72 protein-coding genes and 1 tRNA gene (1 of these 73 running past the window's edge) are annotated in these 53,294 nt (G+C 67.3%); 19 read left to right on the top strand and 54 right to left on the bottom strand.

Annotated features, from left to right (window positions below; translation table 11 throughout):
* The 3 genes in view from NE2_RS25810 to NE2_RS25800 are tightly spaced (each overlapping or abutting the next) and all read right to left on the bottom strand, a layout consistent with a single transcriptional unit that may run on beyond the window.
* Positions 1 to 551, bottom strand: the 5' portion of a protein-coding gene (locus NE2_RS25810) for a terminase (RefSeq protein WP_063030217.1). 55 nt of this gene lie to the left of the window's left edge; the window shows 551 of its 606 coding nt (coding positions 1-551); its start codon is at positions 549 to 551; its stop codon lies off the left edge, out of view.
* A complete protein-coding gene (locus NE2_RS25805) occupies positions 529 to 1,602 on the bottom strand; it encodes a hypothetical protein (RefSeq protein ID WP_063030215.1) in 1,074 nt (357 codons plus the stop codon). The genes NE2_RS25810 and NE2_RS25805 overlap by 23 nt, the downstream gene beginning before the upstream one ends.
* Complete coding sequence (locus NE2_RS25800) at positions 1,589 to 2,062, bottom strand: hypothetical protein (protein WP_063030209.1); 474 nt, start codon at positions 2,060 to 2,062, stop codon at positions 1,589 to 1,591. The genes NE2_RS25805 and NE2_RS25800 overlap by 14 nt, the downstream gene beginning before the upstream one ends.
* 159 nt (positions 2,063 to 2,221) lie before the next feature.
* Between NE2_RS25800 and NE2_RS35940 the strand changes: the two genes are divergently transcribed.
* Entirely contained in the window at positions 2,222 to 2,398 is a 177-nt protein-coding gene (locus NE2_RS35940; protein ID WP_157110966.1) for a hypothetical protein, read from the top strand.
* Positions 2,399 to 2,886: 488 nt separating this feature from the next.
* On the opposite strand, the gene NE2_RS25795 is transcribed toward NE2_RS35940, so the two are convergent.
* Both NE2_RS25795 and NE2_RS25790 read right to left on the bottom strand, forming a co-directional pair.
* Entirely contained in the window at positions 2,887 to 3,477 is a 591-nt protein-coding gene (locus NE2_RS25795; RefSeq protein ID WP_063030207.1) for a hypothetical protein, read from the bottom strand.
* Positions 3,474 to 3,710, bottom strand: a complete 237-nt coding sequence (locus NE2_RS25790) for a hypothetical protein (RefSeq protein WP_146165190.1) — start codon at positions 3,708 to 3,710, stop codon at positions 3,474 to 3,476. Before NE2_RS25790 ends, NE2_RS25795 begins: the two co-directional genes overlap by 4 nt.
* Positions 3,711 to 3,812: 102 nt before the next feature.
* Here NE2_RS25790 and NE2_RS25785 point away from each other — a divergent pair, with 102 nt between their 5' ends.
* The 3 genes from NE2_RS25785 (at position 3,813) to NE2_RS25775 (ending at position 5,172) form a co-directional block, all read left to right on the top strand.
* Positions 3,813 to 4,004: a hypothetical protein gene (locus tag NE2_RS25785; RefSeq protein ID WP_063030203.1), complete on the top strand. Its 192-nt coding sequence runs from the start codon at positions 3,813 to 3,815 to the stop codon at positions 4,002 to 4,004.
* A gap of 485 nt (positions 4,005 to 4,489) precedes the next feature.
* Positions 4,490 to 4,681: a hypothetical protein gene (locus NE2_RS25780; protein ID WP_063030201.1), complete on the top strand. Its 192-nt coding sequence runs from the start codon at positions 4,490 to 4,492 to the stop codon at positions 4,679 to 4,681.
* Entirely contained in the window at positions 4,678 to 5,172 is a 495-nt protein-coding gene (locus NE2_RS25775; protein WP_063030199.1) for a type II toxin-antitoxin system HicB family antitoxin, read from the top strand. Before NE2_RS25780 ends, NE2_RS25775 begins: the two co-directional genes overlap by 4 nt.
* On the opposite strand, the gene NE2_RS25770 is transcribed toward NE2_RS25775, so the two are convergent.
* Positions 5,138 to 5,377, bottom strand: coding sequence for a hypothetical protein (locus tag NE2_RS25770; protein WP_063030197.1), 240 nt, complete (start codon positions 5,375 to 5,377; stop codon positions 5,138 to 5,140). The genes NE2_RS25775 and NE2_RS25770 overlap by 35 nt on opposite strands.
* Positions 5,378 to 5,470: 93 nt before the next feature.
* Between NE2_RS25770 and NE2_RS25765 the strand changes: the two genes are divergently transcribed.
* Entirely contained in the window at positions 5,471 to 5,914 is a 444-nt protein-coding gene (locus tag NE2_RS25765; RefSeq protein WP_146165189.1) for a hypothetical protein, read from the top strand.
* 184 nt (positions 5,915 to 6,098) lie between these two features.
* Here NE2_RS25765 and NE2_RS25760 read toward each other — a convergent pair whose 3' ends face one another.
* The 27 genes from NE2_RS25760 to NE2_RS25625 all read right to left on the bottom strand — a co-directional run bounded on the left by NE2_RS25760 (position 6,099) and on the right by NE2_RS25625 (position 21,717).
* A complete protein-coding gene (locus tag NE2_RS25760; protein WP_146165188.1) occupies positions 6,099 to 7,094 on the bottom strand; it encodes a GreA/GreB family elongation factor in 996 nt (331 codons plus the stop codon).
* 70 nt (positions 7,095 to 7,164) lie between these two features.
* The gene (locus NE2_RS25755; RefSeq protein ID WP_146165187.1) at positions 7,165 to 8,256 is read right to left on the bottom strand and encodes a hypothetical protein; all 1,092 of its coding nucleotides are present in this window, start codon (positions 8,254 to 8,256) and stop codon (positions 7,165 to 7,167) included.
* A gap of 223 nt (positions 8,257 to 8,479) precedes the next feature.
* Complete coding sequence (locus NE2_RS25750) at positions 8,480 to 8,992, bottom strand: hypothetical protein (RefSeq protein WP_063030189.1); 513 nt, start codon at positions 8,990 to 8,992, stop codon at positions 8,480 to 8,482.
* The gene (locus NE2_RS25745; protein WP_233429880.1) at positions 8,989 to 9,960 is read right to left on the bottom strand and encodes a DNA polymerase beta superfamily protein; all 972 of its coding nucleotides are present in this window, start codon (positions 9,958 to 9,960) and stop codon (positions 8,989 to 8,991) included. Before NE2_RS25745 ends, NE2_RS25750 begins: the two co-directional genes overlap by 4 nt.
* Positions 9,957 to 10,400, bottom strand: coding sequence for a hypothetical protein (locus NE2_RS25740; protein WP_063030187.1), 444 nt, complete (start codon positions 10,398 to 10,400; stop codon positions 9,957 to 9,959). The genes NE2_RS25745 and NE2_RS25740 overlap by 4 nt, the downstream gene beginning before the upstream one ends.
* Positions 10,393 to 10,605: a hypothetical protein gene (locus tag NE2_RS25735; RefSeq protein WP_106958424.1), complete on the bottom strand. Its 213-nt coding sequence runs from the start codon at positions 10,603 to 10,605 to the stop codon at positions 10,393 to 10,395. Before NE2_RS25735 ends, NE2_RS25740 begins: the two co-directional genes overlap by 8 nt.
* 41 nt (positions 10,606 to 10,646) lie before the next feature.
* Positions 10,647 to 11,495: a DNA-methyltransferase gene (locus tag NE2_RS25730; protein WP_063030182.1), complete on the bottom strand. Its 849-nt coding sequence runs from the start codon at positions 11,493 to 11,495 to the stop codon at positions 10,647 to 10,649.
* A gap of 346 nt (positions 11,496 to 11,841) precedes the next feature.
* Positions 11,842 to 12,036 (bottom strand): hypothetical protein, encoded by a 195-nt coding sequence (locus NE2_RS25720; RefSeq protein ID WP_063030178.1) that lies wholly within the window; start codon positions 12,034 to 12,036, stop codon positions 11,842 to 11,844.
* Positions 12,029 to 12,577, bottom strand: coding sequence for a hypothetical protein (locus NE2_RS25715; RefSeq protein WP_146165186.1), 549 nt, complete (start codon positions 12,575 to 12,577; stop codon positions 12,029 to 12,031). Before NE2_RS25715 ends, NE2_RS25720 begins: the two co-directional genes overlap by 8 nt.
* A 25-nt stretch (positions 12,578 to 12,602) precedes the next feature.
* On the bottom strand, positions 12,603 to 12,986 hold the full coding sequence (locus tag NE2_RS25710) for a hypothetical protein (RefSeq protein WP_063030174.1): 384 nt from the start codon (positions 12,984 to 12,986) through the stop codon (positions 12,603 to 12,605).
* Complete coding sequence (locus tag NE2_RS25705; RefSeq protein WP_063030172.1) at positions 12,979 to 13,332, bottom strand: VVA0879 family protein; 354 nt, start codon at positions 13,330 to 13,332, stop codon at positions 12,979 to 12,981. The genes NE2_RS25710 and NE2_RS25705 overlap by 8 nt, the downstream gene beginning before the upstream one ends.
* A complete protein-coding gene (locus tag NE2_RS25700) occupies positions 13,325 to 13,633 on the bottom strand; it encodes a hypothetical protein (protein WP_146165185.1) in 309 nt (102 codons plus the stop codon). Before NE2_RS25700 ends, NE2_RS25705 begins: the two co-directional genes overlap by 8 nt.
* On the bottom strand, positions 13,630 to 14,007 hold the full coding sequence (locus NE2_RS25695) for a hypothetical protein (protein ID WP_063030168.1): 378 nt from the start codon (positions 14,005 to 14,007) through the stop codon (positions 13,630 to 13,632). The genes NE2_RS25700 and NE2_RS25695 overlap by 4 nt, the downstream gene beginning before the upstream one ends.
* Entirely contained in the window at positions 14,000 to 14,422 is a 423-nt protein-coding gene (locus NE2_RS25690) for a hypothetical protein (RefSeq protein ID WP_063030166.1), read from the bottom strand. The genes NE2_RS25695 and NE2_RS25690 overlap by 8 nt, the downstream gene beginning before the upstream one ends.
* Positions 14,415 to 15,203: a hypothetical protein gene (locus NE2_RS25685; protein ID WP_146165184.1), complete on the bottom strand. Its 789-nt coding sequence runs from the start codon at positions 15,201 to 15,203 to the stop codon at positions 14,415 to 14,417. The genes NE2_RS25690 and NE2_RS25685 overlap by 8 nt, the downstream gene beginning before the upstream one ends.
* A complete protein-coding gene (locus tag NE2_RS25680) occupies positions 15,196 to 16,542 on the bottom strand; it encodes a hypothetical protein (RefSeq protein ID WP_063030162.1) in 1,347 nt (448 codons plus the stop codon). Before NE2_RS25680 ends, NE2_RS25685 begins: the two co-directional genes overlap by 8 nt.
* Positions 16,542 to 17,357: a DNA adenine methylase gene (locus tag NE2_RS25675; protein ID WP_063030160.1), complete on the bottom strand. Its 816-nt coding sequence runs from the start codon at positions 17,355 to 17,357 to the stop codon at positions 16,542 to 16,544. Before NE2_RS25675 ends, NE2_RS25680 begins: the two co-directional genes overlap by 1 nt.
* Positions 17,354 to 18,097 carry an alpha/beta hydrolase family protein gene (locus NE2_RS25670; RefSeq protein WP_063030158.1) on the bottom strand — a complete coding sequence of 248 codons (744 nt, stop codon included), beginning with the start codon at positions 18,095 to 18,097 and terminating at the stop codon, positions 17,354 to 17,356. Before NE2_RS25670 ends, NE2_RS25675 begins: the two co-directional genes overlap by 4 nt.
* Positions 18,094 to 18,465 (bottom strand): hypothetical protein, encoded by a 372-nt coding sequence (locus NE2_RS25665; RefSeq protein WP_063030156.1) that lies wholly within the window; start codon positions 18,463 to 18,465, stop codon positions 18,094 to 18,096. The genes NE2_RS25670 and NE2_RS25665 overlap by 4 nt, the downstream gene beginning before the upstream one ends.
* Entirely contained in the window at positions 18,462 to 18,725 is a 264-nt protein-coding gene (locus NE2_RS25660; protein ID WP_063030154.1) for a hypothetical protein, read from the bottom strand. Before NE2_RS25660 ends, NE2_RS25665 begins: the two co-directional genes overlap by 4 nt.
* Positions 18,725 to 19,279, bottom strand: a complete 555-nt coding sequence (locus tag NE2_RS25655) for a WhiB family transcriptional regulator (protein ID WP_063030152.1) — start codon at positions 19,277 to 19,279, stop codon at positions 18,725 to 18,727. Before NE2_RS25655 ends, NE2_RS25660 begins: the two co-directional genes overlap by 1 nt.
* Entirely contained in the window at positions 19,279 to 19,461 is a 183-nt protein-coding gene (locus NE2_RS25650; RefSeq protein WP_063030150.1) for a hypothetical protein, read from the bottom strand. Before NE2_RS25650 ends, NE2_RS25655 begins: the two co-directional genes overlap by 1 nt.
* A complete protein-coding gene (locus NE2_RS25645; protein WP_063030148.1) occupies positions 19,458 to 19,811 on the bottom strand; it encodes a hypothetical protein in 354 nt (117 codons plus the stop codon). Before NE2_RS25645 ends, NE2_RS25650 begins: the two co-directional genes overlap by 4 nt.
* Entirely contained in the window at positions 19,805 to 20,017 is a 213-nt protein-coding gene (locus NE2_RS25640) for a hypothetical protein (protein WP_146165183.1), read from the bottom strand. The genes NE2_RS25645 and NE2_RS25640 overlap by 7 nt, the downstream gene beginning before the upstream one ends.
* Positions 20,018 to 20,249: 232 nt before the next feature.
* Positions 20,250 to 20,516: a helix-turn-helix domain-containing protein gene (locus tag NE2_RS25635; RefSeq protein WP_084494330.1), complete on the bottom strand. Its 267-nt coding sequence runs from the start codon at positions 20,514 to 20,516 to the stop codon at positions 20,250 to 20,252.
* Positions 20,513 to 21,385, bottom strand: coding sequence for a phage antirepressor KilAC domain-containing protein (locus tag NE2_RS25630; RefSeq protein ID WP_063030142.1), 873 nt, complete (start codon positions 21,383 to 21,385; stop codon positions 20,513 to 20,515). Before NE2_RS25630 ends, NE2_RS25635 begins: the two co-directional genes overlap by 4 nt.
* A gap of 62 nt (positions 21,386 to 21,447) precedes the next feature.
* Positions 21,448 to 21,717: a helix-turn-helix transcriptional regulator gene (locus NE2_RS25625; protein WP_063030140.1), complete on the bottom strand. Its 270-nt coding sequence runs from the start codon at positions 21,715 to 21,717 to the stop codon at positions 21,448 to 21,450.
* Positions 21,718 to 21,866: 149 nt separating this feature from the next.
* Between NE2_RS25625 and NE2_RS25620 the strand changes: the two genes are divergently transcribed.
* The 4 genes from NE2_RS25620 (at position 21,867) to NE2_RS37285 (ending at position 25,038) form a co-directional block, all read left to right on the top strand.
* Positions 21,867 to 22,952 (top strand): hypothetical protein, encoded by a 1,086-nt coding sequence (locus tag NE2_RS25620; RefSeq protein ID WP_146165182.1) that lies wholly within the window; start codon positions 21,867 to 21,869, stop codon positions 22,950 to 22,952.
* The gene (locus tag NE2_RS25615) at positions 22,949 to 23,695 is read left to right on the top strand and encodes a hypothetical protein (protein ID WP_063030136.1); all 747 of its coding nucleotides are present in this window, start codon (positions 22,949 to 22,951) and stop codon (positions 23,693 to 23,695) included. The genes NE2_RS25620 and NE2_RS25615 overlap by 4 nt, the downstream gene beginning before the upstream one ends.
* 13 nt (positions 23,696 to 23,708) lie before the next feature.
* Positions 23,709 to 24,500, top strand: coding sequence for a hypothetical protein (locus NE2_RS25610; protein ID WP_146165181.1), 792 nt, complete (start codon positions 23,709 to 23,711; stop codon positions 24,498 to 24,500).
* A gap of 325 nt (positions 24,501 to 24,825) precedes the next feature.
* Positions 24,826 to 25,038 (top strand): hypothetical protein, encoded by a 213-nt coding sequence (locus NE2_RS37285; RefSeq protein ID WP_174553979.1) that lies wholly within the window; start codon positions 24,826 to 24,828, stop codon positions 25,036 to 25,038.
* Here NE2_RS37285 and NE2_RS25600 read toward each other — a convergent pair.
* Positions 25,035 to 26,249, bottom strand: a complete 1,215-nt coding sequence (locus NE2_RS25600; protein ID WP_146165180.1) for a tyrosine-type recombinase/integrase — start codon at positions 26,247 to 26,249, stop codon at positions 25,035 to 25,037. The two genes, NE2_RS37285 and NE2_RS25600, sit on opposite strands and share 4 nt — an antisense overlap.
* 118 nt (positions 26,250 to 26,367) lie before the next feature.
* Positions 26,368 to 26,440, bottom strand: a tRNA-Ala gene (locus tag NE2_RS25595).
* Between the two features lie 125 nt (positions 26,441 to 26,565).
* Here NE2_RS25595 and NE2_RS25590 point away from each other — a divergent pair.
* Both NE2_RS25590 and NE2_RS25585 read left to right on the top strand, forming a co-directional pair.
* Positions 26,566 to 28,086 carry a DUF222 domain-containing protein gene (locus NE2_RS25590; RefSeq protein WP_084494329.1) on the top strand — a complete coding sequence of 507 codons (1,521 nt, stop codon included), beginning with the start codon at positions 26,566 to 26,568 and terminating at the stop codon, positions 28,084 to 28,086.
* Positions 28,087 to 28,144: 58 nt separating this feature from the next.
* On the top strand, positions 28,145 to 28,378 hold the full coding sequence (locus NE2_RS25585) for a hypothetical protein (protein WP_063017548.1): 234 nt from the start codon (positions 28,145 to 28,147) through the stop codon (positions 28,376 to 28,378).
* A gap of 88 nt (positions 28,379 to 28,466) precedes the next feature.
* Here the strand turns inward: NE2_RS25585 and NE2_RS25580 are convergent, their stop codons facing one another.
* On the bottom strand, positions 28,467 to 29,204 hold the full coding sequence (locus NE2_RS25580) for a DsbA family protein (protein ID WP_307617971.1): 738 nt from the start codon (positions 29,202 to 29,204) through the stop codon (positions 28,467 to 28,469).
* A 75-nt stretch (positions 29,205 to 29,279) separates the two neighbouring features.
* Positions 29,280 to 29,876: a TetR/AcrR family transcriptional regulator gene (locus NE2_RS25575; RefSeq protein WP_063017546.1), complete on the bottom strand. Its 597-nt coding sequence runs from the start codon at positions 29,874 to 29,876 to the stop codon at positions 29,280 to 29,282.
* 94 nt (positions 29,877 to 29,970) lie between these two features.
* Here NE2_RS25575 and NE2_RS25570 point away from each other — a divergent pair, with 94 nt between their 5' ends.
* Positions 29,971 to 30,798: an SDR family oxidoreductase gene (locus NE2_RS25570; RefSeq protein WP_233429879.1), complete on the top strand. Its 828-nt coding sequence runs from the start codon at positions 29,971 to 29,973 to the stop codon at positions 30,796 to 30,798.
* An 80-nt stretch (positions 30,799 to 30,878) separates the two neighbouring features.
* Complete coding sequence (locus tag NE2_RS25565) at positions 30,879 to 31,904, top strand: NAD(P)H-dependent amine dehydrogenase family protein (protein ID WP_063030281.1); 1,026 nt, start codon at positions 30,879 to 30,881, stop codon at positions 31,902 to 31,904.
* Between the two features lie 106 nt (positions 31,905 to 32,010).
* Here NE2_RS25565 and NE2_RS25560 read toward each other — a convergent pair whose 3' ends face one another.
* The 6 genes from NE2_RS25560 to NE2_RS25535 form a co-directional block, all read right to left on the bottom strand.
* Positions 32,011 to 32,712 (bottom strand): DUF8020 domain-containing protein, encoded by a 702-nt coding sequence (locus tag NE2_RS25560; protein ID WP_063030120.1) that lies wholly within the window; start codon positions 32,710 to 32,712, stop codon positions 32,011 to 32,013.
* A gap of 203 nt (positions 32,713 to 32,915) precedes the next feature.
* The gene (locus NE2_RS25555) at positions 32,916 to 34,097 is read right to left on the bottom strand and encodes an alpha/beta hydrolase family protein (RefSeq protein ID WP_063909479.1); all 1,182 of its coding nucleotides are present in this window, start codon (positions 34,095 to 34,097) and stop codon (positions 32,916 to 32,918) included.
* Positions 34,098 to 34,221: 124 nt separating this feature from the next.
* Positions 34,222 to 35,436, bottom strand: a complete 1,215-nt coding sequence (locus tag NE2_RS25550) for an MFS transporter (protein ID WP_174553978.1) — start codon at positions 35,434 to 35,436, stop codon at positions 34,222 to 34,224.
* A gap of 14 nt (positions 35,437 to 35,450) precedes the next feature.
* Positions 35,451 to 37,106, bottom strand: coding sequence for a phosphoglucomutase (alpha-D-glucose-1,6-bisphosphate-dependent) (gene pgm, locus NE2_RS25545; protein WP_063030277.1), 1,656 nt, complete (start codon positions 37,104 to 37,106; stop codon positions 35,451 to 35,453).
* 47 nt (positions 37,107 to 37,153) lie between these two features.
* On the bottom strand, positions 37,154 to 37,555 hold the full coding sequence (locus tag NE2_RS25540) for a DUF190 domain-containing protein (RefSeq protein WP_081879496.1): 402 nt from the start codon (positions 37,553 to 37,555) through the stop codon (positions 37,154 to 37,156).
* Between the two features lie 874 nt (positions 37,556 to 38,429).
* A complete protein-coding gene (locus NE2_RS25535; RefSeq protein ID WP_030515554.1) occupies positions 38,430 to 39,947 on the bottom strand; it encodes an MFS transporter in 1,518 nt (505 codons plus the stop codon).
* Positions 39,948 to 40,075: 128 nt separating this feature from the next.
* Between NE2_RS25535 and NE2_RS25530 the strand changes: the two genes are divergently transcribed.
* Together NE2_RS25530 and NE2_RS25525 are read left to right on the top strand one after the other, a co-directional pair.
* On the top strand, positions 40,076 to 40,750 hold the full coding sequence (locus NE2_RS25530) for a TetR/AcrR family transcriptional regulator (RefSeq protein ID WP_063030116.1): 675 nt from the start codon (positions 40,076 to 40,078) through the stop codon (positions 40,748 to 40,750).
* 150 nt (positions 40,751 to 40,900) lie between these two features.
* A complete protein-coding gene (locus NE2_RS25525) occupies positions 40,901 to 42,199 on the top strand; it encodes a D-arabinono-1,4-lactone oxidase (protein ID WP_063030114.1) in 1,299 nt (432 codons plus the stop codon).
* A gap of 7 nt (positions 42,200 to 42,206) precedes the next feature.
* Here NE2_RS25525 and NE2_RS25520 read toward each other — a convergent pair whose 3' ends face one another.
* The 10 genes from NE2_RS25520 to NE2_RS25475 all read right to left on the bottom strand — a co-directional run bounded on the left by NE2_RS25520 (position 42,207) and on the right by NE2_RS25475 (position 47,536).
* Positions 42,207 to 42,788 (bottom strand): hypothetical protein, encoded by a 582-nt coding sequence (locus NE2_RS25520; protein WP_063030113.1) that lies wholly within the window; start codon positions 42,786 to 42,788, stop codon positions 42,207 to 42,209.
* Between the two features lie 138 nt (positions 42,789 to 42,926).
* Entirely contained in the window at positions 42,927 to 43,499 is a 573-nt protein-coding gene (locus tag NE2_RS25515; RefSeq protein ID WP_063030111.1) for a DUF6286 domain-containing protein, read from the bottom strand.
* Entirely contained in the window at positions 43,496 to 43,846 is a 351-nt protein-coding gene (locus NE2_RS25510; RefSeq protein WP_063030109.1) for a hypothetical protein, read from the bottom strand. Before NE2_RS25510 ends, NE2_RS25515 begins: the two co-directional genes overlap by 4 nt.
* On the bottom strand, positions 43,843 to 44,031 hold the full coding sequence (locus tag NE2_RS25505; protein ID WP_063030107.1) for a hypothetical protein: 189 nt from the start codon (positions 44,029 to 44,031) through the stop codon (positions 43,843 to 43,845). Before NE2_RS25505 ends, NE2_RS25510 begins: the two co-directional genes overlap by 4 nt.
* Before the next feature lies 1 nt (position 44,032).
* The gene (locus NE2_RS25500) at positions 44,033 to 44,548 is read right to left on the bottom strand and encodes an Asp23/Gls24 family envelope stress response protein (protein ID WP_063030105.1); all 516 of its coding nucleotides are present in this window, start codon (positions 44,546 to 44,548) and stop codon (positions 44,033 to 44,035) included.
* Positions 44,549 to 44,646: 98 nt separating this feature from the next.
* Entirely contained in the window at positions 44,647 to 44,967 is a 321-nt protein-coding gene (locus NE2_RS25495; RefSeq protein WP_233429878.1) for a hypothetical protein, read from the bottom strand.
* Positions 44,964 to 45,344, bottom strand: coding sequence for an Asp23/Gls24 family envelope stress response protein (locus NE2_RS25490; RefSeq protein WP_063030103.1), 381 nt, complete (start codon positions 45,342 to 45,344; stop codon positions 44,964 to 44,966). The genes NE2_RS25495 and NE2_RS25490 overlap by 4 nt, the downstream gene beginning before the upstream one ends.
* A 67-nt stretch (positions 45,345 to 45,411) precedes the next feature.
* A complete protein-coding gene (locus NE2_RS25485; RefSeq protein WP_063030101.1) occupies positions 45,412 to 45,996 on the bottom strand; it encodes an anti-sigma factor family protein in 585 nt (194 codons plus the stop codon).
* Positions 45,987 to 46,553, bottom strand: a complete 567-nt coding sequence (locus NE2_RS25480) for an RNA polymerase sigma factor (RefSeq protein WP_084494327.1) — start codon at positions 46,551 to 46,553, stop codon at positions 45,987 to 45,989. Before NE2_RS25480 ends, NE2_RS25485 begins: the two co-directional genes overlap by 10 nt.
* Before the next feature lie 161 nt (positions 46,554 to 46,714).
* On the bottom strand, positions 46,715 to 47,536 hold the full coding sequence (locus NE2_RS25475) for a helix-turn-helix domain-containing protein (RefSeq protein WP_063030272.1): 822 nt from the start codon (positions 47,534 to 47,536) through the stop codon (positions 46,715 to 46,717).
* Positions 47,537 to 47,638: 102 nt separating this feature from the next.
* On the opposite strand from NE2_RS25475, the gene NE2_RS25470 reads away from it, so the two are divergent.
* Positions 47,639 to 48,178 carry a YceI family protein gene (locus tag NE2_RS25470; protein WP_063030099.1) on the top strand — a complete coding sequence of 180 codons (540 nt, stop codon included), beginning with the start codon at positions 47,639 to 47,641 and terminating at the stop codon, positions 48,176 to 48,178.
* A gap of 112 nt (positions 48,179 to 48,290) precedes the next feature.
* On the opposite strand, the gene NE2_RS25465 is transcribed toward NE2_RS25470, so the two are convergent.
* The gene (locus NE2_RS25465; RefSeq protein ID WP_063030097.1) at positions 48,291 to 49,172 is read right to left on the bottom strand and encodes a helix-turn-helix transcriptional regulator; all 882 of its coding nucleotides are present in this window, start codon (positions 49,170 to 49,172) and stop codon (positions 48,291 to 48,293) included.
* A gap of 70 nt (positions 49,173 to 49,242) precedes the next feature.
* Here NE2_RS25465 and NE2_RS25460 point away from each other — a divergent pair, with 70 nt between their 5' ends.
* The 3 genes from NE2_RS25460 to NE2_RS25450 all read left to right on the top strand — a co-directional run bounded on the left by NE2_RS25460 (position 49,243) and on the right by NE2_RS25450 (position 53,061).
* On the top strand, positions 49,243 to 50,904 hold the full coding sequence (locus NE2_RS25460) for an AMP-binding protein (protein WP_063030091.1): 1,662 nt from the start codon (positions 49,243 to 49,245) through the stop codon (positions 50,902 to 50,904).
* Positions 50,904 to 52,607, top strand: coding sequence for an AMP-binding protein (locus tag NE2_RS25455; protein WP_063030089.1), 1,704 nt, complete (start codon positions 50,904 to 50,906; stop codon positions 52,605 to 52,607). The genes NE2_RS25460 and NE2_RS25455 overlap by 1 nt, the downstream gene beginning before the upstream one ends.
* Before the next feature lie 262 nt (positions 52,608 to 52,869).
* Entirely contained in the window at positions 52,870 to 53,061 is a 192-nt protein-coding gene (locus NE2_RS25450) for a hypothetical protein (RefSeq protein ID WP_030515537.1), read from the top strand.
* Positions 53,062 to 53,294: the final 233 nt, after the last annotated feature.

The following is a 53,294-nucleotide window of genomic DNA, read 5'->3' as shown; positions in this document are numbered from 1 at the left end:
TCCGATGCCGCCTCGTGGGCGAGGATGGACGCGATCGCGGTGTCGATCTTCTGGTGATCAGCCGGCTTGCCGAGCACGTATTTGTCGCCCGGTTTCGTTACCTTGCGGGCGTTGCCGATGTGGGTGGCCGCGATCGGGCAGCCGTCGTGGGTGATGCGCCGCGTGGTCAGGTCGGTTTCGAATCGCCGGATCGCGAAGTACATCGGGCTGATTCGGTTTGTCGCCCACTCCATGACGTGTTCCTCGCCGTATGCGAGTGCCCAGTCGCCGATCTCGCTGCGCCAGTCGAGCGGGTCGGCGTAAAACCTTGCTACCCGCCAGGTCTCGAATACTTCGGCGACCGCGGCGTGCACTTCGCCGCGCGGGATCCTGCCATTCCAGTCGGCCGGATTCCAGATCGTCGGCCGCTTATCCGGTCCGTATCGCGGCGTGAACTGGAAGCCCTCACGGGTCTCGGCCCGCAGCGCGGTCCAGTCGTTGTTCTCCGAACCGTCGAACCCGACACAGATTGCGGTGCCAGGCGGCGGGTTAGGAAGCCACAGCTTGGGCATACGCCGCGTCCCACAGGTCGGGCGGCAGCCATGTGCCGGCGCGGGCGACGAGTCGGTTGCCGAAGAATCGTTCGGCCTGCGCGGGGTCGACCTCGTTCAGCTCGGCGGCCTCGGCCTCGATGCTGTCGAGGTTCACCCACGGCGAGCCCTCGTAGACGTATTTCAGGATCCGGCGGCGGTCGCGTTTGTTCTTCCACGACAACGCTTTCGGCGGCTCCCGGTAGAACCTGAAAACGTCTTTGGCGTTCGATTCGTAGGTGCGCTGCGCGGTCGAGTTCTCGGCCGGATCCCACGCGTTCGTTGTCTCGAGGGTTCGCCCGCCCATGCCGGCCGCGCCGCGGCGTTGGGTCTCGGCGATGCCGACCATCTTGTTCTGCTTGGTGTAGAGGCCGGTCTCGTCCTGCAGCACCCACGACACCGGGTTGCCGACTCGGCCGCGCGCCGAACTGGTGACGGCGTCGATGCGGTCGAAGTCCTCGCCGCCAGTACCGCCAAATATGCGAATGAAGCCCTCGCGCACGGCCATCAGGTCGCCGAGCGGACCGAGCCGGATCATCGCGGTCAGCGGCCGGTAGACGTTGCCGACCTGGTCTTCGTTGTTCGCGGTCAGCTGGATGACCGGCGACGGGTGACGCATGCCCATCGGCTCGCCCGGGAGATACGGGTACTCCCAGCCGCAGCCGCAACCCCAGTCCGAGCACGCGTACCCGTCGCCTTCCTCGGCCCAGCCGAGAAACTGTGACGGTCCGACCGCTTCGAGACACGCCATCGACGCGCCCCACGGGCCCTTGCCCGTCTTCTGCGGCGCGACGACCTGCGCACGCCGATAGACGAATGCCTGGTTGAACAGCGGTTCGTCATCGGACGTCCACTGCACGCCGGGACGGACGCGGTAGTAGTTCGCTGAGCACCAGAACTGCCAATCCGACCAACGGAATTCGGCGCCGCGGCGGTAGCCGTCCGGTTGTCGGCAGTGCCGTCGAATCCACGCCTCGCCGATATCGCCGAGGGTCGGGAAATCGACGACCCAGCCTTCCTCAGCTGCCCCCACCGGGCATCGACCTCAACCGGCGCTCCGGCGGCGCCGAGGTCTCGACCGGCGCCGCCTCCCGCTGAGTACGGGCCGCGGCCACCTCGTCGGCCGCTATCTCCCAACCGTTCTCACGCAGGCCAGCCGGAGTGAGACCGATCTGATCGGCGAACCGGTGAGATGCGGCAGCGTCCGCAGCAGCGGCATGCGGCTGCTCGGCGCGAACCTTCCACCGCACATACATCGCGATCGTCTCGTGCCGCCACGGTTCGCGCGCCCACTGCGCCGCCTGCGGATACGTCCAGACCTTCGCCCACAGCTGCTTTTCGCGGGCCTTCGGCCGCGACAGCGGGAAGTCCGGCGCAGGACCGGAGTAGCCCTCGGCCGGCAACTGGACGAACGCCAGTCCTCGGCGATCGGTGCGGCCTGAGCGGGGATCCGGCTGCGGCCCACTGCGATTGCGGGCACCACCACGCGGCATCGGTCAACCTCCTCCCGGCAGCATCGCGCCGCCCGGACAAGACACATCCCGACCGGCCTCGCGCCGGGCAGGGGGTAACAGCCACATTCCGGACACCGACATTGATCGCAACGCATCCGCGCCATCGCGACGCGGGTCGACCAATCCCGAGGGGTCTCAGTGACTTACAAACGATTCATGGATGCGGTGATCATCACCGTCGGTCTGCTGCTGTTCCTGATCAGCCTTACCGGCGGCGAGCCGATCGGCGTCGTGCTCGGTCTGTTCGTCGCCGTGCTCGGAATCGTCAGCCTCATCCCGAAGCAGCGGAATCGGACGCCGGATTCGGGCGACTGAAAACTTTTGAACCCTCCGCACCACCGAGCGACCTCAGACGGGGCGAAGCGCCGTCGGGGGGTCGGGGGCACCCCCCTGGGCTGGCGGCCACCCCTCTGACCTGCGGAAATACCCGGCCGATCGTGCTGGAATGTCCGATTTGACCGGGTCAGTGGTCGCGCTTGCGGCTGTTGCAGGACCGGCAGAGCACCTGCAGCGGGCCATCGGGCCGACCGCTGGCGACCGGGGTGATGTGGTCGGCAGTCAGGTCCGCGCTCGGGTGAGGCGGCCGTCGCCAGCCCGGGCACCAGTCTCCGCGCCGCGCTCGGTGTGCCCGGACCGCGGCGGCTCGGCGTTGCTGCTCGCGGTAGTCGCGGGTCGCCTTGGTCGGGGTGGTGCGGCGTAGGTGCCGGCCTCGCTCGGTCTCGTGCTCGGCGCACCGGGGGCCAGGCTGTAGCCGAGGGCATCCAGTTACCGAGCACGTATGGAGGCGGGCCCGTGCCATCGGCCTACTCGGCCCAGTCGGTGGTGCACAGCATCGGCCCGCGGTCGTCGATGCCGCACCCCGAGTCGAACTGGGCCGCCCATCGCACGGCGCTGTGCACTGCGTCGTAGGGCTGCGCTTCGTAGTCGAGCGCAGTGTGCATGGCGCCGAGTGCGATGTCGCGGCCCGAACCTATGGCGGCGATGCCATCGTGCGGCCGGATGGCCGAGTGAGTCTGGACAACCCACAGGTACTGCCGCCAGGCCATGAGCAGGATGCCGTCGAGGCATGCGGCGTGTTCGCCTGCGGGGCTGAGTAGCGGCGGGTTCGCGTCTGCGAGTACGCCGGTGATCGCTTCGGCGACTGCGCTCGCCCATCCTTCGGCGCCGATCTCGTCTTGCTCGCGCGGGCTGCCGTCGATGGTGAGGCGCCGTTGCAGCGTGGGAATGATGGCGGCGTGGCCTGCCCCACCGATGAGGACGGTCTCACCGTCGGTGGTCTTGAATCCGCCGATCTTCCCGAGCCTGGTGTAGAGCGCGGTGCCGTTGTGGTCGGATGCGGTGTCGCAGCCCATGACCACTCGGCCTTGGGCTGCGACGGCAGCGATGACGGTCATGCGTCCGGTTGCTCGGTTTGCGGCGGCCAGGTCCAGTGCCGATCGGTCGGGGTCTCGGCGAACGGCACGGCAATCGGTTGGTTGTATGCGTCGTTCAGCGGGCCCGACGTGTACCCCGGCGGGAACACGGTCAGGTACACGCCGCCTTCGGCGGTTACCGCAGTGATGAACGCCGGGCACGTTCCCACGTCAGGGTGCTGGAAGTGAACGACGCTCCCGACGGTCGGGGTCATCGGAGCGCGGCCTGAATGGCGTCGCCGATCAGGCCGCCGATGGCGCTGCCGATTGCGTGCCAGGGCAGAAGTTGAGCACCGGCGGATAGGACGTTGAGCAGCATGATCGTTTCCTCTCGGATCGTCACCGGCCTGGGCGGCGCGGTGAGGTCAGCGGCCCGGCAGGCGAGCGGTGTCTTTCGGGTCGCGCTCGCGGCAGTACCGGGCGAGGGCGTCGCAGTCCGCGACCTTGATTGGCTCGCGCCGAATGTGGGGCAGGCGGGGCGGGTCGATGTGATCGGCGAGGTTGCGTAGCCAGCAGGCAACGAGTCGGGTCACCACACGGTCTCCCACAGGAAGGGCGCGATGTAAGCGGGGGCGGTGTGTCGGCCGAGCAGGGCGCACACCAGAGCGGCGAGATCCATTGCGGGTACCTCGGTTTCGGGGAGGGTTGCAGCGCTGGACGCAGCGACACCACCCGGGGCATGGTCCCGGGCTTGCACGCTCGCTCTTTGGGTGTGCTTGCCGGGCCACAGTCACCCGGTTTGACGTGGTCGCGCTGCAAGTTTGGGGATACAGCTACGCCCACCGCGACGGAGTCAGGGTGGGCGTAGGTTGGAGCCCGAGCGGGCCGCTGCGCTGCCGGTTTCCGATTTTGGGGTCGGGTCGTCAGCGGGATTTTGTAGTGCCACTGTACATGAGCTGGAAGTTTGCGACGAGCATGGGGCGCCACGCTGTCACTAGTCGAATTTCTCTAATCCAACTAGAGATTTGAACTCTAATCGTGTTAGAGTTATCGTGTGAAGAAGAACAAGCTGATGCGGGAGCTGCAGAAACTGGCTGACGCCCGCGGGCTCAGCCTTGAGTTCGTCCGCCACGGCAACCGGCACGACATCTACCGCCTCGGCAACGTTCAGTTCCCTGTCGGACGCCACGCCGACATCCCGGAGCGCACCGCTCAGGCGATCATCAAGGAAGCGGGTAACCAATGACCACCACCTATAACGCCACCGCCACTCGCGACGGCCGGTGGTGGGCCGTCGAGATCGAGGGCTTGCCGCCCAACATGGTCGGCGTCACTCAGGGGCGCGACCTGGAGGAAGCCAAGTCGATGGCCCGCGAAGTCGTCGCCCTGCTGCTCGACGTTCCCGAGGACGAGATCGACATCGACCTGCGTGTCGCCGGCACCGAAGGGCTGCTGGACGAGCTCGCGCAGGCACGGGCCGCGAAGGAAGCGGCCGCACGCGCCGAGCAGGAAACGCTGGCCAAGGTCGCACAGAACCTAACCGGACAGGGGATCACGCAGCGCGATGCGGCTCAGTTGCTGGGGTTGTCGCCGCAGCGGGTGGCGCAGCTCGCGCCGCGACGCACCGATGTCGCGTTTCCCGCCGGCAGGGTGTACGTCGCGAAGAAGGTCAGCGCGCCGAAGGTCAGCGCGAAGAAGGGCGCTACGACGAAGAAGCGTCGTCGCGCGGCGAGCTGACCGACTCTTCGGGCGTCTCGGCCGTGAAGTAGTGCTGGATGGTGACGCTCGCGTCGTCATGCATCACCTCGAACTCGGTGACGCCACCGTGCGCGAGCCACGCCCGCTGTGTCCGCTCCCAGGCCTCGCGCTCCTCGGGAGAGCTGCTGACGAACGTGTGTTTCGAGTTGAAGCGCTTCCCGTCCTGAGCAGTCACGATCTCCATACCTCCATCCGTCATGGCCCAGCTTCCGCGAGTTCCGGGTAGATATCACACCACGGGGGCTCACCGCGGACGTAACTATTGAGAGGAGAACCGATGGTTGGCGCCGCTTTGGCGGTTTCCCTTCTCGCCCTTGTCGTCTCTTGCGTCAGCGCGGCCTACGCGCGGATCCAGGCTCATGCAGCGCGCGAGCAGAACCGGATAGCTAGAGGCCCAGTGTGGCGAGTGGTAAAGGCGTCGGATACCAAGTATCGGCTGGTCAATGTGTCCGACCACGACATCACTGGAGTGTCTATCGACGCGTCCCGGATCCCCTGCCAGCATTCCAATTTGCCATACAACGCAACGATCGCGGTCGGCTCCGGATCCAAGGATGGCCACGTGTTCACGATGGCGGCCATCAGTGGAGCGAGTCTGCCGAAGCACATCTACGTTGCGTCGGACGAGCGTCCGCGATCCTGGCTGCAGAAGACGTTGCATCGCCCACCGAACTATCAGGCCGTTCCGATTGCGGATGTTCCCTACTTTGGCATCGGCTGACGCGCTTTAGCGCGAGTTGTCGTCTACCCATCCGCACGGGTCGTTTCTTGCTGTGTGGGCGATACGGGTGAAGCAGTCAGGGCACATGACTCCACCTGGCCCGACTGGGTCTTCTCTGCAGGTGTCACATAACCGCGGAGTGTCGCTCACGAGGACGGTGCCCGCGTGCAACAGCGCCTAACGTTCAGGGACGGGTTGTGGTGACGGCTTGGATACGAACCTTCACAGGTTTGCCGTCGATGGTGGTGTCGACGATGTCGCCAACTATGTGGCCGAGCAGAGCCTGGCTTGCAGGCAGGCTCGAGGCATAGCGCGTATTTTTGGGATCGGCGGCGCTGTCAATGGCGATGGTGTAATCGAACTGGCGTTTGATCGTTCCGTCGCTCTTGAGCTCCGACAACAGCATGCGCGTCCCCAGCCGCACGACTCCGGCCAGCGCACCGTCCAGGAAGTCGGCGTACGCGCCAGCCCAATCGCAGGCTGCATTCCGATACCCATATGCCGCGTTCAGCGTTACGCGGCTCGGCTCCGTCTTGGCGCTGATCCACAGGCGATGCAACTGTTGCAACACCTCGACTATGTTCGCGGGGGTTTCCGGCCATAGCTCGGGAAGTTCCCACGGGTCGGGATCATCGCTGCGGGCCAGGAGGCCGAAGAGTCTCTTACCAGAGTTGACGAGTGCAAGCGCAGGATCGGTCTTGGCCTTGCGGAACCATGCCTCATCGACCTTCATCCGCGAGAACGCGCGCAAGAGCAGGAGATGGCGTTCGGCCGCCCGCCGTTCTTCGATGGTCAACGCAGCAGCAGCAGCCGCGCCGGGCCGGGGGAACATCGGTACACGGGCGTGCACTCTCAGCTTCGCCTCGTCCAACGCCGGAACCTCGATAGGCTTGGACACTTCGGCTTCGGCGGTCATCGTGGCCGTAACAGACAGTTCGGCGGTGCCGTCGGCCGGCTTACTGTCTGCCGCCGCCTTGCTGAGGGCGCCTGCCTCTTTCTCGGCGTCAGTGACCTGGCGGTTGAATGAGAACTTGGCGAGGCTTCCGAAATTCATATCGCCCGAGGTGATTTCGCTGAGAAGCTTCGAGATGGCGCTCCGGAAGACAAAAAGGCCACCGGCGGCGAGTACCCACCATTTGAGGGCGTTGATGTACTCCAGAACCATCTCCGGTGCGCTCACCCGGCGATTGTACTGACCGAACCTGGTGCCACCCACCGCGACTCGAAGATTCGCCGCTCCCCCGTGCCGGTCATGCTGCTGATCCTTCCTCGTCGCGTTGTGCGACGTCGAGGACGTCGCCGAGCCGGTAGACGCGCGGGTCGCGCGGATGGACGGGGTGATCGGTGATTCGGGTGCCGTACTGCTTGTCGGTGTGCAGGTAGCCGCGGGCCTCGACGCGGTTCTCCTGCGCCCACCGGTGCAGGGTGCGTTTCGCAATAGGCTCGCCGAATTGCGCTGTGATGCGCACTATTTCGAGCACTGTGAACAGCCGGTTGCGGATTGAGTCGAGCGCGTCCTGCATGACGGTGTGGACGTGCTGCTGCGCGCCACACTCGCTGCAGCGCACCCACGCTGGTAGCTGGCCGTCTTCGTCGGGGTGTGCAAGTAGCTCGACACCACAGTCGGGGCACGGTCCGATCTGCCGCGGCTCGCGCGGCCGGTCGATGGTGGCGCGGATCTGTTTCAGCGCCTTGTGGATGTCGGACGCGAGGTCGCCGGCGGTGTCGAATCGTCGGAGGTCGAGCGGGTGGCAGGCGAGCCAGATAGCGGCCTGCTCGATCGCGGTGGCCGGTGAGGTGAGCGCGTCGGCGTTGCGGCGCGATACGCGGTAGTGCCGGTTGCCGTCCTTGTCGACGCGGGTGAGGGTCGCGGTGGTGGCGGTGTGGTCGCGGGCGGTGGTGCGGCCGGTGGGCTGCCACGCTGAGGACGTTTCGGGGAGATAGGCGCGGGCGCGGCCGTTGGCGACGAGCTGCACGAGGCCGGGGGCGCCGATCGGGATATCGACGCGGTGGTGTTCGGCCAGTAGCCGCGCCCACTGCCCGACCGCGGTGCTGAGTCGGGCGATCGTGTTGTCGCCTTGGATCGCGACGTCGGCGGCGAACAGCCCGAGTGCGGTGCGGCCCTTGGTGGGCCGGATCGGTAGTGGTGTCTCGGCGGATCGGCCGCCGGTGCGTTCGCCGTTGAATTTCGCTTGCCCTGCCCGGGTGACCGCGAGCTCGGCGAGCAGCGCGGGCACGGTGAGCAGATCGGCGACGATGTCGGTGCCGCACCGCTGGCACAGCGTGAGGTTGTCGGGCACGGCGGCTTTGCAGCTGGCGCACCGAACATCAGCCTTGGTCATATCTGGCCCCATTCGTGGCCGCACCGGCAGGTGCGGATGACTTCGTACATGGATTCGTCGGGTCCGGTCATCCCGTCCCATCGGTGCAGCTCGCTCCCGTCCGGGAACACACGCACGGGCCCGCGGCGCGGTTTGGGTCGCGGCGCGCGCAGGCTGTGAAGGTCGAACCGTTCGCACCGTGGGCATATCGACCGCGGTGCGAACCGTTCGGGGGCGGGCACGCTCACGCGCCCTCGCGGACGAATTCGGGCGCCCACGGGTCGCAGGTGACGAGGTGGCCCGGGTTGCTGTCGTCGGGCACCATGACGAGGTGATCGCCCGGCTCGCCGAGGTAGTCGCGGATCGTGCGGGCCCGCTCGACGGGGAACCAATCGAGCGCCGCGCTCGGCGGCGACGGCTCAACCACGATGAGCGCGACCGGTTTTCCGTCGATCTCGGCGTATCCGAACGGGCCGCCCTGGCTACATCCGATCGTGTGCGGCGCGTCCTTCGCGATGTGGTAGTCCGTGATCCGCAGATACATGTCGTCCCATACCACCCACGCGGGCTGCATCGGCCGAATCGCGAGCGCGTGGATCGCGCCACTGTCGGTGGTGAGGATGCGACCGGCGCGGTACTGCCGGCTGCCTGCCCACCGCAGACCGATTTGCGGGGTCGCGCCGTTCACAGTGCACAAGTAGTCGAATTCGCCGGGTTGGCCGGTGGTCGACAAGTAGATATCGCCGTTCTGGGTCACAGCATCCCCCGTTCGGTCCAGGACTGCATGTACGTGTTGGTCAGCCAGCGGTCGAGCGCCGAGCGGTCGGGGCGCGCGGGCAGATCGGCGGTGTCAGCGAGCGTGTGCAGCTGGTCGAGCAGTGCGTTCGCGCGGTCGAGCGCTTCGTCTTTCGTGTGCTCGCCGTTGCGGAGCTCGGTGAGCCACGTGCGGTCGGGTTCGGGCATCGGCAGCGTGATGCGGCCGGTGGTGAGGAGCTCGACGCCCTGCAGTCCGAGCCTGATCATGTGGTACGCGAATTTCGTGTCGAACCCGTACGCGTCGACCAGTTCGGGGCGGTTGGTGTGCTTCTTCGCCCTCAGCCCGAGGAGCTGATTCTGCTGCGATTTCAGGTATCCGCCGAACCGGGCCGCTACCTGGCGCGACAGGAACCGTTCGGGGTGGGCTTGCAGGTCTGCGCCGATGTCGGTGCGCTCGACGATCTCGGCGTCGGGCACAAACAGCAACAGCAGCACGGTCGGGTTGCCCTGCGCGGCAAGCCTCGACCACTTCCGCAGCGAGTAGATGACAAGGTCGAGGTCGCCGGGCCCGGACCGCACGCCCTCGGGCTTGCTGCGCCACTGGAACTGTTCGAACTGGGCGTTGCCGATGACGTATTCGGGTGGCTCGATGCAGATGCCCATCTCGTCGCGGTCGTCGGCGCCGGTGGTGACGCCGTGCAGTCCGCTGCCGACTTGCGCGCGCAGCACGGTGCCGTCGGTGGCGATCTGCTCGAATGTGCTGCAGCTGTGGGCGATCTGGGTGTCGGTCATAGTGTCGATGTCTCCTTCGGGGTTGTGGGTTTGGTGCAGCTCGCGCAGCCGTGCCCATCCGGCGGTCGAGAGTCCGCCGGTCTTGTCGTATGCGGCGGCGCCGAGCTCGGCGACGACGATCGGCACGAGTACTTGCGTTTCGTACGAGATGAGTTCGTTCGCGGTCCACATGGTCATGCCTCCCAGGCGATTTCGAGCCAGAGCGCGCCGGTTTTGCCGCGCTCCGGGGGATGGATGATCGGTTCGGGTGTGGACACGTGGCGGGTGTTGTCGTCGACGACGAACCCATATCCGGGGTGGACGTTGAATCCGCGGCTGGTCTTGACGGACTTCTGCGGTGTGAGTCCGTCGACGATCGCCTTGACGGTCGGGGCGAGGTTGATCGAATCCCGCGGCCGGTTGTCGCGCGGCCGGTAGTGCAGCGTGATCGTGGCCCGCTCGACGCCCTTCGGCAGTTTCGCCTTGCGCGCGAGACCGATCATGATGAGCCGGATTTCGCTGATCTTGCGCGCCTTCGCGAACACGGCGCCCCGGGTAGCACCAGAGTCGTTCATCGACAGCGGCGGCGCGGACCAGGGCAGCGTAATCGTGGCCGCGTGGGTCTCGGTTTCAGGCATGTTCGCTCTCGATCCACATGCCGTGCCGCGTGTCGAGCGTGCGGTCGAAAGCACAACCGGTGAACCGGATCGTGGCGCCTTTGTCGAACCGAATCCGAAGCGGCTCCCCGTCGAGCAGCAGCACGGGCGGCCAGATCGGCTCGCCGTGCCCGTCGTAGAGCACGATCCGGACACCGCGGCGGCGGTAGCGACCGCGGTCTTTCATGCGCGGGAAGTACGCCGGCCATCGTGGCCGCTGTCCGCTGCTCATTCCGCCGCCCTGCCGTCCGGGCCCTCGACGGTTTCCGAATCGCCAGCGCCAGCAGTGAAGTCGAAACCAGCCTGGTCTCCGGACTCGTCGGCGCGCAACTGGACGAGGCGGCAGCGGCGCGCGGCGACCTCGGCGTAGTGCGGGACCTGTTCGATGCCGACGAATCGGCGGCCCTCGAGCAGGGCACCGACGCCGGTCGTGCCGGATCCAGCGAACGGGTCGAGCACGGTGCCGCCAGCGGGCGCGATCTTCACGATCTCGCGCATGATCTCGACCGGTTTCTGCGTGATGTGCTCGCGCGTGCGGGGCGTGTTCACTTGGAAGAATCCGGGCAGCGCCTTGTCGCCGATGAAGTCCTGCGCGCGGGGGCCTGCGGTGCCCCACGTGACGTACTCGCAGAGGTTCGCGAATCGGCCCATGTTGCGGCGGCCGTTGGGCTTGTACCAGGGCACGATGCCGCGCCACACGATCCCGCCGGCTTGCAGGACATCGGTAGTGAGCGGGAGCTGCCGCCAGTCGGTGAACAGCGCGATCGCCGCGCCGGGGCGGGCGACGCGCAGGCACTCCGACAGCCACAGCGAGCACCAGTATCCGTAGCCGCGTTGGTCGCGGTTGTCGCCGGAGAATTCGGGCAGCGCCGCGCCGCCGGTCCCGCGGGCGACCTGCGCGGACTGCACGTACTTGTTGTGTACGCTTCCGGCTCGGTCGTCGCGCATCATGCCGCCAGAGCTGTAGGGCGGGTCGGTGATCACGGCGTCGACCGACCCGCTGGGTAACTCCGCGAGGATGGCGAGCGCGTCGCCCTGGTAGATCGCGGCGCGCTCGTCCTGGTAGTAGGTGTCCATGACCGGTGCTCCTCTCTCCGGACGCCCCGTTGCGTCCATCGTTTGATTAGCTGGGCGGCGCGGTAGACCAGCCACACAGCGCCGATGGTCAGGTGGCAGCCGACGCGGGTAGCGCCGACGGGCGCGACGAGCAGGATCAGCGCGAACAGCAGCTCAACCATGCGGTCACCTCCAGATCGGCTGTTGATCGTCGAGGGGCGCCTCACCGCTGCCCGGGCACCGCGCCATGCGAACATCGGTGCCCTGCTGCGCGTTTGGCGGGTAGTGCGGCGCCATCGTGCGTGTTTTCGTCAACGCGAACGTGCCGCTGCAGCGCGGGCACTGGCCGGTCTCGCTTTCGGTCGGCTCACTCATCGCCGTCGGCTTTCTCGATCGCAGCGCGGGCGCGGTCGCTGAGTCGGGTCGGTTCGTAGTCGGTGCCGGTGTGGGTGCGCGGCGGGCGGTGAATCGGGCACGGCTGTTGCACATCGGCGTCTTCCGGTGTGAGCCAGCCGTTCCGGCAGCAGCGTTCGGCGGGTTCATCGCCGTAGCGGTCAGGCATTGACAGTCACCGCCTCGGCCGCTTCGGATTCGAGCAGTTCGATCGCGAGCTGGTAGAGCTCTCGGTGCGAGCGTTCGCGCCGAGACTCGCCAGGGAACAGCGCAGCAATGGTGGCTGTGAGCTGTTCGGCAGTCACGTCAGCCGCGGCGATGTACAGCCCGTCGCGGCGTCGGCGGATGACGCCGTTCTCGTCGCGGACGGCGGCAGCGCGCAGTGCGTTCTCGATTTGCTCGGGTGGGGGCAACGTGGCGCCCGCCGGTGCGACGCCGGGCAGGTACACGTTGATCAGGCCGTCCTCGTCGTCCTCGCCCTCGCCGTCGTCGCAATCCTCGTCGTCGTCCTGGTCGCGCCAGTCGATGTCGCCGGCGTTCGTCCAGGCGAGACCATCGGGGTCGATGGTCGCGGTGATCACGAACTCGATGCCGACATGCGTGGCGTGCGACCAGCCGTCGGGGCTGCGCTGGAGCGCGAAGTCGTCCGGGGTGATCTCGCGGACGTCGAAGCCAGCCGCGGCGGCGTACTCGATCGCGGAGGCGATCACGTCGGCCAGGGCGGGGCGTTCGGTGCTACTCATCGCCGACCACCTTCCGCAGCTCGTACACCTCGAACTCGGTGCGGCGGTCGTGTGGTCCGCACTTGGCGGCGAAGGCCTCGGCCTCGCCGCGAGAGCCGTACGCGCGAGCGCGGTCGCCGAACGGGTCGACGTGCGTCGGTTCGAACTCCAGCAGCGTCGCGTCGTCGTACTGGTGCCCGACCACGTAGCCGACCGGTTCACGCTGCGCCGCTTCCAGTTCGGCGATGCGGGCGCGGGCGGTCTCGAGTTCGGCCAGGAAAGCGGGAAGGTGCTCCCCAGCCCAGCCGTAGACGTTGAATGCGCCGGCCTTCGCCAGCCTCAGCGCCATGTGTCCGTCGGCGACCAGGTCGCGCGGTTCGGGTGTCTGCTCAGGCATTGGCGCCCACCTCGGCGAGCGGGAACGACGGCGCCTTGTGGCCGTCGGGCATGACGATCGACCACGGGCCCGAGAACAGGCCGTAGGCGGCCCAGTCGCATCCGCGCGTGGCGATTGACTTACCGGCATCGGTCGTGGGCGGACCCGTCAATGCGCCGAGGTGCCGGCCGATGCATTCCTGGCCGATGAGTTCAGGGGCGGCCCCGGCATTCTGGAAATCGCGCGCGGTCGCGATGTCGCCGCAGCTCGGGCAGCGGAACGCCCAAGTCCAATGGTCGTCGCCGAATCGGCGCCGCGCCTCGTCGACGAGTTCCTGCTGAGTCCAGGTGGTTTTGGTGTCAGGCATGGTCGGCCTCTTTCGTGGCGAGTGCTGTGAGTAGGTCGGATACCGCGCGTTCTTTCGCTGCCCACTCGTCGTGCAGCCACGTGGGCAGGCTCATTCCGGAGGTTTCGTCGCGGTGGTTCCGAATCAGGTAGGCGGCCTGCCGGATTCCGCACACCTCGAGCGCGATGTCGCGGTCGCCGCCGGCCAGGGAATGGAAGTCCGCGGGGTTGCGGACATACTTCTCGCGCATGACGGCGTAGGCGTCGATCATGTCGGCGAGCGTGGATTCAATGCGTTCCAACGCTTCTGGGATGTCGCTCACGATCGGCTCGCTCTCAGGTGGCCGAGCACGTGCACCTCGGTGTGTCCCTGCGCGTCGATGTAGGCGTTGATCACTTCCGCCGCGGCCCGAATCGACCACTGCTCGGGCGGTTTCGACAGATCGTCCTGTGCGATGTAGGCAGCCTCGATCAGCGCCGGCGTCGGGTTGTTCGGGTCCGGCCGCGTCACGGTGATCTGCTGGGGCTTGAAGGGTGCGTAGCGCACCATGTCCGCGGGGCCTGCCCAGCCGCCGCCGGTACGGATCCAGCTGACCTCGCTTGCGCTGCCGTTGCGTTTGGTCCAGATGTCGCCGTCACGATCCGAGACGACGGTGCCGACCGGCGCCTGTCGCAGGTATGTAGCCCAGTCACGCATCGGTGTTCGCCCCCTCGGGGTCGCGGCGGGCGCCTTCGAATTCGAAGACGGTGCCGGTGCGGAAGGTGATGGTGACCGTGGCCGTGCGGTCGTCGGCGAACTTGATGCGGGGGCCGGAGCTGCCGATGTGGTACGGGAGTTCGGGGCCGTCGCCGAGTCGCACGGTCTGGTTGGTGCGGTCGATGTGGATGGCGGCGAAGTCCGGGCCGGACGGTTCCGGTGCGGTGTCGACGCGGTCGAGTTTCACGAGCCGGTCGAGCGCCATGCTCGTGCCACGCATCGGGGCGACGATGCGGTCGCCGATCTGCTGCGCGACCACGGTCAGGATTGCGGACTGGTCGACGATGGTGTCGACGAGCAGCCAGCGACCACGCTGGTCGCGGAAGATGTCGCCGGGCTTGATCGGATCACTCACCGTCGGCCGCCTTCGCGGCGCCGCCCTTGGCGGTGGTTTCGTCGCGGTCGAGGATCGCGAGGATCTCGCGGCCGGCATCACGCCGGTAGGCGGTCTGCGCGGTGATGGCATACGAGCCGACTCCCTGTTCGGCCCATCCGCTTGCGAGAGCGCGGATGTCGGCGAGCTGGGCCTCGGCGCGGGAGGCACGTGCCGCGTTCAGCTCGGCCAGGCGGGCGTCGCGGGCGTACTGCAGTTCCGCGATGCGCGATTGCGCCGCAACGATCGTCTGTTCGTGGTCGGCGATCACGGCGTGCAGTTCGTGGGCGTGCGCGCGGGTCGCGCGCAGCCGCTCGTGCGCTTCCCGCCGCTGGGCGCGCAGCACATCGACGAGTTGCCGATCGCCGTCGGCCTCGCGAACAGCCTGGTCGCGTTCGGCTTCGGCGTCAGCGAGCCGGTCGAGCACGGCGGCAAGGTTGTTCGTCGCCACCGCGGCGAGTCCGGCGACGGCGCCGGCGTTCGGGACATCAGGACCGACGACCGTCTCGACCTGTCCGCAGCCGCAAGTGCATTCGGCGGTAAGTCCGTGCGCGTGGGCGGTGAGGTGGTCGCTGGCGGACCATGCGGCGAGCTCGAGCGCGTCGCGGCACTCGGTGACTGGATCGACGGCGGCAGGCTTGGCGGGTTCGACCGGCGGTTGCTGCGGTTCGGGGTCGAGGAGTTCGGTCACGGCTGCGAGGGCGGTGCCGACGAGCACCATGGCCCGGAGCATGGCGTCGGGGTTCTGGGCTGTGTCACGCATCGGCGTGGGTCCTTTCGGGGGCTGTGCGGGCCGTGGGCTCGCGATCGGGGGTGTCCGCGGGGGCGGACAAGGGCAAGCCGTTGGCGGGCGCTGTGGGCTTGCGGTGGTCACACTCGGTGCCGTCGGCGCGGTGGCCGGTCTCGTCGCACATGCGGCAGATCGCGATTCGGGCCTTGCGGGCGCCGTCGCGGTCGATCTCGGCCGCCTTCGGGTCGTGGTCGCACGAGCGATTGCGGGTGCGGTCCCAGCCGGTCTCGTCGCACATGCCGCAGTTGGCGATCGCTCGGGCGCGTTCGTCGGCGGCCTTGCGAGCCTCTGCGGATTCACGCACCGCGGCTCGGTGTCGACGGTCGCGGTGCCACTGGTCGTTTTCCGTGCGCTTGGTGGCGCAGTCACGGCAGGCGTTGAGCGTGCCCTCGGGGTGGCGGGAGCAGACGCGGGGCGGTTCGGTGTCGGCCAGGCGCAGCGTTACCCACCGTTCGTAGACCTGCCCGGTGCGTTCGCAGTCGACGCAGTCGGTCACGTATCCGCTGTCGTGGCCGGGGTGGTATCGCGGTGGGGGGTCGATGCTTTCGGGCGCGGTCGCCTGGTGACGTTCCCCTGTTACGTAACCCCCAATGGAGCTGGAGTAAGGAGCTGGAGCAGGAGCTGGTAGGGAGCCGACCCCCTGCGGGATCCCCTGTTCGACGGGTTCGGTTTCGGGCTGGTCGACGGGCTGAGCGAGCCCATGATCGAGGGGGTAATCGACGGGCTGACCGACCCCTGATGGAACCCCCTGCGGAACCCCTTCCGTTAGGGGGTAACCGACCCCCTGCGGGAAGGGTTCGGAGACACCGTTTTCGACCCCTTCCGGGGAGGGGCAACCGAGAGGGTAAGTCGCGGGATCGATCGCCTTGCGGTCGAGCAGAGTCGCCACCTTCGCCCACCCTTTGAGGTCCGGGTCGGACTCGTGCAGCCGCCTCAGCTCGTGCACGATCACGCCCCGCAACTCCGGCGACGCAGCATCAGCGAACGCCAGCGCCATCGACACCGCCATGTTCGGGTTCTTCATGAGCCCGTCGTGCCGGATGAAGGTGCGCAGGAGCGCCTCTTCGGAGTCCTCGTCGACGAGGATGTACAGCCCGCGAATCAGCGGGCCCGCCGCGGAGCGCACCTCGTCGGCCTTCCAGCCGGCGGCGTTCTTCGCGATCCGGCCGGGTCGCCAATCGACGATGCCGGCATAGCTGAGGCTCGGCGAGGTGAGCAGCACGAAATACAGGTGCTGCGACTCTTTCGGCAGCGCCCGGAAATCGTCGTCTTCCCAGATCGACAGCCATATGCGGGCGTGGTCGCGTGCCACTACAGCACCTCCTCGAAATTCAATGTGGGATGGCCGATCTCGCGGTTCGACCACACGATCTCGGTCCGGGTGCCGCTATTGGCGTTGCCGTTGAATGTCGAGATCTCCACGCGGGACCACCCGGCGAGCGCGGTGTCGTATAGCTCGGAGGCGTAGCCGGACAGCACGACCGCGGCACGGGCGCGCAGCAATGCCTCGATCAGCTGCTCGTGGTCGGCCGCTGCCGGCATCTCGTGCGCGTAGTTCGTGCCGTTGCGTGTCGATCCGAGATACGGCGGGTCGACGTACAGGCACACCTCACGCGACCGGCCGTAGGACTCGATCACCTCGAGTGCCGGGCGGCATTCCAGACTCACCGAGTGCAGTCGGTCGGCCGCCGCGGCGATCCGCTGCACGTAGCCGGCGAGGTAGCCCGGCATCGACGACGAACACCCGGCGGGGTCGACGTAGTGCCGCCATCCGGTGCGCCGCAGCGTCGCCGACCGGGACTGCGACAAGCGAACCCACACGCGCCGGGCACATTCGAGTTCGTCCTCGGTGGCGAGGTCAACGGCGGCGGCGTACTCGGCACGGGAATGCGGGGTCATGGCACACACGCGGGCCAGCTCGGTCGGCCGGTCGCGCAGCACCCGCCAGAACGTCATGAGTTCCTGGTGAAGGTCGTTGACCGTTTCGAACGGCTTCGGTGCCTTCGCCAGAAGCACCGACAGCGAGCCCGCGAACGGCTCGACGTAATGGCCGTGCGGCGGCAGGAGGTCGACGATGCGTTCTGCGACCGACATTTTGCCGCCGAAATACGGGAACGGTGGCCTCACTCGCGCACCGTCCGGTTGATCGTCGAGGCGAGCCTGGCGGCGATCCCGAGCTCGATGTAGGCGGCGGTGTGGCGGCCACCGCCGACCGGCGGCTGCAGGTAGTTCCACGCGTACTCGATTGCGCCGCCCCAGTCGCGCCAGTTCTCCAGCGACCACCAGCGCTGCCAGCGGCAGGCCTTCGCGCGGGCAACGAGATCCTCGCCCCACTTCACCGCGTCGGCCGGTGAGGCGATCGTGAAGTACTCCGACACGTCGGCGACACCGCGGAGCGGATTGCCCGCGGGCAGAGCCGATATCGGATCGCCCGGTGCGGCGGCCCAGTAGGCTGGGATGCCATCGACGGGCCGCTCGTCGCTCACGCCATATCCGGGTGCCGGTGCCGTATCCGGCAGGCCGGTCAGCCGCGGGCGGCGTGGGTCGGCGATCAGCGCGCACGCGTCGACCTCGAGTCCGGGCCGTTCGCCGCGACCTATTTCGGCGACCACATCGCCGGCGATCCCGGCGCCTTGGCTGTAGCCGCCAGCCACGACGCGGCCGGGGGCGTTGCGGATCGCGGACGCGAGAGCGAACCGGCCACGGGCCACGGACTCGGCGTACGACAGGCGGGTGCCGTAGTCGGCCGGGTACGGCACGGGCTGGAATTCGAACCGCGTCGGGTCGAGGCAGTCGGCGAACACCTGCGATATGCCGTCGATGCGGTCGCCGAAGCCGGTGCCGCACAACCAAACCACCGTGATCATGCGTTGCTCTCCCCCGGGTCGTCGGTGGCGTCGGCGACGGTGTCGCCGGTGCGATGCGCCCGCGCGATTTCGTCGGCGAGGTCGGCGATGCCGCGGACACCGATATCGGCGACGCTGCGGGCGAGAACGTAGGCGCACTCGATTCCGGCGGCGCTGCTGTCGCTCGCGATCCCGACGATTCCGAGCGCGGTCCGAATCCGCTGTTCCTCGACCAGCTCGCCGAGGCGTGCTTCGATCGCCAGCAATGCGTGCGCAGTGGCTTGCGTGCTGATTGCTGCCCTGTCAGCCAGATTCGGCGCGCGGTGCAGGGCCGCCTTGGCTTGCATCCTGTGCTGGTCTGCGGCGCTCACGATCGGCGAGTCGGTCACGGTGTCTCCTGATTTCGCTGGGTGGCTTGCGCGGCCGGCGCGGTGATCCGGCCGACGGTCCGCGCGAGGTCGCCCGTAGTGGCGGTCACGGGGTCGACGAAAACGGCGAGCGTCATGAGCAGTTGCGCCATGCGTTCGGGGTCGCGGAGGCACTGGTGCGCGAGGACGCGGTAGGTGTGCTGCGGCGGGCTTTCCCGCACCCGCGAGCACAGCGCGAGCGCGTCCTCGGCGCATTTGTCGAGGTCTCGGTATCGGGCCATCACGCCGCCCCTGCCTGCTCGGGCGCGACCTCGATCGAGAGGATTCGCTTCTCGGCATCTGCGCTCACCCATTCGCGACCGGGCCGCGGAAGGCTCTGCACGGTCGAGTAGCTCACGCCCGCCGCAGCTGCGATCTCGCCGAACTTCCATCCGGCGTCGCGCAGTTCCCGGACCCGCGCGATAGACGGTTCAGCGGGTACCAACCCGCGTTTGCAGGGCCCGCACTGGTCGACATCAGGCTCGCGCGCGACGAATTCCGTGCCGCATTGCGAGCAGCGGACAGCCTGTTGCTCGGGAGTGCGGCGGGGCGGCACCGGGCGACCGATATAGACGTGCAGTCGTTCCCATTCGTCGGGGTCATCGGTTCGGAATCCGCCGTGGATTCCGAATCTTTCGTGGCGGTCGGCGGCGTCCTCCGCACATGCGCGTCGCACCGGGCAAACCACACACAACGCTTTCGCGTCGAGCGCACGCGACTGGTCGCTCGGGTCCGGATAGAACACGTCAGGGTCGGGATCGGCGCGGCACAGCGCGTCCTGTCGCCATTCGGCCATCACGCGGCCTTTCTGTCTTGGTGCGGTTCGATGGACGGCGCCGCCTGGCGGCGCCGGGTTTCGGCCGGTCGCGCGTTGCGGTCTGCGTTGCGCTCGCGAATAGCGTTCTGCGCCAGGCCGTAAGCGACAGCGACGAGGAACAGCAGGCCAGCGATGGTGTAGGCGTGTCCGAAGATGATCACCGGGCACCGCCGATCAGGTGCTGCGCAACCGCGACGTCGAGATCGTGGCGAGGCACCGCGGCGAATCGGCTGCGGATGACGTGCCGCAGCCGGTCGGCCAGGTCGAGGTGCCCGAGGAACCGCAAGTCGTCGGCGGCTTCGGCGAGCACGTTGACCGCGGTGATGTCGTCGAGGTTCGGCGGCGGCAGCTTGCCGGCGTCGGTGAGCGCGGCGAGCAGCTGCTGCGCGAGGTGCAGCGCGGCGTCGGAGGTGATCAGGAATCCGGGTCCGGCTTGGAACTCGACCGCGAGAGTGAGGTCGGGGGCCGCGGCGAGGGGGGTGATGGTGTCGACACCGTGATTGATCAGCACGACGGCACCTCCGGCGCGTAGATCGGCAGCTTGTCGGTCGGCGGGTCGAACAGTTCGGCGACCGCCGGGTTCTCGGTGGGCGGCGGAACGAGTGCCCGCAGCAGCTGGGTGCCGGGGTCGTAGGCGTGCTGCGCGGGGCGGCGGCCGGTGATGCGGCGCAGCAGTGTGCCCCAACGGGATTGGGAAACCACGTGATGTCTACCCATCGGATATGCTCCTATTTCTTGATGGCGATGTGCGAGGTGAGAGCTCACGCAACGCCGGGAATTGGGTTGGTCGGTCAGCCCAGCGCGAGGGAATCTGCACCCGCGCTGGGCGACCGCATCCCGCACAGGGACGATTCGGCGAAACCCATTGCAGCGGCGAGCAATACGAGCCCCGCGTACGCATACATCACGGAGCCAGTGACAAACGCTGCGAACAAGTTGAGGTCAGCCATCACGCCCCCATCCGCCGGTTTAGGGCGCGGCGGCTACCGCGAGAGAGCCCGGAGGGATCCGGTTTCGGAGCGATGACGGGGCGCGCCATCGATTCGATAGCGGCCTCGATATCGGCGCGGGTCAGCATCCAGTACCGACCGACCTTGCGGCCGGGGATCTTCCGCGCACGCAATTGCCTGGTGAGCCACTCGTCGGTGACATGTGGTCCGAGGAGCTCAGCCACTTCGGGAACGGTGTATAGGCGGAGGTCCGTGGGAGTTGTCATGCCGCGCGCTCCCGGATGATCAGCCGCGAGATAGCCTCTGCGCCGACTGGAGTGATCTTGAGCGTGTGCATGACCTCCCCCCGGAAACGGGGAGCCTCATGTACCTCGACGGGGCGGAAGTACTGCCGCTTATGGGCATACGCGGAATAGCGGCGCCGAATCTCCATGCAGCCCTTCCGGTTCGACCACCGCGACTCGGTCTCGACGTAGATCCAGCCCTTCGCAACGAGGAGGTCGCGCAGCCACTCCTCCCCCACATCGTTTGCAGCCGCGACGATCCGAAACTTCAACAGGTCCGCGTCAGCGACGTATAGCTCGACGTAGTTGACCTTCGGGGCGTCCTCCGCGACCTTTGCTGTGAGTGCACGGTTTTCCTCGCTGAGGGCAACGACGCGACGATCGAGGATCGCGACCGCGTTGCGGATGATCTCGTCCTCGGTGAGTGCCGCTGGACGTGTCCCGGCCTCGATATCCAGCAGCATGTCGCGGACGCGGCGGGCGACAGCGGAGTCGCGCAGCAGCATGCCGACACGCAGTACCGCGCGGCGCGGAAACAGGCTCATATTCGGCGCCGTGCGGGACATTCCGATCTGGTCGGGAGTCACGTTCAGAATGGACGTGACTTCGGATCGGCCGATGACGCGGAATCCATCGTCTTCGAGTTCGTCGCGGTTGCGCTTGACGACCGTGAGAACGGTCTCCCGGTCCACCTGGTAGAACTCGGCGACCATATCGGTGATGACGTGCAAGTCGTCGGGCAAGGTGCGCAGCACGCCAACCTTGTCGAGCACGTCGACCCGCATGGCCAGTGCGTTGCGTTGGTCGCGCGCCCCGGCTGCCGTGAGGTCGAGCGCGGCAGAGTGCGTCATCGACGATTCCTTTCTGGTCTTGAACTCGCATCCACCCCCGGACTCGTCGGGGGTTGTTTCGTCTACGCGGTGAGCTGATGACTCTCGGCTCGTGTGTCATGTGTCAGTGCGGCCATGGGTTCAACCTCATGAGCCTCGAAGAGGTCCTCCCATGGGACATCGAGCCTCGATGCGATAGCTACTGCGAGGTCCTCGCTGATAGACCGAAGTTTCCCGGTCTCGATGAGGTAGATCGTGCTCTGGGTCCGGCGCACCAGAAATGCGAGTTCGCGCTGGCTGAAGCGTCTTTGTTTTCGCCACCGGCGGATCTGGCCACCATCCTTGACTTGCATCCAGACCTCCTTTCGTCGCGTCGGCGGGCGTTTGCGGGCAGTTCGCTTGTTCATCTTGCTCCCCAATCGTTGGCGTGACAAGTGGATCATGTGTCATGAGCCACCTACTTGTCAACGTGACAAGTAGTCATTGACTAGCCTGAACACGCATGACTCGTGTTCCACTTGTCATGGAGATTGTTTGCGAGCCTGACACGACCGATGACGAACGAGGAACAGTTTCCGCCATGACCGAAACGCCCACGCTCGACGAACTGGTCGAGACAGCCTCTGCTCGCCATAACGGCGCGTCCGGCCGACGGCTCGCCGATATTGCCCAGAAGGCCGGCTATGAGGTCTCGCACGCAACCCTCAACCGAATCCGCCGTGGCACGTACACCTCAACACCAACAGACCAGACCCTTAAGGCGATTGCGTTCCTAGCCGGCGTGGATCCGAAAGTCGCGTTCGCCGCCCTCGCCGCCCAGAATGAGGCAACCCGGCACACCGCCGAGCTGTACTACCAGTGGGCACGCCTTCAACTGCAATCCCGACGATTGACGCATGAGTACGCCCATGCTCGCGAGATCAGCGTCGACGAGGCCGAGGATGAACTAGCAGAAATCTTCGAAATGGATGAGGACCGCCGTCAGGGCAGGCCGTGGACTCCCCCTTGGGACCCAGGCCCCGAATACAGCGAAGATGACACGCCCTGGCTGCGAAGTTGGTGGTCGGATCCCCCGAAGCAAGACGCACGCGGCGTCTACACAATGAACCTTCCACGCTGGATGCATGGCAACATCCCCATTGGCGGAGACGCCGAGGCTCAACAGGTCGGACACATCCTCAGCCGACATCCCGGCTCCATGAGCTTCGTCCTGCAAGGAATCGCTGACGAATCAGCGTTTCGCACGATCGTGTACCTAGCAGTCGCGAATCCGTCGACCTTCCGCGCCGACTTGGCGGAGCAGGATTTACAAGGGTTCCTGAACGAGGATCGCCATCTGGTCGAACTGGTGGTTGTCGACAAGATCCCAACCTCAGCGGATGGCGGCGCCGATATAGACAAGTTGACAGCGATCAGGAACGCCAGGCTCACGTCGACTGCTGCACCCCCGCGCCGAGACTCGATGCCACCGTTCAATCCCGCCAACGAGCTCGCCGCCTGGGCACACGACAAGTCCGACATCCCGCCCGACGACTACGAGGATGGGATCGAGGATCGGGCAGACGACGAGGACTTTGAGGGGCGATGAAGCATCACCAGCCTGGCATTCACATTCAGTCATATGACGTCATCACAGACGAGCACGGCGGTAGCCTCGAGGCGTGGTGGGGGCAGGCCACCGTGCACGTTAAGGCTCAGGACGGTGACATGCCATGCATGGTCGCAAACGAGCTGATCTGCTCTCGCCTCGCCGCTGCGCTCGGCCTACCAGTGCTTCCCGGCGAAGTAGCCACGCATCCCGACCGTCGGCTGTGCTGGGCTACTCCCCAGATCAAATATGCCGGTCTAACACCGCCGCCGCCACTCTTGTCCGAGATCGTCGCCACCTATAGCTCAACTGCCGCAGGTGCGTTGGTCTTCGACTGCTGGGTGCTGAACGAGGACAGGCACGAGGACAACTTTCTGTTCCACAAAAACCTCGGAATGTGGTTGATCGATCACGAGAACGCACTGGCAGGGCGGCAGGGGGAACGATTCGAGAGCCTGCACGCACATCCGACACCGTTGCTCGGCTACCACTGCTTCCGCGATGCCTCGCTCAACAACGACGATGTCCAGTACTGGGTAAGGCACGTCCGTTCCGTGTCTGAAGTCGTCGTCGACCTGGCGCTTAATGAGGCCAACGATCGAGGCTTGATCACAAAGGCACGTGCCGCCATCCTGAAGAAGGTGCTTATCCGACGACGCAACGGGATAGGGTCACTGGTATCTAGGTTTGTCCAGAAGGCTGACGGCACGGGTCCGGTGGAGCAGCTCGACATCCTGGCTTGAGGAGGTGCTGACGATGGACGCGATGTGGCACCTGATCCAGTACATCCCCGACATGCGACGCAAAGAACCACGCAACATCGGCGTCGCGATGCGGGCAGATGGTCAGTGGCTACTCAAGCTATATGCGGTTAGCGAGGACGGCCACATCAACGGCCGTGCCCTGCGGAAGTTCGAGCTGTCGAAAGATGGCTATGAGGCTTGGGTCGGCTATCTGACCATCCGGATCTTGCGCGGCGAACTCGATGACCTGTTCCGCTTCCAGCGTCGACATCCCGCAGAATTCCGTGTGGTCCCTGGGGGATACACCGAGCTTTTTGGGGAGCCTAAAGAGGTCCTCTCGCATCTCTACTCAGAACTTGTTGTGCGAGAGACCATTTCGAACGAGCCCTGGGCCAAGCTATTACGTAACCGCGTAGAACAAGCGCTGACCCTGGCGGAGATCATTCCTCAGCCAGAGATCGAGGTACCGGCGCGCTGGGGCGAGGAGACCACCGCCGAGCCGCAAGACACTGTCAAATTCAACTACAGGTACGTCAACGGCCGTACGCATCTGATGGACCGGCTCCAGCTACATCAGGTGTCCGTCGACCACGCGAAGATGATCGCTAACGACTTCTACGCAAGGGCGAATGCTGCCCGGGCGGCTGGTGCAGCACAGAACTTCATCGCCTTCTATTCAAGCGAGGCGGTGGACGAGATGGGCAGCGACTCCATGCTTACCCCGATGTTTAAGGTCGCAGAGATCGTCGACGTCGACAACGTGCCGCACGCCGCCGAACAGCTACTACAGATCATGCACCACTAGCCAGGAAACGCCGGAATTCCATCAGTGAAATTCGGGCCAATCTCTAGCTACCAAGATCGAACGCATGTTCTAATCGGGCCTTATGGGACATTCCGGTACTCGGTGGCATCCCTGGCGTCACGCGCGTGACCGCTATCCACACATCCCGGTCACCTGCCTACACAAACTCCCTGGCAGGCGTGCATCCTGGACCACTGACGGCATCTACATCGACCGCGCTCTCGGTCAAGCGGCCCGCCGCTGCGCGCTCACTCACGAGCTCATTCATCTCGAACGCGGGCCCCTTCCCGCAGAGCCACGCCTCGCGGCGATCGAGGAGCGAACGGTGAGCGCACTCGCAGCACGCCGACTCATCACGTTGCTCGATCTGGCGAATGCGTTGTCGTGGAGCGACCCGCGGAATCTGGCGGAGATCGCTGAGGAACTTTGGGTCGACCTACCGACATTGCGCATCCGGCTCACCAATCTCACCGCGGCCGAAGTCCGGCGCGTCGGCGTCGAAGTCGGCCACCGGTGGCCGTGGCACTGTGACGCCTAAGCTGCTCCCCCGCGAACCGCGGTGCGTACCAGCGCCTTCGAGATCGCGGTCGAGGCGCGCTTGCCCGATCGGCGGTCGAGGTGTCCGTACACGCCGACGGTAGTCGTGATGGACTCGTGCCCGAGGTGGCCCTGTACGTCGGTCAGCTCAGCGCCGTTGTTGATCATCCACGACGCGCAGGTGTGCCGTAGATCGTGTGGGCGGGGCCGCTTTCCGACCTCGGCCGCCAACTTTTCCACCGCGGTGCGCCAGCACTTGTTGTGGAACAGCTGCGACGAGATGCGGCCGCCGTTCTGCGTCGGGAACAGCAGTTCGCCCGCCGCGCGGTTCTCCAGCCCGAGTTTCGCGACGGTCTCGGCCGGCACATTGATCGTGCGGATACCGCGCTTCGACTTCGGGCCGCCCAGGCGCTTCTCGGCGGTGCCGGTGTATTTCCACGCGCGGGCGACACGGCAGGTGTAGGACTCGGGTTCGCCGTTGGAATCCAGTACGGCGGCACCGAAGTCGCGCACGTGCAGTGCGGTCGCCTCCGAGTACCGGACGCCGGTCGTGACGAGGAACAGCACCATCGGCCGCCAGCGCTTCGGGACCGCGTCGTACAGGAGATCGAATTCCTCGGGCTCGAGGAAACATGGTTCATAGTGGCGCGGCGGCAACTTTGTGTCCTCGCACGGGTTGAACGGGATCAGGCGCCGCTTCACCGCGGCCTTGAGGCACCCGGACAGGAATCCGTGTTTGTTGGCGATCGTCTTGCCGCTGGCGCCGTCGGCCTCCATGTCGTTGACCCAGTCTTGCACCGGACTGTTCTCGTCCGCCGAGGCAGCGCACAGCGCCTCAAGCGGCAGATCGGCGAGCGCGCCCATGTCGTTCTCCAGATAGGACGTGTAGCGGTCGCGGGTGGCCTTCTCGACGCCGGTCCGGCCGGCGATGTAGGTCGGCGCGAACGTCGCGAGCGTCACGACATCCTTGGCCCGCTCGGTGTCCTCGACCGCGAGCATCTTTCGCGTCTGCTCGGGCCCGACCTGATCGAGAATCTTCTGCCACCGGACCGCGTCAGCGTGCTCGTCGAATGACAGCGACGACTGCACCTTCCGGCCCTTCGCTGGGTCGAACTCGCGGAAGAGAATCTGCGTGTAGGTGGACCCGTCGCGGCGGGTCCCGATACGTAAACTCGACATGTTCGAAAGCTCCGCTCGATGCCCGTTCGACACCTCTCGACGGTTGCTCGCGGCCTCTCAGTGAACGCAAAAAACCGTGCAGGTGTTGATCGGCTTTGTTGATGAACGCTCAATCGCGTTAGCATCATAGCCGTGACCTGCACGGTTGCGGTGGAGCTAAGGGGACTCGAACCCCTGACCCCCACACTGCCAGTGTGGTGCGCTACCAGCTGCGCCATAGCCCCAGATTTTCGCACCCCGGGGGTGTTCCCCGCGTGCTTGAAAGAAGTTACACCACCTGGACTCGGCGTACCAAATCGCCTGCATACAGGGGTGGTGGAACACACGTTCGAACGATAGACTCGAACACATGTTCGAAGGCAGAGAGCTTCAGGCGATGAGCGACGAGGGGCTGGTCGATGCGCTGCGACGGGCACATGGGGCGGCGGCATTCGCACAGGCGGCGGAGGTGCGGGCGGTGCGCGAGTTGTATCGGCGGCATCGCGCCGGCAACGCCGCGCCCGGGCCGGGCGGGGTGCGGGCGGGAGAGTTCGCCGCCGCGGAGGTCTCGATGGCGGTACAGGTTTCCGAGCAGGTCGCGGCCGCGCTGATCGATATCGGGCTGGCGCTGGACACCTTGCCGCGTACCCGGGAGGCGTTCGGATCGGGCCGCATCGATCTGTCGCGGGTGCAGGTGATCGTCGACAACGTCCGCGGACTGTCCAGCGATCTACTCGCCGATGTGGAAGTTCCGCTGGTCGAGGCCGCGGCACGAACCACACCGGCGCGACTGCGGCAAACCGCGCGTCGCTGGTTGAGCCGGCTGGACGGCCCCGGCGAGCAGCGCCGGCGGGAACAGCGCGAGGACTGCCGCGACATCCGACTGACCGCGGTCCAGGACGGCACTGCGGTCGTGGCGGGGCTCCTGCCCGCGGACGGGGCCCAAACGGTCGCGATGCGACTGCGGGACATGGCATACGAGGTCTGCCCCGAGGACCCGCGCACCATGCCGCAACGCCGCGCCGACGCACTCGTCGCGCTCGCCGAGGGGTCGGAGCGGCTCGACTGCGCCTGTGGACGCGGAAGACGCTGCACCGCAATCGTTTCCGAGCCGACTGCGCCCAGTACCCCGCACATTTCCGGACGAGCCAGGAACCGCCGCCCGCTGATCCAGGTCGGTGTCAGCGCCGAAGCCCTCAGCGGGGACAGCGAGGAACCCGCTTATCTGGCCGGCTACGGGCCGATCGACGCGGAGCTTGCGCGGCGGCTCGCCGAACGGGGCGAATCGGTCACCGTGGCCGAATCCGCCGCCCGGATCGACGGCCTGTGCGCATTCCCCGGCTGCGTAATGCCCGCCGTGACAACAGACTTGCCCGTACCGGAGGGGAGCACGGGCAATACCGACGCGAGTCGGCACGGTAATGCCGGCAGCCCGAAGAATGGGGATGTCGCACTCGGAACGGAATCACCGAGCCGGGAATCCGCATTTGCCCGCGGCAACCGCCGTACAACCGCTCGGAGATCTCACGCGAGTTCGCCGAGCAGACAAAGGTTTACGTTGTGTTCCCATCATTCCCGCTTGGCGCTGCTCACCGTTCAGCACCGGACCCGGTGGGAGGTGCGCCGGCTCGATGCGGACCGGGTGCAGTGGACGAGCCCGACCGGCGACGTGCACACCACGGTCGACGAGGTGGCTCGCTGCCTGTTCCCGCACCGTGATACCGATACGCCGATGGTCGGCCCCGGCCCGGTCTCCACATCCGTTGTGGCATGGCCTGTTTCGACGCTCGACCCGGCCTATCCGATCGGGGATCATGCCCTGGTGCATCGACGACTCGCGGAGGGCACTCCGGAGGACTGTCTCCTGTCCGGCGAAAGTTACCGCCGCTGAACAACTTTCGTTCCACTACTACTGCCCATCCCAGTGATCGGAGGACACCGCGAACACCATGACTTGCCAGGATCGTCCACCCGCGCCGACCGTTATCGACGCCGGTGTGGAACGGGAACGGATCGCCGCGCTCGAGAAGTTGCGGCTCCGGCTGGAATCCGAACTCGACCGGACGGCCGCGGGCGCCGGATATGCCGCCATGGCGGGGCAATTGCGTGACACCGTGAACGCGATCGCGGACGCCCGCAATCGCATTTACGAGGTGCTGCTCGGCGACGACGAGATCTGTTGAACGTCGGCTCCACGACTCCGGCCCGGGCGGTTGGGGATACCGTCCGGGCCGGGACCTCGACAAGCGCGACATCGCCGCGCGAGTGCGATCAGCTCACGAGCTTGGTGACCCAGTCCGAATTTTCCACATCGACATTCTTCCCGCCGTCGAGCACCGTGGGGGTCTGCACCTGACCGACCGCGTCCTTCAACGCCGCCAGCGACGACTGGGCGTGGTTGCGCGCGGAATCCACCCGGTCGCCCTTGGCGATACAGGACTGCACCTCCGCCGACGCACCGGAATCCTTGGCGATCGCGGCCAATTCATCGTTGGTCAGATTACCGCCGTCCTCACTGGGCTGCTTCGTGGTGAACAGCGCCATGTGGAACTTCGAAAACACCGGACCGTCACCGGCATCGGCCACACATTCGCTCGCGGCCACAGCGCGGGTCGAATAGTCCTTACTGCTGGACTTGGGATCCAGGAAGTTCACGAACCGATAGCGCACCGCGAGCTTTCCCTGGTCGATCGCTTTGGCGATCTGCTGTCCGTAGTAATGCTCGAGCGCCCCGCAGGACGGGCACATCGGATCCTCGAACATATCAATGGTCTTCGCGGCCGAGGTCTTACCGAGCACGATCGCGCCGTCGGAATCCAGTAGTGCCTGGACCGCCGGATCGTGCGCGGCGCCGTAACCGTCCTCCTGCACCGTCAGACCATGGTCGCTGTTCCAGCGCACGACGAGCACCACGATCACCGCGACCACGACCAGAGCGACCGCACCCAGTGCGTAGGTGGTGCGGTTCGACATCGGTCGCGGGGTGTATTTCGAATCCGAGGAATTCACGGCGTCCACTCTGCCAAAACCGGTCCGTCGCCGGAATCCGGCCGTCCGATTTCCCGGCGACCGGATTTCACCCGCCTACGCCCGCGGTTCCTCCGCCTCGCTCGCGGGCACGCCGACCAGCCCGTAGAGGACCAATTCCTCGAGCGACCGGGCGAAACCCTCCGTATCGTCGATATCCCGGATACACATGGCGAACAGTGCGGCACCGGCGATCATGTCCAGCACCGTGTCGGAGTCGATTCCGCCACGCACGGCCCCGGAATCGAGATACCGCGCGAGTTCGCGCCGGGTCGGCGTGTCCAGTCGTGCCGAAAGTTTCTGGTACAGACCGGAATCCGCTCGCATCTCGGTCATCAACCCGGGCATCGCCTCGCGCGCGGGCCGGGCCCCGAAGAGGTGAATCGTGCCCCGGATAACCGTGCGGATCTCCTCGATCAGATCGCTCGCCTCGTCCTCGCCGCCCACATCCGGAAAGACCGCTCGCGCGATCAGATGCGCCTTCGACGGCCAGCGCCGGTAGATGGCGGGCCGGCTCACCCCGGCCCGGGTGGCGATCGCATCGATCGAGACGGCGGCATAGCCACGTTCCACCAGCAGCTCGCGGGCGGCCTCGAGGACCGCTCGATCCACCTCCGGATCGCGATGCGGACCGAGTCGATGGCGAGCGTTCACGACACAACCGTCCTTGTCAGCGCGAGCATCAGTCGTTACAGTCTGTCACATCTGAGTCGTTACATTCTGTAACTGCTGAATCCGAGGAGAAGTCGTGTCCACTACCGACCAGCCGATCGCCACCGCGGATACCTACCGGCCACTCCCCCTGCTCGAGGGCAAGGTCGTCGTGCTGTCGGGTGTGGGCCCGGGCCTGGGCCGCGCGCTGGGCGCCGAGGCCGCCCGGATGGGCGCGGATCTGGTGCTGGTCAGCCGCACCGAACGCCGGCTGGAGAAGATGGCCGAGGTGGTGCGGTCTCATGGCCGCAAGGCACTGGTGGTGCCGACCGACATCACCGACGAGGAGCAGCGGCGGGCGCTGGTGGACCGCGCCCTCGCCGAATTCGGCCGGGTGGACTGCCTGATCAACAACGCCTTCGCGATCCCGCCGATGGAACCGATCACCGGCATCGAACTGGACGCCTTGCGGACCGCGAACGAGACCAATGTCTTCGCACCACTGCGACTTTCGACGCTGTTCGCCGATGCGCTGGCGGCGACAGGCGGCTCGATCATCATGCTCAATTCCTGTGTGAGCTTCGATTCCGAGCCGATCTACGCCGGCTACAAGCTCTCGAAAGGCACACTCGCTCATTTGGCCTCGTCGCTGGCGACCGAATTGGGCCCGCGCGGCATCCGGGTCAACAGTGTCGCGCCCTCCTACATCTACGAGGACGTGAACAAGGCCTACTTCGACTGGCTCGCCGCCCAGGACGGCGTCACCCACGAGGAGATCTACCGGCGCAAGGCAGAGCCGACCGACCTCAAACGCCTCGCCTCCCCCGAAGAGGTGGCCCGCGCCGCCCTGTTCCTGGCCACCGACCTCGCCTCCGCCGTGACGGGCCAGATTCTCACCGTCGACTGCGGCGAATACCACAACTGAAATACTCACGGCTGCAAGGAGTTCCGGTGACCGACGCGAAGAAGCGAATCGTCCTCTGGGGTACCGGTGTGGTGGGCTCCATGGTGCTCGCCGAGATCATCCGCCATCCGCTCTTCGAACTCGTGGGCGTCGGCGTCAGCAACCCCGACAAGGTCGGGCGCGACGCCGGACTGCTGTGCGGGGGTGGTGAAACCGGTATCCGCGCCACGGATTCGGTGGAGGAACTGATCGCGCTGCGCCCGGATGCGGTGGTGCATTACGGGCCGACCGCACAGTTCGCCGACGAGAACATCCGGGTCATCGGATCGTTCCTGCGGGCGGGAATCGATGTGTGCTCCACCGCGATGACACCGTGGGTGTGGCCGGATATGGCGCAGACCCCCGCCGCGTGGCGTGATCCGATCACCGAGGCCTGCGCGGCGGGGGGCGCGTCCTGCTTCACCACCGGTATCGATCCCGGCTTCGCCAACGACCTGTTCCCGATGACCCTGCTGGGCCTGTGTGGCGAGGTGGAGTCGGTACGCGCCTCGGAGCTGCTCGACTACACCGCCTACGAAGGCGATTACGAGGTCGAGATGGGCATCGGGCGGCCGCCGGAATTCCAGGCCATGCTGGAGATCCCCGATCTGCTGATCATGGCGTGGGGCGCCACCGTGCCGATGATCGCGACCGCCGTGGGCATCGAACTCGACGCCGTCACCACCACCTGGGAGAAATGGGTGACGCCCGTCGATCGCCCGTCCGCGAAGGGCGTCGTCGCGGCCGGCAACGTCGCCGCCATCCGATTCACCATCAACGGCGTCTACCACGGCCGCGAGGTCATCACCCTCGAACACGTCAACCGCATCGGCACCGACGCAGCTCCCGACTGGCCCGCCGGCACGAAGGACGATGTGTATCGGGTCGACATCATCGGCTCGCCGTCCATTTCTCAGGAGACGTCCTTCCGGTTCACCGACGGATCCGGGCGCACGCCCGCCGTGGCGGGATGTCTCGCCACCGGAATGCGGGCCCTGAATGCCGTCCCCGCGGTCAACGCCCTGCCACCGGGCTGGGTGACGCCGCTCGACCTGCCCCTCGTTCCGGGAGTCGGTACCATCCGCTGACCTACCGAAAGGCGCTCTCCCTCAGCATCTTTCACAGCACAGCGCCGAACTCGCGCGGATGCCGCGTGGCCGCCGGCGCGAGTTCGGTGCCGATACAACACAATTCTCACTTCGCCGGCCGGCCCTTCGGGACGAACGGCTCGTTGACGGTGGTGAAGTACTGGACCACCGAGGCGACGGCCACCGGGGCCGCGACCAGCAAGGCGCCGGCGAAGGCGCCGACTCCCGCCCCCACGGCGATACCGGCCAGGCAGCCCGCCAGGGGGCCCGCGCCGAACAACGCCGCGAGAATCCCGGTGACGACGGCCCCGACCAGCGCTCCGCCCACACATCCGGCGATACCACCGATCGCCGTGCCGACCGCAGCACCACCGGCGGCGGCTGTCGTAATCTGCAGTGCCGCACGGGAAAACGCCGCCTGCTCCCGCTCGTAGCGGGTGCGCCACGGCGCCTCGTCCTCGAAGGGCAGCGCGACCGGGGTGAGAGTGGCGGTGTGGTCACGAATCGACGCCTCGACCGGATAGTCGACGTCGTCGACGCGAATCGTCAGCGGGATTCCGGCCAGCACCACACCGGAGGCGGATCTGATCCGGAAGATCCCGTCCGAGACGTCCATCGAGCCGGAATCGGTGGTGATCTCCGCGGCGCCACCGGTATTCACGGCCCGGTAGTGCACAGCGCCGTCGGATGCCGCACCGCTCGGCGCCGCGGCATCCGACGGGACAGGACCGGCCGTGGCGTATGCGGACGAAGCGGTGACGGTCGCGATGGCGAGCGTGGTGGCGGCTACCCAGCGTTGAACCCGCATCGGTTCTCCTCTCGAAACTCACCGTGGCACTGCGGAATTGCCGAACGAGGCCGACGGTGATGCGCAGACAACATGTATGTGGAACATGTCACAATGCACGGAGTCGCGGTCTCGGGCTCTCATTCAGCGGGACCCGGTCGATGCGAGCTCGCGTTTTCGTCGATTCGCCGACAGATGCCGGATGACCTGCGGCACAGAAAGATTCAGCGCCCGCAGGTGGTGGGCGTCGACTCGCCCGCCATCACCCGCGCCACGAAATCCTGGGCGTCGGCCAGGGACGCGGGCACACTGCCGCGATGATCCTGGCCGGCGTAGACCCGGTAGTCGACGTGCACTCCCCTGCCGCACAGGCTCTTCACCAGCGCGTCGGTCCCCGGTTGCGCGACGGCGGCGTCGGCCGTGCCCTGCGCGATCAATGTCGGGACGGTCGGCGTCACGCGGCTGGGGTCCTGCGCGTCCAGATAGCGGGTCAGCGGTCCGACGTCCGCGTTCGGCGCGAAGACCTGGGCCGGCGGCACCGGTGGCACCGCGCGGATCTGGGCGAGACATCCGGTCCGCGCGGCCGTGAGCAGCGGCGCGGCCTGTGGCGTCACCAACGCGTCCGGATCGATGGCCGGTTCGGCGGCGTGGGCCCCCAGCAGAATCACCGGCAGGAAAGCCTCGGCGGCTTCGGCGCCGGGGCGATTCGATCGCAGGTAGTCGACGGTGCCGCTGAGCCCCACCCCGCCGGGCGCGATCGACACCGCGCCCTTCAGCTCCAGCTCGGGCGCCCGCTCGGCCGCGGCCTGCGCGGTGAACAAGGCCGCCTGTCCGCCTTGGCTGTGCCCGGCGACCACCCAGCGTTTCCCGATCGAGGGATCCAGCGCCCGGGCCGCGCGCACGATGTCGACGACCGTATCGGCCTCGCTCGTGCCGTTGATGTACGGATGCCCGCCGGGTGTACCGAGGCCCTCGTAGTCGGTCTGGACCACCGCGTAGCCCTTGGCGATCCAGGTGTCGAGGATCCGGTTCACCGGTCCCAGGTAATCGTGATCCGGGCCGTCCGCGGTGTCGGCGGAAGGCGCACAGGTGTCGGCGTAACCGGTGGTGCCGTGCGCCCAGCTGAGCACCGGCCAGCCGTCCTTCGGCGGCGCTCCCGCGGGCACCGCGACGGTGCCCGACACGACGATCGGCTGACCGTGCGCATCGTCGGAGACATAGGTGATCAGGCGAGTGCTCGCCGGACCGGTCAGGGCGGCGCCACTTGTCAGCGGCCGCGCGGTCAGCAACTGCCCCGCGCGCAGGGCGGCAGGGGTGGCCGGCTCGGTATCGGACGCACCGGAGCACGCGACGGCCAGCAATCCCACTGCCAGGACGCCGACGCCGATCCGAGCCGATTTCCGCATGCGACGAGACGGCACAGTCATCTCCGATCTGTGGATCCAGTAGGTCGGCCACAGGGTAGGGCGGCCGCGGCGATCGAAAGCCGATGCTCCCGCCAGGTAGGACCGCGCGGCCGAGTGGCGGAAATCAGTCGACGGCCGCGGTGACCGGATGCCGCAGGAGCGGCTCTCGCACCACCGTCCATCCGGCCGCGGCCACCACCAGCAGCGCACCGGTCACCGCGAGCGCGAATCCGAACGATGCCCGCTGTGCCAGCCACCCGATCGCGATCGGGCCCACCACGGTGCCCAGATCGGCGGCCATCTGAAATCCGGCCAGCACCGGGCCGCCGCGCGCCCGCGGGCCGATCACATCGGCGACCGCGGCCTGCTGCGCGGGTGTATACATTCCCGAGCCCAGGCCGGCGACGAACGAGGCCCCGAGCAGCCACACCAGATTCGGCGCGAGCCCCAGCGCGATCGTGCCCGTCGCGCACACGAGGGTGCCGGCGATCAGGAAGGGTCGGCGCCCCCACCGATCCGACATCCGGCCGGAGGCGAACAGCACCGCAGCGTTTCCCGCGGCGAAAACCGTCAACGCCACCCCGGCGACTCCCGGCGATTCGCCGAGTACCTCCACCACCAGCAGCGGAACCAGCGCCATCCGCACGCCGAACACCGCCGCGCCGTTGGCGAAATTGGACCACAGCACCGCGCGGTACACCGGATCCGCCAGTGCGCGGCCGAAAGTCACCGTCGGCAACGGCTCCGCGCCCACCGGTTCGGCCAGCTGCGATCCGCGCAGCTTCCAGAACACCACCGCACTCGCCCCCAGCAGGGCCACCGCGTAGATCGCGAACGGGGCGCGCAATCCCAGCCCGCTCAGCGCACCGCCGAGCAGCGGACCGGCCAGCGAGCCGATCAGGAAACTGGTGGACCACAACCCCGAGACCCGCCCGCGTTCGCCGGGCGGCGACAACCGGATGACCAGCCCCAGCGAGGACACCGTGAACATGGTGGATCCGATTCCACCCAGCGAACGCAGCACGATCAGCTGCCAATAGGTCTGCGCCAGCGCGCACGCGCCGGTGGACAGGGCCACGATCAGCAGACCCGTCAAATACAGCGCGCGCTCACCGAATCGCTGGACCAACCGCCCGCTCACCGGCGCGAACAGCAGGCGCATCAGCGCGAAACTGCTCACGATCGCCGAGGCGGCCGCGACGCCGACGCCGAAGCTGCGCGCGAACTGCGGCAATGCCGGTGCGACCAGCCCGAATCCGAGCGCGATGATGAATGCCGCGCCGATCAGCACCCAGGTCTCGGCGGGCAGCCGGGAACCGGCACCGTAACTATCGCTCACCACATTTCCGCGAATCAGTCGACCGCGGGCTCCTCGATGCCGAGTGCGCGTCCGACCACTTCCTCCGCCGCCGCCTGCACCCGAGCCAGATGTTCGGGCCCCTCGAAGGATTCGGCGTAGATCTTGTACTTGTCCTCGGTGCCCGACGGGCGCGCCGCGAACCACGCGTTCTCGGTGGTCACCTTCACCCCGCCCAGCGCGGCGCCGTTGCCGCGGGCGCGGGTCTGCACCGACAGCACCGATTCCCCCGCGATGTCGGTGGTGGCGATGTCGTCCGGCGTCAGCGCCGCCAGCCGCCGCTTCTGCTCGGCATTCGCGACGGCATCGATGCGCGCGTAGGCCGGTGTGCCGTAACGCTTTTCGAGTTCGGCATAGCGCGCCGACGGACTCTGACCGGTGACCGCGGTGATCTCGGCGGCCAGCAGTGCCAGCAGAATGCCGTCCTTGTCCGTGGTCCACACCGTGCCGTCGTGGCGCAGGAACGAGGCTCCGGCGCTCTCCTCGCCACCGAAAGCCAGGGAACCACTGAACAATCCGGGGACGAACCATTTGAAGCCGACCGGCACCTCGTGGGTCTGCCGGCCCAGCACGCCCACCACCCGATCGATCATCGAGGAGGTCACCGCGGTCTTGCCGATCTTGGTCAGCGCGTCCCACCCCATCCGGTTCGCGACCAGATACTCGATCGCCACCGCCAGGAAGTGGTTCGGATTCATCAATCCCGCATCGGGTGTCACGATGCCGTGCCGGTCGGCGTCGGCGTCGTTGCCGGTGGAGATGTCGTAGTCGTCGCGGATCGCCACCAGCGAGGCCATCGCATAGCGCGAGGACGGATCCATCCGGATCTTGCCGTCACTGTCGAGGGTCATGAACCGCCAGGTCGGGTCGACGAACGGATTGACCACCTCGAGTTCGAGGTCGTAGCGCTGGCCGATCTCCTCCCAGTAGTCGACGCTCGCCCCGCCCATCGGATCCGCGCCCAGCCGGATACCGGCGCCGCGCACGGCGTCCAGATTCAACACGTTCGGCAGATCGGCGATGTACTGATCGAGGTAGTCGTAGCGCTGCACACCGGTGGCCAGCGCGTGCTGCAGCGTGGTGCGTTTGATCCCGGCCAGCCCGCCGCGGAGCAGTTCGTTGGCGCGGTCGGCGATGGCGTCGGTCGCGACGGTGTCGGCCGGGCCGCCGTGCGGCGGGTTGTATTTGAAACCGCCGTCGCGGGGCGGATTGTGCGAGGGCGTGACCACGATGCCGTCGGCCTGATGGCGGGTGCCGCCCCGATTGTGACGCAGCACAGCGTGACTGAGCGCCGGAGTGGGCGTGTAGCGCCCGCGGCTGTCGATCACGGCGGTCACGTCGTTGGCGGCCAGCACCTCCAGCGCGGTGGTCCACGCCGGTTCCGAGAGCGCGTGGGTGTCGCGCGCCAGATATACGGGGCCGGTGATGCCGCGGGTGGCGCGATACTCGACGATCGCCTGTGTGATGGCGAGGATATGGGCCTCGTTGAACGCGCAATCGAGGCTCGAACCGCGGTGTCCCGAGGTACCGAATGCCACCTGCTGCGCGGGTTCGGCAGGATCGGGGATGCGGCTGTAGTACGCCGTCACCAGATGCGGCAGATCCTCGAGATCGCCGGCCCGCGCCGGTCGGCCGGCTCGATCGTGGGCCATGCTCGGGCCTCCCTTCCTCGGCACCTGCGCCCGGCTCGTCATCACAATCACGGCGACACCCCGCCCGACTGCCACACCTGGACTGCGGACAGGGTCACGGTCCCGGATTCGAAGAGTTCGGCGTTGGCCACCACGAAATCGCGCAGCAGCTGCGAATCGTCGATGATCATCACCATCACGGGCAGGTTCTCGGCGAGATCCAGCATGCGGGTGGTGTGGATGCGCGAGGAGACGCCGTAGCCCTCCATACCGCGCCAGACGCTGGCCCCGGCCAGGCCGCTGTCGCGAGCCCGCCGCACGATCTCGTGATAGCGGGGCCGATGCTTGTAGTGGTCGTCCTCACCCAGCAGCACCGTCAAGCGGGCCGCGGACCGCCAGCGTGGATCCGGCTGCCACGCATCGGCTTCGGTGACGATCTGCATCGCGGACTCGTCCGGTGCTTCACTCATCGCCAACCCCCTGTCGTCGTGCCGTACCAGTTGTCCGTTCTGCCGCGCCGCGCGCTGTCACCACCGTCCGCCCGTCCATCCGAGCGACGGACCCGCCACACCCGATCCGTGCAGTCTAGAACGTCGTCCGATCGGGCGGAGCAGCGGTCGCATATGCCACAGAGAGCTGTCCAGACTAACGGATTCGCTTGCGACGAGCAAAAACTCGTGCGCAGGACGCTCGCCCCCTCCGGCGTGTCCATCACCGTGGCGCCGGTCCGCGAACCCACCTGGTGCACCTCCCTGCCCGACCGAATGTGTGGAGCCATGCTAACTGTCAGCGACCGAGCCGCGGCCCGCGTGCGGGTCGCGCGGGCTCGCCGCACCGGCTGTGCGGCCCCGACCGGCCGCGGTCCGGGCGACGGATTCGCCCTGCCCTGTTCGGCCCCTGCCCGCCGACCGGCGGGCCGCGCAGGGCTCGATACCACCCACCCCGAACCGCTTCACCAGCACCGCCCTGTCGCTAGCCATCGGTTTGCTCACGGCGCCACGGAGAGTAACAACCGAATTCGCGCCGGCCCCTGCCCGGATGGACGCCGGCGCATCGCGGTCCTGTCCACGGCGGCAGCCGCCGAACGACGTTCGGGCGCGTCCCTCGTATCGGGACCTGCCGAACCTGGGACTCAGACCACGAGGCGGTGCGGCTCGTCGACGCGCCGCTGGCCGGCCCACTTCGGTCGCGCCCACCTGTACCACCACCACCGGCGGCCGGGGCGAGCGTGCGAACAGCGCGCGGCGGCGACCGATACGTGACAATGCCCCGGACTCCACGAGTCCGGGGCACCGTCCCTATTCGATTGTCCCGCAGTGTCCTACGCGGCCGCAGGTGCCGAACTCAGTGCGCCAGCACCGGCTCGCCCTCGGCCGGGGCCGGTGCGGTGCTGGGCATCAGCACCGCCGCGAGGACCGCGCCGACCACGAAAATCGCTGTCGCCCACCAGAAGCTGGTGGTGTAGCTCTTGATCAGCGATTCGGCGACCGCGAGCTGGCTGGGCTGGCGGCCCGACAGGTAGTTCGCCGCCGCCGAGGACGCGATGGTGCTCAGCAACGCGGTACCGATCGAACCACCGACCTGCTGGCTGGTGTTCACCATCGCCGATGCCACACCGGCATCCTCGTGGTGCACACCGGCGGTCGAACCCTGGAAGGCGGTCGACATGGCGCCACCGAGACCCAAGCCCAGCAGAATCAGCGCCGGGAGGATGTGCGAGGCGTAGCCGGTGTCCAGTCCGATGCGGGTCAGCCACGCCATCCCGGCGGCCGCGACCAGGAAGCCCGCGGCGACGGTGATCTTCGGTCCGATCTTGGGCAGCAGCAGCGAGGGCACGGTGGTCGAGGAGGCGATCATCGCCGCGATCATCGGCAGGAACGCGACGCCGGTCATGATCGGCGAGTACTTCAGCGTCAGCTGCATGTAGTAGGTCAGGAACAGGAAGATCGCGAACATCCCGATACCCATGACGAAGACCGTCATGTAGGAACCGGCCCGAGTGCGGTCGAGCAGGATCCGCAGCGGCAGCAGCGGATGCTCGACCCGGGTCTGGAGCCACGCGAACACACCCAGCAGCACCGTGCCGCCGATGAGGAAGGCCAGGGTGAGCCCGTTGGACCAGCCGTGCGATTCCGCGTGCGAGAAGCCGTAGACGATGCCGAACAGGGCGGCACTGACCGTGACCGTGCCCGGGATGTCGAGCTTGGGCCGGTGCTCGGCGGTGTGCTTGGCCAGCAGCAGCACGGCGCCGACCAGCGCGACGGCGGCGAAGATCAGGTTGACGTACATCACCCAGCGCCACGAGGCCCATTCGGTGAGCGCGCCACCGAGCAGCAGGCCGAGCGCACCACCGGTACCGGCGACGGCGCCGAAGATGCCGAAGGCCTTGGCCCGCTCCGACGGTTCGGTGAAGGTCACCGTCAGCAGCGACAGCGCGGCGGGCGCGAGCAGTGCGCCGAACACACCCTGGGCGACGCGAGCCACGACGAGCATTTCGAATCCGTTGGCCGCGCCACCGACCGCGGAGGCGACCGCGAAGCCGACCAATCCGATGATGAAGGTCGTACGCCTGCCGAACAGGTCGCTCAGCCGGCCACCCAGCAGCAGCAGGCTGCCGAAGGCGAGGGCATAACCGGTGACCACCCACTGGCGGTCGGCATTGGAGAAGCCGAGGTCCAACTGCGCCTCGGGAAGTGCGATATTCACCACGGTCGCGTCCAGCACGACCATCAGCTGGGCGACGCCGAGTACGGCGAGCACCCACCAGCGCATTGCGTGCGAGCCACGGCGGCCCGCGGAGCCGGAAGACTGCCTCGACGGCAGGTCCGACCGGCTCTTTTCGAGATCGATCGCGGAAGTCATGGGTCCCCTTGTCCGACGACGGTTGTGGTGGAGTTGAAGTGGAGGAGTCATCTCCGCTTACATGGAAAGCTATCACGATAACGGAGAGAGCGCCTCCGGTTAATCCCCGAACTTGGTAATATCGGGGTGTGAATCACGCCACGGCCGCTCCCGCTCCCCGGCGCCTGCGCGCCGATGCCGCCCGCAACCACGCGCGCATCCTCAGAGCGGCCAGAGAGCTGTTCGCCGATCGAGGCCTGGAGGTGACCCTCGACGATGTGGCCGAAGCCGCCGGTGTCGGCGTGGGGACGGTGTATCGGCGGTTCGCGAACAAGCAGGAGCTCATCGGCGAGGTCTTCGACCAGACCGTCACCGATATGGCCGAGGCGACCGAGGCCGCCTACGCCGATCCCGACACCTGGCACGGACTGACCCGGCTGTTCGAGTGGAGCTGCGAACACATGGCCAGCAACCGCGGCTTCGGCGAGGTGATGCTGGAACTGCCCGACGCCATGGAGCGCTTCGTCTCGGTCCGCGAGCGAATCAAGCCGATGGTCACCCGCCTGTTCGACAAGGCCGTCGCCGAGGGCGTGCTGCGACCCGGCATCGCCGCCTCGGACTTCTTCGCGATGATCAACATGGTCGAGGCGATCGCCAGCTTCGCCAAGCCGGTGAACCCCGACGTGTGGCGGCGTTACATGAGCATCGTCCTGGACGGTGTGCGCGGCGACTGCATTCCGCGGCAGCCCCTGACGGTCCCACCCCTGAACGACGACGACGTCGACAACGCGAAGGAAGCCGTATTCGCCTGCCGCAGAAAGTAATTCCTGTCCGGCACCGTGCACCCGCCAACGTTACCGAGCGAACCGTCCGCAACGTAAGTACTCCCGGCGCACTCGTGGCCGTGTGATCGGACACGTTCGCGCTCGAACGAGGGCTGGCGCACAGTTCGGCCATGTTCTAAAGTTGGACGCATGACCAATTCGTGGGTGAACTGGGCCGGCGATCAACGGTGCGCGCCGGCCACGTACGCCGCTCCGCGCACGCGCGACGACGTCGCCGAACTACTGGCCCGGGCCGAGCGCGCGGGCCATACCGTGCGCGTGGCCGGAGCCGGACATTCGTTCACCGACACCGTGCTCACCGACGGCACTCTGCTGCAGCTTTCGGGACTGAACCGGATTCTGCAGGTCGACCGCGCCACCGGCCTGGTCCGGGTGGAGGCGGGCGCGACCCTGAACGCGCTGAGCACCGCCCTGCACCCGCTCGGTCTCGCCTTCCCCAACCTCGGTGACATCGATGTGCAGTCGATCGCCGGGGCGACCGCGACCGCGACCCACGGCACCGGCGCGGCGCTGCAGAACATCTCCGCCGCACTCCATTCGGTGGAACTGATGCTCGCCGACGGCAGTGTGGTCGAACTCGACGAGCGCGGCGACCCCGACGGCTGGCGCGCGGCACGAGTGAATCTCGGCGCCCTCGGTGTGGTGACCGCGGTGACGCTGCAACTGGTGCCGTCGTTCGTCCTGGAGGGCATCGAGCGGCCCGTCCCGGTCGAGGAGGTGCTGACCGAACTCGACGAATTCGTCGACGGCAACGAGCATTTCGAGTTCTACATGTTCGCGCACAGCCCGCTGGCGATGACCAAGCGCAACAACCGCGTCCCGCTGGCCGAACAACCGCGCGCCAAGGCCGTGGACTGGTTCGCCGACATCCTGATGTCCAACCACACCTTCGATGCGCTGTGCCGCCTCGCGCGCCGGCAGCCGAATCTGATTCCGTGGATCCACCGGGGCGCCGCCTACGCCGGAAGCTACCGCCGCCAGATCGACCGCTCCTACCGAGTCTTCGCCTCCCCCAGACTGTTTCGCTTCACCGAGATGGAATACGCCATCCCGCGCGAATATGCCGTCGACGCCATTCGCGAGATCAAAGCCGTTGGGCAGCAGTTCGATTCGCCGATGCCGACCGAGGTGCGGTTCGTGGCGCCCGACGACGCGTTCCTGTCCCCCGCGGGGGGCCGCGACACCTGCTACATCGCCGTACACCAGTACCGAGGTATGGACTACGAACCGTATTTCCGTGCCTGCGAAGCGATTTTCGATCGCTACCACGGCCGTCCGCACTGGGGCAAGCGACACTTCCAGACCGCGGAAACGCTGCGCGGGCGCTATCCGGACTGGGATCGGTTTCAGGACGTGCGGCGGCGGCTGGACCCGAAGGGACGCTTCGCCAACGCCTATGTCGAGCGGGTTCTCGGGCCGCTCGACTGAGCGGCCGCTATTTCGCCCGCGCGGTGCGGCCGCGATAGGCGAGCCGCAGTTCCAGCGACACCGGTACGGTATCCACCTCCAGCGCCTGCTGCAGCCGGCTCACCGCGTCGGAGAGAATGCGCCGGCGCAGCGCGGTCAGATCCGCATCGGGTTCCGCCGTGACCACCAGGTGCAGGTGCGGTGCGCGACCCGGCCCCGACAGCCTGGCCTGCGCCGACCGCACCTCCGGGTAGGACTCGATATCGGCCGCCACCGGAGCGGCCGCGACATTCGAATCCATGAGCGTCTCACCGGTATTGCCGACCGTGCCGATATGCCAGCGCATCCGCGCCGGCAGCCGGGCGAACTGCGCTGCCAGCCACCGCAACGCCGCCAGGCCCACCACGACCGCGCCCGCCACCACCGCCACGAACACCCACTGCGACGGCTCGGCGGTACCGGGCACCAGCGGCGCATCCCGATCGACCCAGTGCGGCACGCCCGCGTACGCGAGGATGGCATAGACGCCGGCGAGGATCAGCGCCAGCCCGATGAGCGCGAGCAACGCCCGATTGAGCCGCGCCGGACGATTGGCCGAACTCGAACTCACAACACCTCCCGTAATCTGCGGGACACCCGCACCCGGTCGGTGTCGCGAGCCACGGCGCGATTGTCGCTCACAACACCTCCCGTAATCTGCGGGACACCCGCACCCGGTCGGTGTCGCGAGCCACGGCGCGATTGTCGCTCACAACACCTCCTTGCGGACATGCACTCGCTTGTCCACCCGCTCCGGCTGCTGGGCCGCGCGCAGGCGGGTGCTGACCGGCGGGGCGGATTTGGGGCCGATGCGGGCGAGCCGGTCGCCGACCGTCGCGTTGACCGTCTGCTCCAGATCGGCGTGGTCCGGGTGGGCGGCGCGGCCAGTGACTCGAATGTTCTTGCGGCTCCGGCGGACTCGTGCCGCTTCGAGTCCCGCGACCGAGCTCGCCGCATCGTTGAGGGCGCCGTCGAGACTGCGCCGGGTGATGCCCGCGTCCATGCCTTCCTCGGCGTCCAGCGCCTCCACCACGCGGCGCCCGGGCAGCAACGCCGCGAGCATCAGCACCGCACCGAGCACCGCGAGCCCGATGCCGACACCGAGGACCCAATAGCTGTGCCAGGTCGTCTCGTGCAGGTGCACAGCGATGCTGTGGTAGGACACCAATTCCTTCGTGTCGCCGAGGTTTTGGATCAGCGACACCGACACGAGGACCGCGATCACCAGCAACGCCACCGCGACCAGCACGGCCGGGGTGATGCGCCGGGGCCTGCGGTTCATCGCAGGCCGCCGGCGGGTTCGATCGTGTTGACCAGTTCGGAGACTTCGATGTCCACCCGCGGAACCACCAGTCCGGACAGTTCGTGGGTGCGCTGCATCAGGTGCTCGCGGCACGCCTCGGTGACCACCGCGACCGGCATCGGATAACCGACCGGCAGTCGTACCCGCAGCACGGCGGTATCGGCCGTGACGCGCGCGGAGACCTCCGGGCCGCCGGCGACACCGTCGACCTCACGCGCCGCCCGGGCCGCCAAGCGCCGCACCGCGCGCTCCGACACCGTGGTGCGCCCTCGAAACTCGGCCGCGGAGAGAAACGGTGCCGCCGCAGTCTCCGCGGCGGCGCTCATTTCCGGCCCCGATCCTGCGCCGAGCGGATCAGACCGGACAGGTCGACATGGCCGTCGAGCCAGCGGCCGATCACCAGTCCCAGCGCGCCGAAGATCAGCACCACCGCGAAGGCCGCGAATCCGCCGAACGCCGCGGCGAATCCGAGGGAGAGACCGAAGATCAGGCAGATCGTGGTGGCGTTCATATCACTGCACCCGTTCGCGGGCCGGCGGCTGATCCTCGTCCTCTTCGATGAAGACGTCGTTGACGTTGATGTTCACCTCGACCACCTCGAGACCGGTCATCTGCTCGATCGCGGTGATGACATTGCGGCGCACCGCGCGGGCCAGTTCGGCGATGGAGACGCCGTATTCGACAACGATCTCCAGGTCCACCGCCGCCTGCGTCTCGCCGACCTCGACCGAAACTCCTTGTCCCACACTGGCCGAAGCACCGGGGATGCGATCGCGGAAGGCGCCGAACGCGCGTGCCGCGCCACCGCCGAGGTTGTGCACCCCGCGCACCTCGCGCGTCGCCAATCCGGCGATCTTCTGGACGACGACGTCGGCGATGGCGGTGGTGCCCTGATCGCTGACCAGCGCGCTGCTGGTCCGGGCGGGGGCTTTGGCAGCGGCTCCGCCCTGGCTCGGGCCGGCGCCGGTGTCCTTACTCGTCTCGGCCCTGGCGTTCTCCGCGCCCTTACCGGCTGTCGTGCTGGTCATAATTACCTCCAGTTCAGTTCCCTTGCGGTACAGCGGATAACGAACCTTCACTGATACGACACCGCCGACGGCGAAATGTCACGGGCGAGACCGATGATCTAGGTAACCGCGGTGTCGAAGACGTCCGCGTCCAAATCGGTGACCACGATGCGCAGCCGCGCACCGGCCCACCGGGTCACGGCCAGCAGCTCACCCACGGCCGCCGCGAGTTTGTCCAGCAGTGGTGGCAGCGGCAGCGCCGAGGCGGTCACCCGGATCTCGACGATCTCCGAGCTCACGTCCACCGCCGAGCGCGGCCCCAGCCGCGGCACCCAATCGGCGAGGGCGACGCCCGGTGGCACGGCCGGATGCAATCCCGCCACCGATTCGATGGCAGTGACGATCTCGCCGGCCAGTTCGTCTTCGCTCACGGCCGTCACGACGCTTCCGGTTGAATGTCCAGAATCGCCACCGACACCGCGTCGACGACCATCCCGGTTTGCTGCGCGACCATCCGGACCACCTCCTGCTGTACCGCCTGCCCAACCTCGCCGACGTGGCATCCGCCCGTCACCGACAGGTCGACCTGCACCTTCAGCCAGCCACCGCTGTGCCGGACGCGCACGCCCGCTTCGGGTGCGATGTCCTGGCCGCTCCACCACTGCCGCCCCGTCCGGGCGAGGTGGCCGAGCAGACCGAGGACACCGGGCTCGAGCCGCGCCACCCCGGGAACCGAGGTCGCGGCGCGAGCCGCTACTGCAGCGATTACCGCATCGGAGGCGATATATTCCGCCTTCTCCGTGAATCCCGCGCTCACGACTCCTCCTGTGTCTTGCGGGGCACCCGCACCCGGTCGCACCGGCGAGAGGCTGCGCAAGTGTGTCTCACCGGTCCTCCTGGTAGACATCCACCACGGTGATGTCGAGCCGCTCGAGCGCCAGACCGGCGCGGGCCGTGGCCGCCGCGCGTACCCGTTCGCGAACCTGCGGAACGACGCGTTCGACGGCGGTGTCGCCGTGCCGGACCGAGATCGACAGCGCCACCGTGATCGCGTGGCCGCCGTCGGCATCGGGTCCGTGGTCGTCGATGCGGCAGCTGCGAGCGCGCACGCCCGCCACGGTGTCGGCGGCATAGCGCAGCACCGCAGCGATCGCCTGCTCGCTGACCTCGACCGAGCCAGGATGGGGGGTCGCCAGGCTCACCATCCGGCCGCGCCGGACCTCCGCCCGCACCGCGGACATGATCCGGTCGAACATCGCGGGTGGCGGTGGGTCCGGCTCGTCGACGAGTTCACGGGTGGCGGCGCGCAGCGTGAGCAGGCTCTCGCGCGCGGCCGCGCAGTGCGGGCAGTCCGATTCGTGTTCGTCGGCCAGCCCCGCCTCCACGGCATCGAGGCGGTCCCAGACCTGTTCGACGCTGCGCCCGCAGGGCAGCGTGTAGTCGCTTTCGGTCAACTCCGTCAGCGCCACGGCTTCATCACCTCCGCCAATTGCGCCCGGGCTCGGGCAATCCGCCCCCGAACCGCGGTGGTGTTGGTGCCGACGATCTCGGCAATCTCCTCGTAGGAGCGGCCGTGCACCTCCCGCAACAGCCAGCAGGCGCGCTGTTCGGGTGTCAGCCGCTGTAGCGCCGCGGTGAGCGCGGCCATCTGGCTGTGCACCTGTGCCGCGTGTTCGGGCTGGGTCGCACGCTGTGGCGATTCGGTGGAATCGGGATCCACGTCGGTGCGGTCCGGCCGGGACCGGATGACGTTGAGGCAGCGATTGGTGGTCATCCGGTACAACCACCCCGAGAAGGCGCTGTCGTCCTGCAGTTGAGCCAGGCGGCGCCAGGCGGTCAGGAAAACCTCCTGGATGACGTCCTCCGCCTCGGACCGATCGGCCAGCATCCGTGCCGCCAACCGGAACATCGCTCCCTGATAGCGCAGCACCAGTTGCTCGTAAGCCCGGACATCGCCGTCACGTGCCCGCCCGGCCAGGGTGGCGTCGTCCAGCGCTGCCTCGGGTGCCGCTGCCGCCTCGGTCACACAGCACCTCCTCCGCTGCTCGAATCGATAGACACCGGCCGGCAGGAATCCTCACGTTGGATTATGCGTGATCGGCGTCTCACGAGTAGCGGACCGCGGATTCCGTGTCCGGATCGACAGCTGAGCCGACTCGGGCGCGCGCAGAATCCTCCGGGCCCGAGTTATTCGTTCACCAGCCGCAGTGCCGGACTGCGCACGGCGCGCCGGTCGACAAGCCACACCTGCACGCTCTGATCGATTGCCGGACTGAGGCTTTGGATCTCGACCTCGACCTCGCCGCGCTGCGGATGCTCGATATGCAGCGCACCGGACCGGAATTCGGTGACCCGGTGTTCCCGCCAGCGGCAGGAGAATTCCGGAAACCGGTGCAATCCCTGGACCAGCGCGTCGAGTCCGGGATCGTCGGGCCAGTGCGTGCGCGCCGAGCGCAGCGTCGACACCATCATCTCCGCGGCGACCGGCCAGTCCCGCCACCGCTGCGGCGCCTCCGGGTGCGCGAAGAAGTAGGTGGCCAGATTGTGTTCGGCGACGTCGTCGAGCAGTCCCAGCGGTTCGGCGAAATCGCGCCATGCCGGATTCCAGGCGAGGATGTCGAGCCACCGGCCCGCCACGAAGGCGGGCGTGGGATGCATGGCATCCAGCACGGCCTGCACGGTGTCGGTGACCTGTTCCCGTGCCTGACCCGAGGATGGGCACTCGCGGGCGTGTTCCATGCCGACGGCGAGATTGCCGAAATGGTGGCGTTCGACCTCGTTGAGCCGCAGCGCCTCCGCCAGCGCCCCCAGCACCGCCATGGACGGGTTGGTGTCGCGCCCCTGTTCGAGGCGGGCGAGATAATCGACACTCACCCCGGCCAGCGCGGCGACCTCCTCGCGCCGCAGTCCAGGGGTCCGCCGCCGGCGCCCGGCCGGTAAACCGACATCTTCGGGCTGCAACTGGGCCCGCCGCGCGATGAGAAACTCGCCGAATTCCGATCGTGCCACCACACCATCCTGTATCTGTCCGGGCCTTGTTATCCACGCCCTGCCAGTCCCAGGATAACCGCGGTGTGGCTAACCGGACCACGGTCCGCAAATCTGGTGGACATGACCACTTCCGAGCAGACCACTCTCGCTACCGGTTCCTGGGCCCTGGACCCCGCCCACTCCTCGGTGAACTTCACCGTCCGCCACCTGGGCATCTCCAAGGTCCGCGGCCGCTTCAACAACTTCGAGACCAGCTTCGTCGTGGACGCCTCCGGTGCGGCCACCATCGAGGCCACCATCTACCTCGACTCGTTCGACACCGGCAACTCCCAGCGTGACGAGCACGTCCGCAGCGCCGAGTTGCTCAATGTCACCGAGCGCCCCACCCTGCACTTCAAGGCCGTCGAGCCGGTGCGGGTCGCCGAGGAGTTCGAGGTCACCGGCGAGGTGACCCTCGGTGGCGTGACCAAGCCCGTCACCCTCGACGTGGAGTGGGGCGGCCTGCAGCAGTTCCAGGACGGTAGCCGCCACGCCGGATTCACCGCCACCGGCACCATCAAGCGCAGCGAATTCGACGTCGCACCGGCCCTGCCCACGGCCATGCTCAGCGACAAGGTCGCCATCGAACTCGACATCCAGCTGGTCGAGCCGCAGGCCTAGTCGACACCGACCACGGTCACACCGCCGCCGCGGCGAGCGGAACACAGCACCTGCCGGTCCGGTTTTCCGGGCCGGCAGTCGCGTATCCGGGGCCGGATCACCGCCCGCGGCATCACGGGAGCAGCCCGCACCGCCGCGCCCGGACCACCGCCTCGTGCCTGGTGTGTGCGCCGAGTTTCGTCATGGCACTGCGCAGATAGCTCTTCACCGTTTCCGGACGCAGCGAAAGCCGCTGTGCCGCTTCACCATTGGTACAACCGAGGGCCACATACGACAGCACGTCCAGTTCGCGCGGAGACAGTGCGGGCGCGGAGTCCGCGGCCACGGTCTCCTCGGGGCCGCCCATCAACCGCACCAGGGTGTCCGATACCGCGCGCAACCGCTTGCGCGCCTCGGCATCGGTGAGCGTCTGCGCGATCCCGCGCACCTCGGCGTGCAGATCCCGAAGCTGTTCCGCGACAACGGCATCCGGCGCGAGGCCGGTGGTGACCTCGGAGGTCCCCCGCGTCGCCGCCTGCAGGCGCAGCCGCCGGTCCACCTCGTCGCGCACCGCCAGTTCCACGGCCAGGCGCCGGCTAGACCGCAACACCAGCTCGGCGATTCGATCGCCGATCGGCCCCGGTTCGCGACTGGCGACGTAGAGCACGGCCCGGGAACTCCCGTCCACCACGACCGGCACCCCGACCACCGCGCGCAGTCCCTCCATCGACACCGGACCGTCGTAGTGATGGGTGATGGTCGCCGCCGCCCGATAGTCCGCGACCGATGTCGGACGCCGGCTGGCCACGGCCGCACCGCCCACCCCCGAGGTGGGGGATACCACCAGTCCGCGCATCGCGGCAGTGCGTGTGCCGAAGAACTCGCTCAGGATCAGCGCGCCGTCGCAGACCTCGCCGCCGAACACCACCGGCATCCCGGACAGGGCCGAGACCTGCCGCAACTCGGCCCGCAACGCATCGACGTCGCGCGGGCGGAGCAGATCGGCGGAGGCCATCGGCGCTACCCCTTTCCGGGGGTGGTGGAGAGCAAAGTGTGACGTGAATCCTATATGTGTGAGCGCGAGTATGGGCCGGGTCCGGCCGGTCAGTTATACGCACGGGGTATGGGATGCGCCGCTACTGGGCGAGACGATCGGGGCGAATCTCGATCGCACGGTGGCCATCCACGGTGATCGAGACGCACTGGTCGACCGGGTGACCGGAGTGCGCTGGAGTTACCGCGAATTCGCCGCCGAGGTCGATGCCGTGGCACTCGGTCTGCTGGAGGCGGGGATCGGCAAGGGCGATCGGGTCGGCATCTGGTCGCCCAATCGTGCCGAGTGGACGCTGGTGCAGTTCGCCACCGCGAAGATCGGGGCGATCCTGGTCAACATCAATCCGGCCTACCGCAGCGAGGAAGTGCGCTATGTGATCACCCAGGCCGGGATCCGGATGCTGATCTCGGCGCGAGAGCACAAGAGCTCGAACTACGCCGAGATCATCGGCCGGGTGCGGCCCGAATGCCCGGATCTGGAGCAGGTGGTCCTGTTCGACGGCGCCGAATGGGAGGCGCTGGTCGCCGCCGGCCGCGCCGCCGATCCCGCGCGCCTGGCCGAGGCGGGAGCGCGACTGGCCGCCGACGATCCGATCAACATCCAATACACCTCGGGTACAACGGGTTTCCCCAAGGGCGCGACGCTGTCGCACCACAACATTCTCAACAACGGCTATTTCGTCGGCGAATTGTGCGGCTACACCGAGGCCGATCGGATCTGCATTCCGGTGCCGTTCTACCACTGCTTCGGCATGGTGATGGGCAATCTGGCGGCGACGAGTCACGGTGCGGCCATGGTGATTCCGGCGGCTTCCTTCGAGCCGCGGGCCACGCTCACCGCGGTCGCCGAGGAACGCTGCACCTCGCTGTACGGGGTGCCGACGATGTTCATCGCCGAACTGGCCGATCCGGACTTCGAATCCTTCGACCTGAGTTCGCTGCGCACCGGCATCATGGCCGGCTCACCGTGCCCGGTGGAGGTGATGAAGCAGGTGATCGAGCGGATGGGCATGGCGGAGGTGTCCATCTGCTACGGCATGACCGAGACCTCACCGGTGAGCACTCAGACCCGCCGCGACGACACCATCACCCAGCGCACCGCCACGGTCGGCCGGGTGGGACCGCACCTCGAGATCAAGATCGTCGATCCCGACACCGGATTGACCGTTCCGCGAGGTGAACCGGGCGAGCTGTGCACGCGCGGATATTCGGTGATGCTCGGCTACTGGAACGATCCGGACAAGACCGCCGAGGCGATCGACGCCGCCCGCTGGATGCATACCGGGGATCTGGCCACTATGGACGACGACGGCTACGTCGCGATCACCGGCCGGATCAAGGACATGGTGATTCGCGGCGGTGAGAACATCTACCCGCGCGAGATCGAGGAATTCCTCTACACCCACCCCGACATCCTGGATGCCCAGGTGGTCGGGATCCCGGATCCGAAATACGGCGAGGAATTGGTGGCCTGGATCCGGATGCGCGAGGGCGCAGCCACATTGGACGCGCAGACGCTGGCCCAGTTCTGCGGCGGTCGCCTGGCCCATTACAAGATTCCGCGCCACGTCCACGTCGTCGAGGAATTCCCGATGACCGTCACCGGCAAGGTGCGCAAGGTCGATATCCGCGCGACCTCGGTCCGCCTGTTCGGCGTGCCGGAGCAGGATAAGAAACAGACAGGAGAGCAGTGATGACGTCCAACACCGAGTTGTATCGCCAGGCGCGCGACCGGCTGGTCGAGCTGGCGACCGACTACGACACCGCGGTGCGGACGTTCCACTGGCCCCGGCTGACCGGCGAATTCAATTGGGCCGTCGACTGGTTCGACGTCATCGCGCGCGGCAACGACCGCACCGCGCTGTGGATCGTCGAGGAGGACGGCAGCGAACTGCGGGTGAGTTTCGACGAGATGGCGCAGCGCTCGGATCGGGTGGCGACCTGGCTCGCCGAACTCGGTGTGCGCCAGGGTGATCGGGTGATCCTGATGCTGGGCAACCAGGTCGAGCTCTGGGAGTCGATGCTCGCCGTCGCCAAACTCGGTGCGGTGGTCATGCCCACCACGGGCGCGCTCGGGCCGGCCGATCTGATCGACCGGATCACCAGGGGCGCGGTGCGTTTCGTCATCACCAACGGTCGCGACACCGCGAAATTCGACGAGGTCCCCGGCGACTATCGGCGCATCGCGGTCGGCGGTCCGGTCGAGGGCTGGCACGACTACGCGGAGGCCGCCGAGGTGGAATCGGCGGGCCCCTTCCCCGCCGTGACGCAGGTGGGCGACGAACTGCTGGTCTATTTCACCTCCGGCACCACGAGTAAGCCGAAGATGGTGCAGCACAACCAGACCAGCTATCCGGTCGGACATCTGAGCACCATGTACTGGATCGGCGTCCGACCGGGCGACGTGCATCTCGCGATCAGCGCGCCGGGCTGGGCGAAACACGCCTGGAGCTGCTTCTTCGCGCCCTGGATCGCCGAGGCGACGATCTTCGTCTACAACTACGGCCGGTTCGACGCCGAGGCGCTGCTGGGTCAGCTCCGCCGCGCGGAGGTCAACACCTTCTGTGCGCCGCCGACGGTGTGGCGCATGCTGATTCAGGCCGACCTCGGCGAGCGCCCGGCCGGCCTGCGCGAAATCCTCGGCGCCGGTGAACCACTCAACCCCGACGTGATCGCACAGGTGGAAAACGCCTGGGGACTGACCATCCGGGACGGGTTCGGGCAGACCGAGACGACGCTGCAGATCGCCAACACCCCCGGGCAACCGGTCAAGGCCGGCTCGATGGGCCGCCCCATGCCAGGGGTGCCGGTGGTGCTGGTCGACCCCGTCACCGGCGCACCCGCCGAGGAGGGCGAGATCTGCCTGGATCTGAGCGCCCACCCGGTCAACCTGATGAACGGTTACCTCCAGGACCCGGAACGCAATGCGGCGGTGATGGAAGGCGGCTACTACCACACCGGTGATGTGGCGGCGCGCGACGACGACGGCTACATCACCTATATCGGCCGCACCGACGACGTGTTCAAATCCTCCGATTACAAGGTTTCCCCGTTCGAACTCGAGAGTGTGCTGATCGAGCATCCGGCGGTCGTGGAGGCCGCGGTGGTACCGCAGCCCGACGACACTCGCCTGGCCGTACCCAAGGCGTATGTCACGCTGGCCGTGGGCTGGGAGCCGGACCGCGAAACCGCAAGGGCCATAATGGAATACGCGCGCGATCACCTCGCACCGTATCTGCGGGTGCGGCGGATCGAGTTCACCGAACTGCCCAAGACGATCTCGGGCAAGATCCGCCGCGTCGAGTTGCGGCAGCGCGAGGAGGCCGCCCATGCCGCCGGCACCGGGATCGCACAGGAATTCCGCTACGAGGACGTCCTCGCGCAACCGACCGGTTAGTGGTTCGCCACGACTTTGCCGATGAGTTGCTCGCCGCCGGACTCTTGCCGGCGGCGCTACACTTTCGATGAAAAGTTTGGTCGAAACCGCCTGCGGGTACAGAATTCTCACGCAGATTCCTCGCGGCCGTCAGAATGTGAAAATGGCACATTTGCCCGGATGTGGCGCGTTCGGCGCTGGCCCGAATGTGACAGCGTGACAAGACTGACAAAGTACGCGCAGCGCGTTCCGGATGTGTAGTTACGACCGATGGGAGAGCACCGTGTTGTACACCTTCGAAACCGCCACCCAGTACGTGATCGCCGAACTGGAGGCCAAGGGCACGGCGACCCGTGAGGACTTCGACGTACCGGCCATCGTCGCCACTTCCCACGCCATCGCCGAGAGCTGGGATTTCCAGGCGCTGGACCGGCATACGTTCTGGAGTATCGCGGCGAGCAATCTGCGGGCATAGCGCGGCCCGCGGTGCCGCTCGATCACCCACCCCGGCGTCGGTCGCTTCCCACGCACGCCGAGGCCGGTGATCGAGCGAAGCGCTCCGCGGCCACGCCCGCCCCGCGATCAGGGGCCGCATCCGGTGAATCAGGCCTGGCAGTCGGCCGATCCCGCAGTGCGCGTGTGCGCCACCATCGACCAGCGCCGCGCCGCACGCCGCATCGAGCCGGCGTCCGCATAGCCGAGCAATGC

This window comes from Nocardia elegans NBRC 108235 (assembly GCF_001612845.1).
GTDB classification, from domain to species: domain Bacteria; phylum Actinomycetota; class Actinomycetes; order Mycobacteriales; family Mycobacteriaceae; genus Nocardia; species Nocardia nova.
Note: the sequence above shows the minus strand (reverse complement) of the source record. Positions and strands in the feature narration are given on the sequence as shown.

Excerpts from the sequence above, each read along its gene's own strand:
- NE2_RS25635 (WP_084494330.1), bottom strand. The coding sequence starts at position 20,516 with ATGACAACTCCCACGGACCTCCGCCTATACACCGTTCCCGAAGTGGCT.
- NE2_RS25565 (WP_063030281.1), top strand. The coding sequence starts at position 30,879 with ATGGTGCTCGCCGAGATCATCCGCCATCCGCTCTTCGAACTCGTGGGC.
- NE2_RS25790 (WP_146165190.1), bottom strand. The coding sequence starts at position 3,710 with ATGACCCCGACCGTCGGGAGCGTCGTTCACTTCCAGCACCCTGACGTG.
- NE2_RS25620 (WP_146165182.1), top strand. The coding sequence starts at position 21,867 with ATGACTCGTGTTCCACTTGTCATGGAGATTGTTTGCGAGCCTGACACG.
- NE2_RS25470 (WP_063030099.1), top strand. The coding sequence starts at position 47,639 with ATGACCACTTCCGAGCAGACCACTCTCGCTACCGGTTCCTGGGCCCTG.
- NE2_RS25455 (WP_063030089.1), top strand. The coding sequence starts at position 50,904 with ATGACGTCCAACACCGAGTTGTATCGCCAGGCGCGCGACCGGCTGGTC.
- NE2_RS25775 (WP_063030199.1), top strand. The coding sequence starts at position 4,678 with ATGACCACCACCTATAACGCCACCGCCACTCGCGACGGCCGGTGGTGG.
- pgm (WP_063030277.1), bottom strand. The coding sequence starts at position 37,106 with ATGGCCCACGATCGAGCCGGCCGACCGGCGCGGGCCGGCGATCTCGAG.
- NE2_RS25590 (WP_084494329.1), top strand. The coding sequence starts at position 26,566 with ATGTTCGAAGGCAGAGAGCTTCAGGCGATGAGCGACGAGGGGCTGGTC.
- NE2_RS25555 (WP_063909479.1), bottom strand. The coding sequence starts at position 34,097 with ATGCGGAAATCGGCTCGGATCGGCGTCGGCGTCCTGGCAGTGGGATTG.
- NE2_RS25755 (WP_146165187.1), bottom strand. The coding sequence starts at position 8,256 with ATGACCAAGGCTGATGTTCGGTGCGCCAGCTGCAAAGCCGCCGTGCCC.
- NE2_RS25795 (WP_063030207.1), bottom strand. The coding sequence starts at position 3,477 with ATGACCGTCATCGCTGCCGTCGCAGCCCAAGGCCGAGTGGTCATGGGC.
- NE2_RS25735 (WP_106958424.1), bottom strand. The coding sequence starts at position 10,605 with ATGAAAGACCGCGGTCGCTACCGCCGCCGCGGTGTCCGGATCGTGCTC.
- NE2_RS25765 (WP_146165189.1), top strand. The coding sequence starts at position 5,471 with ATGGTTGGCGCCGCTTTGGCGGTTTCCCTTCTCGCCCTTGTCGTCTCT.
- NE2_RS25510 (WP_063030109.1), bottom strand. The coding sequence starts at position 43,846 with ATGAGCGCCGCCGCGGAGACTGCGGCGGCACCGTTTCTCTCCGCGGCC.
- NE2_RS25560 (WP_063030120.1), bottom strand. The coding sequence starts at position 32,712 with ATGCGGGTTCAACGCTGGGTAGCCGCCACCACGCTCGCCATCGCGACC.
- NE2_RS25720 (WP_063030178.1), bottom strand. The coding sequence starts at position 12,036 with ATGCCTGACCGCTACGGCGATGAACCCGCCGAACGCTGCTGCCGGAAC.
- NE2_RS25745 (WP_233429880.1), bottom strand. The coding sequence starts at position 9,960 with ATGACCATGTGGACCGCGAACGAACTCATCTCGTACGAAACGCAAGTA.
- NE2_RS25640 (WP_146165183.1), bottom strand. The coding sequence starts at position 20,017 with ATGGGTAGACATCACGTGGTTTCCCAATCCCGTTGGGGCACACTGCTG.
- NE2_RS25740 (WP_063030187.1), bottom strand. The coding sequence starts at position 10,400 with ATGCCTGAAACCGAGACCCACGCGGCCACGATTACGCTGCCCTGGTCC.
- NE2_RS25730 (WP_063030182.1), bottom strand. The coding sequence starts at position 11,495 with ATGGACACCTACTACCAGGACGAGCGCGCCGCGATCTACCAGGGCGAC.
- NE2_RS25800 (WP_063030209.1), bottom strand. The coding sequence starts at position 2,062 with ATGCCGCGTGGTGGTGCCCGCAATCGCAGTGGGCCGCAGCCGGATCCC.
- NE2_RS25685 (WP_146165184.1), bottom strand. The coding sequence starts at position 15,203 with ATGCGTGACACAGCCCAGAACCCCGACGCCATGCTCCGGGCCATGGTG.
- NE2_RS25630 (WP_063030142.1), bottom strand. The coding sequence starts at position 21,385 with ATGACGCACTCTGCCGCGCTCGACCTCACGGCAGCCGGGGCGCGCGAC.
- NE2_RS25460 (WP_063030091.1), top strand. The coding sequence starts at position 49,243 with ATGGGCCGGGTCCGGCCGGTCAGTTATACGCACGGGGTATGGGATGCG.
- NE2_RS25535 (WP_030515554.1), bottom strand. The coding sequence starts at position 39,947 with ATGACTTCCGCGATCGATCTCGAAAAGAGCCGGTCGGACCTGCCGTCG.
- NE2_RS25585 (WP_063017548.1), top strand. The coding sequence starts at position 28,145 with ATGACTTGCCAGGATCGTCCACCCGCGCCGACCGTTATCGACGCCGGT.
- NE2_RS25695 (WP_063030168.1), bottom strand. The coding sequence starts at position 14,007 with ATGCGTGACTGGGCTACATACCTGCGACAGGCGCCGGTCGGCACCGTC.
- NE2_RS25710 (WP_063030174.1), bottom strand. The coding sequence starts at position 12,986 with ATGCCTGAGCAGACACCCGAACCGCGCGACCTGGTCGCCGACGGACAC.
- NE2_RS25660 (WP_063030154.1), bottom strand. The coding sequence starts at position 18,725 with ATGGCCCGATACCGAGACCTCGACAAATGCGCCGAGGACGCGCTCGCG.
- NE2_RS25655 (WP_063030152.1), bottom strand. The coding sequence starts at position 19,279 with ATGGCCGAATGGCGACAGGACGCGCTGTGCCGCGCCGATCCCGACCCT.
- NE2_RS25465 (WP_063030097.1), bottom strand. The coding sequence starts at position 49,172 with ATGGCCTCCGCCGATCTGCTCCGCCCGCGCGACGTCGATGCGTTGCGG.
- NE2_RS25525 (WP_063030114.1), top strand. The coding sequence starts at position 40,901 with ATGACCAATTCGTGGGTGAACTGGGCCGGCGATCAACGGTGCGCGCCG.
- NE2_RS25670 (WP_063030158.1), bottom strand. The coding sequence starts at position 18,097 with ATGATCACGGTGGTTTGGTTGTGCGGCACCGGCTTCGGCGACCGCATC.
- NE2_RS25610 (WP_146165181.1), top strand. The coding sequence starts at position 23,709 with ATGGACGCGATGTGGCACCTGATCCAGTACATCCCCGACATGCGACGC.
- NE2_RS25705 (WP_063030172.1), bottom strand. The coding sequence starts at position 13,332 with ATGCCTGACACCAAAACCACCTGGACTCAGCAGGAACTCGTCGACGAG.
- NE2_RS25625 (WP_063030140.1), bottom strand. The coding sequence starts at position 21,717 with ATGCAAGTCAAGGATGGTGGCCAGATCCGCCGGTGGCGAAAACAAAGA.
- NE2_RS25615 (WP_063030136.1), top strand. The coding sequence starts at position 22,949 with ATGAAGCATCACCAGCCTGGCATTCACATTCAGTCATATGACGTCATC.
- NE2_RS25785 (WP_063030203.1), top strand. The coding sequence starts at position 3,813 with ATGATCGTTTCCTCTCGGATCGTCACCGGCCTGGGCGGCGCGGTGAGG.
- NE2_RS25500 (WP_063030105.1), bottom strand. The coding sequence starts at position 44,548 with ATGACCAGCACGACAGCCGGTAAGGGCGCGGAGAACGCCAGGGCCGAG.
- NE2_RS25515 (WP_063030111.1), bottom strand. The coding sequence starts at position 43,499 with ATGAACCGCAGGCCCCGGCGCATCACCCCGGCCGTGCTGGTCGCGGTG.
- NE2_RS25540 (WP_081879496.1), bottom strand. The coding sequence starts at position 37,555 with ATGAGTGAAGCACCGGACGAGTCCGCGATGCAGATCGTCACCGAAGCC.
- NE2_RS25505 (WP_063030107.1), bottom strand. The coding sequence starts at position 44,031 with ATGAACGCCACCACGATCTGCCTGATCTTCGGTCTCTCCCTCGGATTC.
- NE2_RS25770 (WP_063030197.1), bottom strand. The coding sequence starts at position 5,377 with ATGGAGATCGTGACTGCTCAGGACGGGAAGCGCTTCAACTCGAAACAC.